Annotated in this window: 63 protein-coding genes (2 of these 63 cut by a window edge); 29 read left to right on the top strand and 34 right to left on the bottom strand. The window is 57.7% G+C overall.

Translation table 11 applies throughout. The annotated features are described in order from the left end of the window. The 8 genes from sdhA to ACR3FC_RS11915 form a co-directional block, all read right to left on the bottom strand. Positions 1 to 947 carry the 5' portion of a succinate dehydrogenase flavoprotein subunit gene (gene sdhA / locus ACR3FC_RS11950; RefSeq protein ID WP_480475102.1) on the bottom strand. It extends 859 nt beyond the left edge of the window, so only the first 947 of its 1,806 coding nucleotides appear in the window; it begins with the start codon at positions 945 to 947; its stop codon lies beyond the left edge, outside the window. A gap of 18 nt (positions 948 to 965) precedes the next feature. Next, entirely contained in the window at positions 966 to 1,337 is a 372-nt protein-coding gene (gene sdhD / locus ACR3FC_RS11945) for a succinate dehydrogenase, hydrophobic membrane anchor protein (protein WP_480475100.1), read from the bottom strand. Between the two features lie 13 nt (positions 1,338 to 1,350). Beyond that, a complete protein-coding gene (gene sdhC, locus ACR3FC_RS11940; protein WP_480475098.1) occupies positions 1,351 to 1,737 on the bottom strand; it encodes a succinate dehydrogenase, cytochrome b556 subunit in 387 nt (128 codons plus the stop codon). Positions 1,738 to 1,952: 215 nt separating this feature from the next. After that, positions 1,953 to 2,615 (bottom strand): DUF1194 domain-containing protein, encoded by a 663-nt coding sequence (locus ACR3FC_RS11935; RefSeq protein ID WP_480475096.1) that lies wholly within the window; start codon positions 2,613 to 2,615, stop codon positions 1,953 to 1,955. A 54-nt stretch (positions 2,616 to 2,669) separates the two neighbouring features. Further along, on the bottom strand, positions 2,670 to 3,698 hold the full coding sequence (locus ACR3FC_RS11930) for a MaoC family dehydratase (RefSeq protein ID WP_480475094.1): 1,029 nt from the start codon (positions 3,696 to 3,698) through the stop codon (positions 2,670 to 2,672). After that, positions 3,698 to 3,904 carry a DUF1737 domain-containing protein gene (locus tag ACR3FC_RS11925; RefSeq protein ID WP_209506521.1) on the bottom strand — a complete coding sequence of 69 codons (207 nt, stop codon included), beginning with the start codon at positions 3,902 to 3,904 and terminating at the stop codon, positions 3,698 to 3,700. The genes ACR3FC_RS11930 and ACR3FC_RS11925 overlap by 1 nt, the downstream gene beginning before the upstream one ends. Before the next feature lie 12 nt (positions 3,905 to 3,916). Continuing rightward, a complete protein-coding gene (locus ACR3FC_RS11920) occupies positions 3,917 to 4,471 on the bottom strand; it encodes an NnrU family protein (RefSeq protein WP_480475092.1) in 555 nt (184 codons plus the stop codon). A gap of 6 nt (positions 4,472 to 4,477) precedes the next feature. Then, positions 4,478 to 5,335, bottom strand: a complete 858-nt coding sequence (locus tag ACR3FC_RS11915; RefSeq protein WP_480475090.1) for an HpcH/HpaI aldolase/citrate lyase family protein — start codon at positions 5,333 to 5,335, stop codon at positions 4,478 to 4,480. A 169-nt stretch (positions 5,336 to 5,504) separates the two neighbouring features. On the opposite strand from ACR3FC_RS11915, the gene ACR3FC_RS11910 reads away from it, so the two are divergent. Then, positions 5,505 to 5,810 (top strand): hypothetical protein, encoded by a 306-nt coding sequence (locus ACR3FC_RS11910; protein ID WP_480475088.1) that lies wholly within the window; start codon positions 5,505 to 5,507, stop codon positions 5,808 to 5,810. Here ACR3FC_RS11910 and ACR3FC_RS11905 read toward each other — a convergent pair whose 3' ends face one another. After that, complete coding sequence (locus tag ACR3FC_RS11905; RefSeq protein ID WP_480475086.1) at positions 5,811 to 6,566, bottom strand: sulfite exporter TauE/SafE family protein; 756 nt, start codon at positions 6,564 to 6,566, stop codon at positions 5,811 to 5,813. Between the two features lie 161 nt (positions 6,567 to 6,727). Here ACR3FC_RS11905 and mdh point away from each other — a divergent pair, with 161 nt between their 5' ends. The 10 genes from mdh (at position 6,728) to lpdA (ending at position 18,456) form a co-directional block, all read left to right on the top strand. Further along, the gene (gene mdh / locus ACR3FC_RS11900) at positions 6,728 to 7,690 is read left to right on the top strand and encodes a malate dehydrogenase (RefSeq protein WP_267363196.1); all 963 of its coding nucleotides are present in this window, start codon (positions 6,728 to 6,730) and stop codon (positions 7,688 to 7,690) included. A gap of 308 nt (positions 7,691 to 7,998) precedes the next feature. Next, positions 7,999 to 9,192, top strand: coding sequence for an ADP-forming succinate--CoA ligase subunit beta (sucC, locus tag ACR3FC_RS11895; protein WP_209506535.1), 1,194 nt, complete (start codon positions 7,999 to 8,001; stop codon positions 9,190 to 9,192). A gap of 97 nt (positions 9,193 to 9,289) precedes the next feature. Then, positions 9,290 to 10,117 carry a glycosyltransferase family 25 protein gene (locus ACR3FC_RS11890; protein ID WP_480475084.1) on the top strand — a complete coding sequence of 276 codons (828 nt, stop codon included), beginning with the start codon at positions 9,290 to 9,292 and terminating at the stop codon, positions 10,115 to 10,117. A 13-nt stretch (positions 10,118 to 10,130) separates the two neighbouring features. Beyond that, complete coding sequence (gene sucD / locus ACR3FC_RS11885) at positions 10,131 to 11,012, top strand: succinate--CoA ligase subunit alpha (RefSeq protein ID WP_209506539.1); 882 nt, start codon at positions 10,131 to 10,133, stop codon at positions 11,010 to 11,012. A 1-nt stretch (position 11,013) separates the two neighbouring features. Continuing rightward, positions 11,014 to 11,709 carry a hypothetical protein gene (locus tag ACR3FC_RS11880; protein WP_480475082.1) on the top strand — a complete coding sequence of 232 codons (696 nt, stop codon included), beginning with the start codon at positions 11,014 to 11,016 and terminating at the stop codon, positions 11,707 to 11,709. A 2-nt stretch (positions 11,710 to 11,711) separates the two neighbouring features. After that, positions 11,712 to 12,254 carry a DUF805 domain-containing protein gene (locus ACR3FC_RS11875; RefSeq protein WP_480475080.1) on the top strand — a complete coding sequence of 181 codons (543 nt, stop codon included), beginning with the start codon at positions 11,712 to 11,714 and terminating at the stop codon, positions 12,252 to 12,254. Continuing rightward, complete coding sequence (locus ACR3FC_RS11870; protein WP_480475078.1) at positions 12,251 to 15,208, top strand: 2-oxoglutarate dehydrogenase E1 component; 2,958 nt, start codon at positions 12,251 to 12,253, stop codon at positions 15,206 to 15,208. The genes ACR3FC_RS11875 and ACR3FC_RS11870 overlap by 4 nt, the downstream gene beginning before the upstream one ends. 3 nt (positions 15,209 to 15,211) lie before the next feature. Continuing rightward, entirely contained in the window at positions 15,212 to 16,723 is a 1,512-nt protein-coding gene (gene odhB / locus ACR3FC_RS11865) for a 2-oxoglutarate dehydrogenase complex dihydrolipoyllysine-residue succinyltransferase (RefSeq protein WP_480475076.1), read from the top strand. A gap of 2 nt (positions 16,724 to 16,725) precedes the next feature. Then, positions 16,726 to 16,995 (top strand): hypothetical protein, encoded by a 270-nt coding sequence (locus tag ACR3FC_RS11860; RefSeq protein WP_480475074.1) that lies wholly within the window; start codon positions 16,726 to 16,728, stop codon positions 16,993 to 16,995. Positions 16,996 to 17,067: 72 nt separating this feature from the next. Further along, a complete protein-coding gene (gene lpdA, locus ACR3FC_RS11855; protein WP_480475072.1) occupies positions 17,068 to 18,456 on the top strand; it encodes a dihydrolipoyl dehydrogenase in 1,389 nt (462 codons plus the stop codon). Between the two features lie 21 nt (positions 18,457 to 18,477). On the opposite strand, the gene ACR3FC_RS11850 is transcribed toward lpdA, so the two are convergent. Then, entirely contained in the window at positions 18,478 to 19,056 is a 579-nt protein-coding gene (locus ACR3FC_RS11850) for a TetR/AcrR family transcriptional regulator (protein ID WP_480475070.1), read from the bottom strand. A 102-nt stretch (positions 19,057 to 19,158) separates the two neighbouring features. Between ACR3FC_RS11850 and ACR3FC_RS11845 the strand changes: the two genes are divergently transcribed. Next, positions 19,159 to 19,752, top strand: a complete 594-nt coding sequence (locus ACR3FC_RS11845; protein WP_480475068.1) for an NAD(P)H-dependent oxidoreductase — start codon at positions 19,159 to 19,161, stop codon at positions 19,750 to 19,752. A gap of 19 nt (positions 19,753 to 19,771) precedes the next feature. Here ACR3FC_RS11845 and ACR3FC_RS11840 read toward each other — a convergent pair whose 3' ends face one another. From ACR3FC_RS11840 to ACR3FC_RS11825, 4 genes are read right to left on the bottom strand one after another with little or no spacing between them, the layout of a single operon-like run. Beyond that, a complete protein-coding gene (locus ACR3FC_RS11840; RefSeq protein WP_480475066.1) occupies positions 19,772 to 20,377 on the bottom strand; it encodes a pyridoxamine 5'-phosphate oxidase family protein in 606 nt (201 codons plus the stop codon). After that, complete coding sequence (locus ACR3FC_RS11835) at positions 20,364 to 21,104, bottom strand: lysophospholipid acyltransferase family protein (RefSeq protein ID WP_480475065.1); 741 nt, start codon at positions 21,102 to 21,104, stop codon at positions 20,364 to 20,366. Before ACR3FC_RS11835 ends, ACR3FC_RS11840 begins: the two co-directional genes overlap by 14 nt. Then, complete coding sequence (locus ACR3FC_RS11830) at positions 21,104 to 22,003, bottom strand: cell division protein FtsX (protein WP_480475063.1); 900 nt, start codon at positions 22,001 to 22,003, stop codon at positions 21,104 to 21,106. The genes ACR3FC_RS11835 and ACR3FC_RS11830 overlap by 1 nt, the downstream gene beginning before the upstream one ends. Next, positions 22,000 to 22,677 (bottom strand): cell division ATP-binding protein FtsE, encoded by a 678-nt coding sequence (locus ACR3FC_RS11825; RefSeq protein WP_480476894.1) that lies wholly within the window; start codon positions 22,675 to 22,677, stop codon positions 22,000 to 22,002. Before ACR3FC_RS11825 ends, ACR3FC_RS11830 begins: the two co-directional genes overlap by 4 nt. A 182-nt stretch (positions 22,678 to 22,859) precedes the next feature. Between ACR3FC_RS11825 and ACR3FC_RS11820 the strand changes: the two genes are divergently transcribed. Next, positions 22,860 to 23,582, top strand: coding sequence for a zinc-ribbon domain-containing protein (locus tag ACR3FC_RS11820; RefSeq protein WP_480475061.1), 723 nt, complete (start codon positions 22,860 to 22,862; stop codon positions 23,580 to 23,582). A gap of 3 nt (positions 23,583 to 23,585) precedes the next feature. Here ACR3FC_RS11820 and ACR3FC_RS11815 read toward each other — a convergent pair whose 3' ends face one another. From ACR3FC_RS11815 to argH, 4 genes are all read right to left on the bottom strand, one after another. Then, positions 23,586 to 26,069: a TIGR02302 family protein gene (locus tag ACR3FC_RS11815; protein WP_480476892.1), complete on the bottom strand. Its 2,484-nt coding sequence runs from the start codon at positions 26,067 to 26,069 to the stop codon at positions 23,586 to 23,588. 96 nt (positions 26,070 to 26,165) lie between these two features. Beyond that, positions 26,166 to 27,431 (bottom strand): diaminopimelate decarboxylase, encoded by a 1,266-nt coding sequence (gene lysA / locus ACR3FC_RS11810; RefSeq protein ID WP_480475059.1) that lies wholly within the window; start codon positions 27,429 to 27,431, stop codon positions 26,166 to 26,168. A 304-nt stretch (positions 27,432 to 27,735) separates the two neighbouring features. Then, positions 27,736 to 27,936: an argininosuccinate lyase gene (locus tag ACR3FC_RS11805; protein ID WP_480475057.1), complete on the bottom strand. Its 201-nt coding sequence runs from the start codon at positions 27,934 to 27,936 to the stop codon at positions 27,736 to 27,738. Further along, positions 27,933 to 29,321, bottom strand: coding sequence for an argininosuccinate lyase (gene argH / locus ACR3FC_RS11800; RefSeq protein WP_480475055.1), 1,389 nt, complete (start codon positions 29,319 to 29,321; stop codon positions 27,933 to 27,935). Before argH ends, ACR3FC_RS11805 begins: the two co-directional genes overlap by 4 nt. A 21-nt stretch (positions 29,322 to 29,342) precedes the next feature. On the opposite strand from argH, the gene ACR3FC_RS11795 reads away from it, so the two are divergent. The 10 genes from ACR3FC_RS11795 (at position 29,343) to yddG (ending at position 37,169) form a co-directional block, all read left to right on the top strand. Further along, positions 29,343 to 29,909 (top strand): TlpA family protein disulfide reductase, encoded by a 567-nt coding sequence (locus ACR3FC_RS11795; RefSeq protein ID WP_480475053.1) that lies wholly within the window; start codon positions 29,343 to 29,345, stop codon positions 29,907 to 29,909. 63 nt (positions 29,910 to 29,972) lie between these two features. Next, positions 29,973 to 30,098, top strand: coding sequence for a hypothetical protein (locus ACR3FC_RS11790; RefSeq protein ID WP_480475051.1), 126 nt, complete (start codon positions 29,973 to 29,975; stop codon positions 30,096 to 30,098). 114 nt (positions 30,099 to 30,212) lie between these two features. After that, on the top strand, positions 30,213 to 30,599 hold the full coding sequence (locus ACR3FC_RS11785) for a hypothetical protein (protein ID WP_480475049.1): 387 nt from the start codon (positions 30,213 to 30,215) through the stop codon (positions 30,597 to 30,599). Continuing rightward, positions 30,596 to 31,567: a sterol desaturase family protein gene (locus ACR3FC_RS11780; RefSeq protein WP_480475047.1), complete on the top strand. Its 972-nt coding sequence runs from the start codon at positions 30,596 to 30,598 to the stop codon at positions 31,565 to 31,567. The genes ACR3FC_RS11785 and ACR3FC_RS11780 overlap by 4 nt, the downstream gene beginning before the upstream one ends. 91 nt (positions 31,568 to 31,658) lie before the next feature. Continuing rightward, complete coding sequence (locus ACR3FC_RS11775; RefSeq protein ID WP_480475045.1) at positions 31,659 to 31,847, top strand: hypothetical protein; 189 nt, start codon at positions 31,659 to 31,661, stop codon at positions 31,845 to 31,847. Between the two features lie 103 nt (positions 31,848 to 31,950). Beyond that, positions 31,951 to 32,784, top strand: coding sequence for an EAL domain-containing protein (locus ACR3FC_RS11770; RefSeq protein ID WP_480475043.1), 834 nt, complete (start codon positions 31,951 to 31,953; stop codon positions 32,782 to 32,784). 190 nt (positions 32,785 to 32,974) lie between these two features. Beyond that, entirely contained in the window at positions 32,975 to 34,150 is a 1,176-nt protein-coding gene (locus ACR3FC_RS11765) for an acetyl-CoA C-acetyltransferase (RefSeq protein WP_480475041.1), read from the top strand. A 187-nt stretch (positions 34,151 to 34,337) separates the two neighbouring features. Next, on the top strand, positions 34,338 to 35,060 hold the full coding sequence (gene phbB, locus ACR3FC_RS11760) for an acetoacetyl-CoA reductase (protein ID WP_209506587.1): 723 nt from the start codon (positions 34,338 to 34,340) through the stop codon (positions 35,058 to 35,060). Positions 35,061 to 35,358: 298 nt separating this feature from the next. Continuing rightward, complete coding sequence (locus tag ACR3FC_RS11755) at positions 35,359 to 36,306, top strand: transcriptional regulator GcvA (protein WP_480475039.1); 948 nt, start codon at positions 35,359 to 35,361, stop codon at positions 36,304 to 36,306. After that, positions 36,303 to 37,169 carry an aromatic amino acid exporter YddG gene (gene yddG, locus ACR3FC_RS11750; protein ID WP_480475037.1) on the top strand — a complete coding sequence of 289 codons (867 nt, stop codon included), beginning with the start codon at positions 36,303 to 36,305 and terminating at the stop codon, positions 37,167 to 37,169. Before ACR3FC_RS11755 ends, yddG begins: the two co-directional genes overlap by 4 nt. On the opposite strand, the gene ACR3FC_RS11745 is transcribed toward yddG, so the two are convergent. The 3 genes from ACR3FC_RS11745 to ACR3FC_RS11735 all read right to left on the bottom strand — a co-directional run bounded on the left by ACR3FC_RS11745 (position 37,166) and on the right by ACR3FC_RS11735 (position 38,438). Further along, entirely contained in the window at positions 37,166 to 37,330 is a 165-nt protein-coding gene (locus tag ACR3FC_RS11745) for a YdcH family protein (RefSeq protein ID WP_083445267.1), read from the bottom strand. The genes yddG and ACR3FC_RS11745 overlap by 4 nt on opposite strands. A 131-nt stretch (positions 37,331 to 37,461) precedes the next feature. Next, complete coding sequence (locus tag ACR3FC_RS11740) at positions 37,462 to 38,226, bottom strand: tRNA1(Val) (adenine(37)-N6)-methyltransferase (RefSeq protein ID WP_480475035.1); 765 nt, start codon at positions 38,224 to 38,226, stop codon at positions 37,462 to 37,464. After that, entirely contained in the window at positions 38,223 to 38,438 is a 216-nt protein-coding gene (locus ACR3FC_RS11735; protein WP_050604033.1) for a putative signal transducing protein, read from the bottom strand. Before ACR3FC_RS11735 ends, ACR3FC_RS11740 begins: the two co-directional genes overlap by 4 nt. 56 nt (positions 38,439 to 38,494) lie before the next feature. Between ACR3FC_RS11735 and ACR3FC_RS11730 the strand changes: the two genes are divergently transcribed. Beyond that, on the top strand, positions 38,495 to 39,493 hold the full coding sequence (locus ACR3FC_RS11730) for a polyprenyl synthetase family protein (RefSeq protein WP_480475033.1): 999 nt from the start codon (positions 38,495 to 38,497) through the stop codon (positions 39,491 to 39,493). Here ACR3FC_RS11730 and ACR3FC_RS11725 read toward each other — a convergent pair. The 4 genes from ACR3FC_RS11725 to soxR form a co-directional block, all read right to left on the bottom strand. Then, the gene (locus tag ACR3FC_RS11725) at positions 39,486 to 40,307 is read right to left on the bottom strand and encodes a 4-(cytidine 5'-diphospho)-2-C-methyl-D-erythritol kinase (protein WP_480475031.1); all 822 of its coding nucleotides are present in this window, start codon (positions 40,305 to 40,307) and stop codon (positions 39,486 to 39,488) included. The genes ACR3FC_RS11730 and ACR3FC_RS11725 overlap by 8 nt on opposite strands. Further along, the gene (locus ACR3FC_RS11720) at positions 40,297 to 42,009 is read right to left on the bottom strand and encodes a tetratricopeptide repeat protein (protein ID WP_480475029.1); all 1,713 of its coding nucleotides are present in this window, start codon (positions 42,007 to 42,009) and stop codon (positions 40,297 to 40,299) included. The genes ACR3FC_RS11725 and ACR3FC_RS11720 overlap by 11 nt, the downstream gene beginning before the upstream one ends. Before the next feature lie 103 nt (positions 42,010 to 42,112). Then, entirely contained in the window at positions 42,113 to 43,759 is a 1,647-nt protein-coding gene (locus ACR3FC_RS11715; protein WP_480475027.1) for an electron transfer flavoprotein-ubiquinone oxidoreductase, read from the bottom strand. A gap of 136 nt (positions 43,760 to 43,895) precedes the next feature. Continuing rightward, entirely contained in the window at positions 43,896 to 44,351 is a 456-nt protein-coding gene (gene soxR, locus ACR3FC_RS11710; RefSeq protein WP_480475025.1) for a redox-sensitive transcriptional activator SoxR, read from the bottom strand. An 80-nt stretch (positions 44,352 to 44,431) separates the two neighbouring features. On the opposite strand from soxR, the gene ACR3FC_RS11705 reads away from it, so the two are divergent. The 3 genes from ACR3FC_RS11705 (at position 44,432) to ACR3FC_RS11695 (ending at position 46,527) form a co-directional block, all read left to right on the top strand. Next, positions 44,432 to 44,812 (top strand): VOC family protein, encoded by a 381-nt coding sequence (locus ACR3FC_RS11705; RefSeq protein ID WP_480475023.1) that lies wholly within the window; start codon positions 44,432 to 44,434, stop codon positions 44,810 to 44,812. A gap of 234 nt (positions 44,813 to 45,046) precedes the next feature. After that, on the top strand, positions 45,047 to 45,517 hold the full coding sequence (gene greA, locus ACR3FC_RS11700) for a transcription elongation factor GreA (RefSeq protein ID WP_209506599.1): 471 nt from the start codon (positions 45,047 to 45,049) through the stop codon (positions 45,515 to 45,517). Between the two features lie 14 nt (positions 45,518 to 45,531). Continuing rightward, on the top strand, positions 45,532 to 46,527 hold the full coding sequence (locus ACR3FC_RS11695; protein WP_480475021.1) for a hypothetical protein: 996 nt from the start codon (positions 45,532 to 45,534) through the stop codon (positions 46,525 to 46,527). Here ACR3FC_RS11695 and ACR3FC_RS11690 read toward each other — a convergent pair. The 5 genes from ACR3FC_RS11690 to ACR3FC_RS11670 all read right to left on the bottom strand — a co-directional run bounded on the left by ACR3FC_RS11690 (position 46,524) and on the right by ACR3FC_RS11670 (position 51,259). Then, the gene (locus ACR3FC_RS11690) at positions 46,524 to 47,033 is read right to left on the bottom strand and encodes a GNAT family N-acetyltransferase (RefSeq protein WP_480475019.1); all 510 of its coding nucleotides are present in this window, start codon (positions 47,031 to 47,033) and stop codon (positions 46,524 to 46,526) included. The genes ACR3FC_RS11695 and ACR3FC_RS11690 overlap by 4 nt on opposite strands. An 80-nt stretch (positions 47,034 to 47,113) precedes the next feature. Beyond that, positions 47,114 to 49,183 carry a molybdenum cofactor synthesis domain-containing protein gene (locus ACR3FC_RS11685; protein ID WP_480475017.1) on the bottom strand — a complete coding sequence of 690 codons (2,070 nt, stop codon included), beginning with the start codon at positions 49,181 to 49,183 and terminating at the stop codon, positions 47,114 to 47,116. After that, entirely contained in the window at positions 49,180 to 49,671 is a 492-nt protein-coding gene (gene mobB, locus ACR3FC_RS11680) for a molybdopterin-guanine dinucleotide biosynthesis protein B (RefSeq protein WP_480475015.1), read from the bottom strand. The genes ACR3FC_RS11685 and mobB overlap by 4 nt, the downstream gene beginning before the upstream one ends. Beyond that, entirely contained in the window at positions 49,668 to 50,324 is a 657-nt protein-coding gene (gene mobA / locus ACR3FC_RS11675; protein ID WP_480475013.1) for a molybdenum cofactor guanylyltransferase MobA, read from the bottom strand. The genes mobB and mobA overlap by 4 nt, the downstream gene beginning before the upstream one ends. Beyond that, entirely contained in the window at positions 50,321 to 51,259 is a 939-nt protein-coding gene (locus ACR3FC_RS11670) for a formate dehydrogenase accessory sulfurtransferase FdhD (RefSeq protein ID WP_480475011.1), read from the bottom strand. Before ACR3FC_RS11670 ends, mobA begins: the two co-directional genes overlap by 4 nt. Between ACR3FC_RS11670 and ACR3FC_RS11665 the strand changes: the two genes are divergently transcribed. After that, positions 51,258 to 51,968: an AzlC family ABC transporter permease gene (locus ACR3FC_RS11665; RefSeq protein WP_480475009.1), complete on the top strand. Its 711-nt coding sequence runs from the start codon at positions 51,258 to 51,260 to the stop codon at positions 51,966 to 51,968. The two genes, ACR3FC_RS11670 and ACR3FC_RS11665, sit on opposite strands and share 2 nt — an antisense overlap. Beyond that, on the top strand, positions 51,965 to 52,297 hold the full coding sequence (locus tag ACR3FC_RS11660) for an AzlD domain-containing protein (protein WP_209506607.1): 333 nt from the start codon (positions 51,965 to 51,967) through the stop codon (positions 52,295 to 52,297). Before ACR3FC_RS11665 ends, ACR3FC_RS11660 begins: the two co-directional genes overlap by 4 nt. Here ACR3FC_RS11660 and ACR3FC_RS11655 read toward each other — a convergent pair. From ACR3FC_RS11655 to ACR3FC_RS11640, 4 genes are all read right to left on the bottom strand, one after another. Further along, a complete protein-coding gene (locus ACR3FC_RS11655) occupies positions 52,286 to 52,918 on the bottom strand; it encodes a hypothetical protein (RefSeq protein WP_480475007.1) in 633 nt (210 codons plus the stop codon). The two genes, ACR3FC_RS11660 and ACR3FC_RS11655, sit on opposite strands and share 12 nt — an antisense overlap. A gap of 17 nt (positions 52,919 to 52,935) precedes the next feature. After that, entirely contained in the window at positions 52,936 to 53,070 is a 135-nt protein-coding gene (locus tag ACR3FC_RS11650) for an aa3-type cytochrome c oxidase subunit IV (protein ID WP_267364539.1), read from the bottom strand. Between the two features lie 89 nt (positions 53,071 to 53,159). Beyond that, on the bottom strand, positions 53,160 to 53,699 hold the full coding sequence (locus tag ACR3FC_RS11645) for a hypothetical protein (protein WP_480475005.1): 540 nt from the start codon (positions 53,697 to 53,699) through the stop codon (positions 53,160 to 53,162). Next, positions 53,686 to 53,843: the end of a glycerophosphodiester phosphodiesterase gene (locus ACR3FC_RS11640; protein WP_480475003.1), read on the bottom strand. The gene runs 1,708 nt beyond the window's last position; the window shows 158 of its 1,866 coding nt (coding positions 1,709-1,866); its start codon lies off the right edge, out of view; it ends in the stop codon at positions 53,686 to 53,688. Before ACR3FC_RS11640 ends, ACR3FC_RS11645 begins: the two co-directional genes overlap by 14 nt.

Raw genomic sequence — 53,843 nt, 5'->3', positions numbered from 1 at the left:
AGGTGAATATGATCCCCTTCCGCACCGACACCACGGCCTTCGCGGATTTCCAAGGTCATCGAACGCGAGACGTAATCGCGCGGTGCGAGGTCCTTGTACTGGGGGGCGTAACGCTCCATGAACCGTTCACCTTCCGAGTTGGTCAGGTAACCGCCCTCGCCACGCGCGCCTTCGGTGATCAGGCAGCCCGATCCGTAGATGCCGGTCGGGTGGAACTGAACGAACTCCATATCCTGCAGCGCCAAGCCCGCGCGGGCCACCATACCGCCACCGTCACCGGTGCAGGTATGGGCCGAGGTCGCGCTGAAATAGGCGCGGCCATACCCGCCGGTCGCCAGCACAACCATCTTGGCATTGAAGACATGCATCGTGCCATCGTCCAGCTTCCAGCAGACAACACCCTGACACTGGCCGTCATCGGACATGATCAGGTCGATGGCGAAGTATTCGATATAAAACTCGGCATTGTTCTTCAGCGACTGGCCATACAGCGTATGAAGGATCGCGTGGCCGGTCCTGTCCGCAGCGGCACAGGTGCGCTGGACTGCCGGGCCTTCGCCGAATTCAGTGGTGTGACCACCAAACGGGCGTTGATAGATCTTACCCTCTTCGGTTCGGCTGAACGGAACGCCATAGTGCTCCAGTTCGTAAACAGCCTTGGGCGCTTCCCGAGCTAGGTATTCCATCGCATCGGTATCGCCCAGCCAATCCGAGCCTTTCACAGTGTCGTACATGTGCCACTGCCAGTGGTCGGGCCCCATGTTTGACAACGACGCGGCGATACCGCCCTGAGCGGCCACAGTATGCGAACGGGTTGGGAAAACCTTGGTTACGCAAGCCGTGCGAAGACCCTGTTCCGCCATACCCAGTGTTGCCCGCAGACCGGCCCCACCGGCACCGACAACGACCACGTCATATTCATGCGTTTCGTATTCGTATGCAGCCATTTCTTTCAGCTCCGGGAATTAAAGGGCAATGCGAGCGACGGCAAAGATGCCAGCCGCAGCCGCGCCATAAGACAAGCAGGTCAACAGAATGATCAGGACCTTTTCAAGCGTGCCGTGAACATAATCTTCAAGCATCACCTGCGCACCGTCCGCGAAGTGTTTGAAGCCAACCGCCAGCGTCAGTGCTGCCACGATGGCAGGGAAAGGTCGCGAGTAGTAGTCGAGAACGACCTCGAATGGCTGGCCCAGGATCGGGCCAAAGGTGAATACAAACAACGGCACAAGGATCAGCAAAGCAACCGAGCTGACTTTCATCGCCCAGAAATGGGCAGTACCGGATTTCGCCGAGCCAAGTCCAGCGGCGCGTTTGCGGTCGGTCAGATAACGCATGTCAGGCCTCCAATCACGCGACGAGGACAAGGGTCAGAAGGGTCAAGACGACCGATCCGATAACAACAGCCCAACCCATTTTGGTCGCTGTCGGAATATCCAGACCAACTGCATTGTCCCAGATCAGATGCCGCACACCGGCCAGCGTGTGATACCAAAGCCCCCAAACGGACAGCGCCATCACAAGGTCTCCAAGCATCGAGGTTATTACCCCATTCGCTACGGCAAAGGCCTCGGGCGAGGTTGCAGCGGCCAGAAACCACCAGACGATCAACAGAGCTGCGAGCAGAAGGGCGTTACCGGTGATGCGCGTCAGGATGGACGTGATCGACGTCAGCTGCGGGCGATAAATCGACAGATGCGGCGAAAGTGGGCGATTGCCCCGATTTACATCGGCCATGGCGGCTCCTTTTCGGTTGGCTACCGAACGTTTTACTGGTTTTTGCGACACTGTCACGTGCTGCGAGTGCAAAAACCATCAAATTGCGCTCAATTATACGGATAATTCAATTATGTGATCACACAAAATAATCTCGTGATCACATATCACATTCCGCACTGTCAATGTTAGCGTTTTCAAGGCCGAAGAGATGTGATCACGAATCTCTCAAGCCGTCATTTCAGGTCTGCCGTTTGCTGCGTCACTTCGCGCAGCAGTTTTCGACGAATTCGTTCCGGGTAATCCGCGAACCCGGTGGCAGAAACGACAAAGGCACCTTCGCCCACGATGACATTCTCAAAGAAATATGCCGTCAGGTCCGGTTCGCTTTCCTCAATAGCCAGCGCGTTGACAACGATTCCCTCGGCGCGCAGGGCCGCATGTACCCGTGTAGGTTCAATCCCTTCATTGGACACACCGTCCCCTGACAGGTCAATCAGATGCCGTCGGCAGTCGGAAACCGAATCAAATGAACTCAGGGTCATTTGAAGCGCCTCGCCGATTGCCGTCGAAAAATTCCGCCAGATGCGCGGATCGGCGGCGACCCGGTCTGCAAACTGATCCAGCGTGGCAAAGCTATCGATACGGGTCCAGGGGATAGTGATCCGCTGGCGCGATGAGCCGGTCCACTGCACCAGCATCAGCCGCGCCTGCCCCCGCACCAGTGCCTCGGACACGATCGGGTCGCGCAAACCTGCGGCCAACCCATCCATCTGGATGCGATATTCGCTGCTATCGACCGAACCAGAAACGTCCACAGCCAAAGCCAAGGCCAGATCGCAGGCCTGAGCCGCAGGTGCCAGAGTGACGCTGGCCAATATCGCGCGTAGCAGGTTCATTGTGCAAACCTATCACGCCTTGCAAGCCGTGGCGTCACATATCCGTCAGATCACCTATTTGGGCATCAATGCCCAATAGTCGAGATCCAGAAGAACATCTGGCAGGTACCGCCCTTCTTCGTTCTTCAGCTTGAACGGATCACCGCCCTTGGTCGCGACCAGACGCAATCGCACAGCGCCTATGCCGGGAACCCCGGTTTCCGCTTTGCCCAGAACTTCGGACCATGCCTTGATCGTATCACCCGCAAAACAAGGGTTAGCATGGGCGCCACCATTCAAGCCGACAATCATCTGCGCATTTGCAAGGCCATTGAAGGACAATGCCCGCGCCATCGAGATTACATGCCCACCGTAAATGAGCCGCCCTTCCGGACGGAACGTCAGGTCGTAATGCACCTTGGCGGTGTTCTGCCACAAACGTGTGGCCAGCATATGCTCGGCCTCTTCCACGGTGACACCGTCCACATGATCGATGGTTTCACCGACCTCATAATCGCCCCAGCGGTGCGGCTCGCCCGCGAGAGCAAAATCGTAGTTTGCAAAATCGAGCCCTTCCGGAACGATCAGGTCCTGCGGATCAAGCACAGCCTTCAAATCGGGAACAACCGTCTCGGGCGCGGGTGCATCCATGTTTGCCTTACGCACCATGACCCAGCGCACATATTCAAGAACCACCTCGTCCAACTGGTTCAACCCGCGGGTACGAACCCAGACAACACCGGTTTTTCCGTTGGAATTCTGCTTCAGGCCGATAACCTCTGATACGGATCGCAGCGTATCGCCGGCAAAAACAGGTTTCAGCCAACGACCTTCGGCATAGCCCAGATTGGCAACCGCGTTCAGAGAAACATCAGGCACGGTCTTGCCGAACACGATGTGGAACGCGGCCAGATCATCTATCGGGCTTTCCGGCAACCCACAGTCCCGGGCAAATTCATCCGAGGAGTAAAGCGCGTGACGTGCGGGATAGAGCGCGTGATACAAGCCGCGCTCTCCCTCGGTCACGGTGCGAGGTACTGCATGCTGCAACACCTGCCCGACAGAATAGTCCTCGAAAAATCGGCCCGGATTTGTTTTTGCCATTACTGCTGTCCCAGTTTCATGTCGGGGGAATAGTCGGCCTCGACCTCTTTGGTCACGGCCTGCGCGCAACGCATTACATTGCCGTTGGCATCAAAGGCGTACGCCGGGTCACCATACAGCTCCCATCCCTTTGAAAGGGCGTCGGACACCTTGTGACAGAAGGCCGAAGTGTCTTCTTCGGTCAGCAAGCGATAAAGCTTCGACATCAAATCAAATCCTTATGAGCCGAACGGAGATGGGCCAACCAGCCCATGGATGTATCCGATAATTCCCATCAGAACGATCGAAGCCACAAAGAACATCGCATCCTTGCCGTAAGTGCCAGGCTCTGCCGGGGTCCACTCGGGTTCAGACTTGTTGATTACAATGACTTCGACCACCGCCCAGGCCAGAAGGCCACCAAACAGGATGATCGAAGCCAAATCGCCGTTCACCAACAGGTGCGCAAAAGCCCACAGTTTGAACCCGCCCAGCATCGGGTGGCGCAGCTTGTACAGCAGCCGGCCTTTTGTGCCCGCAGGGCTCATCAAATAAATCGCGATCAAAACCAACAGATTGTTGACGTGAATCAGAAAGGTCGGCGGCGCCCAAACATGGATGAAGTCGGTCATGCGATACCCGAAGATCATCAGAAGGATCGACGCGACCAAAGCCAGGGCAACAGCGCCTTTACCCGCGTTACCCATTGCGGCGCGGCGTTCAGGTGCCACACGTTTGAACAGATGCGCCCCCCACCACAGCGCCACACCCAAGATCAGAAGAACAAAGCCCATGCTGGCCTACCCCGCTTGCAAAGCTAATATCGCCTCTGCTTTTGCCAGAATTTCGCGGGCAGTTACAACGTGCAGATTTTCGACAATCTTGCCATCGACAACGGCGACCCCTTGGCCTTGGGCTTCGGTCTCTTCAAAGGCCGAGATCTGGCGGCGAGCCAGGTCGATCTCATCATCCGATGGCGCGAAGGCGGTATTTGCCACTTCGACCTGGGCCGGGTGGATCAGCGTTTTGCCATCAAAGCCCATATCGCGGCCTTGCGCACATTCGAACGCCAGACCTTCGACATCCTTGAAGGCGTTGTAAACACCGTCGATGATGATCAGCCCTTCGGCCTTGGCAGCCAACAAGCACAGCCCTAACGAGGTCATCATCGGCAGGCGATCTGGGCGGAAGCGGGTTTGCAGCTCTTTCGCCAGATCATTTGTTCCCATCACGAATCCGGCCATCAGCGGATGCGCGGCGATTTCTGCTGCGTTCAGCATTCCACGCGGGGTTTCCATCATAGCCCAGATCGGCAAATCTCCGGTGATCGCAGCCAGCGCGTCTACGTCAGCCGCCGAATTCACTTTAGGCAACAGGACAACGTCGGCATCCATTTCGCGCACAGCCTCGGCATCCGCACGGCCCCATTCGGTGTCTAACCCGTTGATCCGAACAATCTTGACGCGTGATCCGTACCCTCCGGCAACCAAAGCCGCCTTGAGCGTTTCGCGCGCATTGTCCTTTTCGTCGGCTGCGACCGCATCTTCCAGATCAAATATGATTGCATCTACCGGCAGAGTGCGGGCCTTTTCCAAAGCCCGGTCCCGGGACCCGGGGATATAGAGAACCGAACGATAGGGGCGCTGACGAGGATCCATGGACCACTCCCATTGAAATAAAGTTGCGCGGAATGGGGCATTTTTTACCGGAAAGTTCAAGCCCAAAATTGCCGCACCGCAGCAAACACGACGCAACGTGCTTTGCCTTAACTGAATTTCGGCCCCTGCGCGGCACCCTGACCGGCAGAGGGAACCGAAAGGATTCGGGATGCGAAAGACAATGTTCAAGATGACGATGGGACTTGGGATCATGGTTCTGGCGGCACAACAGTTACAGGCCCAGGGGCAAAACTGCGCACCGCGAGAGGATGTGCTGGAAAGGTTGACCGACACTTATGGCGAAACGCGCAGGGGCTTTGGTCTGGCCCAGCAAGGCGCGGTCATGGAACTTTTCGCCTCAACTCAAAGCGGCAGCTGGACCATCACGGTGACCTTGCCCAACGGGGTCACCTGCCTCGTCGCTTCGGGGCAAGCTTTTGAGGCTGTAGCCGAAGCGCTGCCCCCGAACGCCTGATCAGGTAAGTGCGTCCCAGATCAGCTTACCGCCGGTGAGGGTCAGCAGCACATAGGCAATTCCAAAGAACAGGCGTTCGGACAACATGAAATGTGCACGGACGCCCAGCCAGGCACCAAGAACAGCAAACGGTGTTAACAGCATATCGGCCCATGCCGTCTGCCACGTGAACATGCCAAGATAAGCGTAGGGTACAAACTTCGCGATATTAATCACCCAGAAGACCAATACCGTACTGGCTTGAAACTCGGTCTTGGTCAGCCGTTGGGACAACAGGTAAACGGCAGCCGGAGGGCCTCCGGCATGGCTGACAAAGCTGGTGAATCCCGCGACCAGCCCTGCAAACAGGCCAGCGGAGGGCGGCAACCGTCTGGCAAACCCGCGCACCCAGCCTTTTGACTGTGCGATGTGCCAGATCACGAACCCGACCGAGATGCCGCCTATCAGCAGGCGCAGCAGGTCATCATCCGTTGAACGGTAGAGCCATGCCCCCATTGCCACACCGGGTACAGCACCCAGGATCAGCAGGCGCGCATCCCCCCAGTTCCACCGCTTCCAATAAGGGCCCAAAGTGGCCACATCGATCACCATCAGAATCGGCAGCATCAGGGCCAGGGCCTGCCCAGGTGTTAGGATCAAGGCCAGAATCGATGATGACGCAAAGGCCACGCCCGAGCCGAAACCACCCTTCGAGATACCCGCAAAAATCACCGCCGGGATCGCCACTGCAAAAAACATCAGGTTCAATTCAAACATGCACCGGTCCCGGTTTTGGCTTGTCTCAAAGGCCCTTTAGCGCAACCACATAGGGTCTCGCAAACGGTATGCGGTTGTATGCCACGTCGCAGAACTCTTGCCTAATGCCGTTTTAGCGACTAGCACAGCCGCGATTTCAAAACCGACCGGAGATATTCCAAATGGCCAGACCCAAGATTGCGCTAATCGGCGCGGGGAACATCGGCGGCACGCTTGCGCATCTTGCAGCTGTCAAAGAACTGGGTGACGTTGTCCTGTTTGACATCGCTGACGGGTTGCCACAAGGCAAGGCGCTCGACATCGCCGAATCCGGCCCGTCCGAAGGCTTTGACGCCTCGATGAAAGGCACCAGCGATTATGCCGATATCGCCGGCGCGGATGTCTGCATCGTGACCGCAGGCGTAGCCCGCAAACCGGGCATGAGCCGCGATGACCTGCTGGGCATCAACCTGAAAGTCATGAAGTCGGTCGGCGAAGGTATCGCAGCACATGCGCCCGATGCGTTCGTGATCTGCATCACCAACCCGCTGGACGCCATGGTCTGGGCGCTGCGCGAATTCTCGGGCCTGCCGCATAACAAAGTCTGCGGCATGGCTGGCGTGCTGGATTCGGCACGTTTCGCGCATTTCCTGTCGGAAGAGTTCAACGTCTCGATGCGCGATGTCACCGCGTTCGTATTGGGCGGCCATGGCGACACCATGGTGCCGTCGGTTCGATATTCGACCGTTGCCGGTATCCCGCTGCCTGATCTGGTTGAAATGGGCTGGACCTCGCAAGAAAAGCTGGACGCCATCGTACAGCGCACCCGTGATGGTGGCGCCGAAATCGTAGGCCTGCTGAAAACCGGATCGGCTTATTACGCGCCCGCCACCTCGGCGATCGAAATGGCCGAAGCCTATCTGAAAGACCAAAAGCGTGTTCTGCCTTGTGCGGCGTACTGCAGCGGTGAGTTGGGCGTTAACGGCCTTTATGTCGGGGTGCCGACAGTCATTGGCGCAGGCGGCGTCGAACGCATCGTAAACATCAAGCTGAACGAAGACGAGCAAGCCGGTTTCGACAATTCGGTCAACGCCGTGAAAGGCCTGATCGAGGCGTGCAAAGGCATCGACAGCTCGTTGGCGTAAAACTGCCAGACAATCCGAATTTGAGGCCGGCCCAATTATGGGCCGGTTTTCATTTTCCACCGCGGACCCCGGCCGCATATGTTGGCGCAAACGTCGCAAATCCCTTTTTTTGAATGTGATTTCAAAAAACTGTGCAGGAATATCGAATCAATCGATGGCACTTGAATTTTTGTGATCACACCCTAAAAACCTGTGATCACAAATGTTGAAAATCTTCGACAATTTCCCGTCTCAGGTCAAAAAACCCTTTAAATTTGCCCGCTAGACACGCCTATAACGGTTAAACGCAGTCAGACGGGACAATTTCGATGAACATTCACGAATATCAGGCCAAGGCTCTTCTTCGCAGCTACGGCGCTCCGGTCTCCGATGGTCGCGCCGTGCTGCGCGCCGAGGAAGCCAAAACCGCAGCCGGTGAACTGGATGGGCCGCTTTGGGTCGTCAAGGCGCAGATACACGCGGGCGGCCGCGGCAAAGGATCCTTCAAAGAGGCCGATGCAGGTGAAAAGGGCGGTGTCCGTCTGACGAAGTCGGTCGAAGAAGCGGCCGAAGAAGCCAAGAAGATGCTGGGTCGCACTCTGGTCACCCATCAGACGGGTCCGGCAGGCAAGCAGGTCAATCGCATCTATATCGAAGCCGGTTCCGGCATCGAGCGTGAACTGTACCTGGCCCTGCTGGTAGATCGTCAGACCAGCCGTATCTCGTTTGTCTGCTCGACGGAAGGCGGTATGGACATCGAAGAGGTTGCTGCCGCGACGCCCGAGAAAATCCTGTCCTTCTCGGTTGACCCGGCCACCGGTTACCAACCTTACCACGGCCGCCGCATCGCGTTTTCGCTGGGTTTGGAGGGCGCGCAGGTCAAGCAATGTGTCAGGCTTATGGGCATCCTCTACAAGGCCTTCGTCGAGAAGGATATGGAGATGCTGGAGATTAACCCACTGATCGTATCCGACAGTGGCGACCTGAAAGTGCTGGATGCCAAGGTTGGCTTTGACGGCAACGCGGTCTACCGTCACCCCGATATTTCCGAACTGCGCGACACGACCGAGGAAGATCCCAAGGAACTGGAAGCCAGCAAATACGACCTGAACTACATCGCACTGGATGGTGAGATTGGCTGCATGGTGAACGGTGCCGGTCTGGCGATGGCTACGATGGACATCATCAAACTGTATGGTGCCGAACCTGCCAACTTCCTCGACGTGGGTGGCGGTGCAACCAAAGAGAAGGTGACCGAAGCGTTCAAGATCATCACCTCGGACCCGCAGGTCAAAGGCATTCTGGTCAATATCTTCGGCGGCATCATGCGCTGTGACGTCATCGCCGAGGGCGTGGTGGCTGCGGTGAAAGAGGTCGGTCTGCAGGTTCCGCTTGTCGTGCGACTGGAAGGCACCAATGTCGAGAAAGGCAAAGAAATCATCAACAACTCGGGTCTGGACGTGATCGCGGCGGACAACCTGAAAGACGGTGCCGAGAAGATCGTCAAGGCGGTTAAGGGGTAAGCAAGTTGCTGTGGAGTGGGCTACAGGCCGACCCCACGGCAACTACAATCCAACTTTATCCATTTCACGCGGGAAATCGAAAGAAACAATCGATCTGATGTCCATCCCCATCTTCCTCATAGGTCTTGAACGCGCCACCGGGCGGGCGCGTTTGATGGCGCAGGAGCTGCAAAAGGCAGGCCTGTCGGCGACGCGCGTCAACGCTGTTGATTGCGACGCCGCCACCCGTGAGGATTTTCTGCGTGAATGCCGGTCCGAGGGACCTTGGGGTTATTTCCATACCAAGGACATGGCCTGCACCCTAAGCCATGCCAAAGCGTGGGAGGACGTTGTCGCCTCTGGCGCGGAACAGGCCTTGATACTTGAGGATGATGTTTTCCTGTCGCCAGAACTGGCGGATTGGTTGAACGATGCGTCCTGGTGGCCAGAGGATGCCGATATCGTGCGGTTCGAACGCTGGCGCAGTACAAAGTTTTACCTCGCACTTGGGCGCAAGCGTTTACCCCATCTGGGTCGGGAGCTGTGCCTGATGCGCTCGCGCCACCCTGGCGGTGCCGCATATGCGTTGACCCGAAAAGCAGCAGAACATTTTCTGGCGCAAAAGCCTTATGACATCGCACTGGATGGCCTGTTGTTCAACCCGTCAGCCTCGCCCGCGGCGCGTCGGGTCAATGTCTATCAGGTGATCCCTGCCATGGTCGAGCAAGGCAACGATGCGCCGGGCGAAATCCAGATGGGTGCCCACCGCGCACGCCCTACGGGCTGGCCGCTGGTCCGCCAAAAAATCAGGCGCGGTATCGCCGAAATCAGCAGCGGCCTGCGCACGATGGCCGATCTGGCCCTTGGTCGCGCCACGCTTCAGAAAATCACCTATGCGCCGCAGGTTCTTCCAGCGGCTGAACCCTATCAATCCCACACCGCCTAGAGAAAGGGACAAAATGGCAGTCCTCATCGATGAAAACACCAAAGTGATCTGTCAGGGCTTTACCGGCTCGCAAGGTACATTCCACAGCGAACAGGCTATTGCCTATGGCACCAAGATGGTCGGCGGCGTGACCCCCGGCAAAGGCGGGATGGAGCATCTGGGCCTTCCCGTGTTCAACTCGGTCCACGAGGCCAAGCACGTGACCGAAGCTAACGCATCGGTGATCTACGTACCGCCCCCATTCGCGGCGGATTCGATCCTCGAAGCGATTGATGCCGAGATGGAAGTGATTGTCTGCATCACCGAAGGTATCCCGGTTTTGGACATGATGAAAGTGAAACGCGCGCTGGAAGGCAGCAAGTCGCGCCTGATTGGCCCGAACTGCCCCGGTGTCATCACGCCTGACGCCTGCAAGATCGGAATCATGCCCGGCCATATTCACAAACGCGGGAGCGTGGGTGTCGTTTCCCGCTCGGGTACGCTTACTTATGAAGCCGTGAAACAGACAACGGACGTAGGACTGGGCCAGTCCACCTGTGTGGGCATTGGCGGCGACCCGATCAAAGGGACTGAGCATATCGACGTGCTGGAATGGTTCCTGGCAGATGACGAAACCACTTCGATCATCATGATTGGCGAGATTGGTGGTTCGGCCGAGGAAGAAGCCGCGCAGTTCCTGGCAGATGAGGCCAAGAAAGGCCGCAAGAAGCCAGTTGCAGGCTTCATCGCAGGCCGCACGGCCCCTCCGGGCCGCCGCATGGGCCACGCGGGCGCGATCGTCGCCGGCGGCAAGGGCGGTGCCGAGGACAAGATCGAAGCCATGCGCTCGGCCGGTATCGTCGTGGCTGAAAGCCCGGCGCAGCTGGGAGAGGCTGTGTTGGAAGCGATTGGGTAAGATGCCCGCTCGCAGACTCTATGGTGGATTGGTCGCGGCAGCGCTTTGCTTATCAGCAAACGCGCTGGCTGCCGATGAACTCAATTGGCCCGAGTCTGTTTGCAGTGAGACTGAAATTGACAGCCGGGAAATCGTATCCCGGCTGCGTCAAGAGAGCTGGATCGACGCGGATGACGCAACTCAAAGATCGGCTATGTTATCCGAACAATGGATAGGTATTCTTAACACTTATTTCTGGGAAAATGGCCTAGATTGGGCAGAGAAACGTCTCGAGGTCCTCAACTGGTACACTGGCGATATAAAGGAGCTATATTTTGATGCGTATACGAGCCGCCCGGACATTTTAGTCGACCCAAAAGGTGAGGAGATCATAATCGCAGGCACCACTGCAATCAAAGGCGCAGAAGCCAACCGTTTCTATTTTGATTTGTGCTACCACTTGATGAAAAAAAGCCAGATTACATCAGAGTTTATATCGGCAGCGGTTGCAGAAGAAGCTTATGGAACGAAAGTGACACCCGCTTCTCGAGCATACAATGTCAGTTTCAGAAAAGGTGAGCCAAGACGCACCGACGGGTTACTCTACGTAGAATTATTGCCGGATGCCTTTGAGGTCTTTGGTCCTAACGCGCCCGTCTACTGGACCCAAATCAGGCGAACCTCTCAGCAATTAGTCGCGCCAGAGGTCAACGAGTAAACATGACCTTCTCCGACGCCATACGCACCTGCTTCTCCAAGTTCTTCACCTTTTCGGGCCGTGCTTCGCGGCCCGAATACTGGTTCTTTTTTCTGTTCATCGTGATCTGGAACATCATCGCTGGGATCATCGACTGGCAGTTCTTCACGCAGGTCGCGGTGACGGAAACCGAAACCTCGAAATCCGTGTCGGCCACGTCCTCGCAACCGGTGCAGGGCATCGTCAGCCTGATCGTCTTCTTTCCCCATCTGGCAGTTGCTTTCCGGCGGATGCACGATACCGGGCGCAGCGGGCTGTATGCTCTGCTGCCGATTCTGTTGATCCTTGGCGCCGGAGCTGTGCTCGTTTTCGGTATCGGCTTGGCCTCTCATTTCCAGCATGGTGGCAGGCTGGATATCCTGTTCACCCGCGCCACGTTGCTCATCGTTCTTCCGACACTACTGGTACTGGTCGTGTCGCCCCTCCTGGTTCTATGGTGGCTGACACGCCCCAGCCAGCCAGGCACCAATCAATACGGTCCCAACCCAACAGAGGTAGCCCTATGACCGAACATTCGCCCAATTCCGCCTTTCATGCCTCAAGCTTCATGCAGGGGCATAATGCCGAATATCTGGAGCAGCTTTATGCGCAATACACAAAGAACCCCGGTGCGGTGGACGCCGCATGGGGCGCGTTCTTTGATGCCATGGGCGATGATGCCCCCGATGTTCAACGCGAAGCCGAAGGTCCGTCCTGGGCGCGCACCGACTGGCCGCCGATGCCAGCAGACGACCTGACTGGTGCGCTGACTGGTGAATGGGCCGAGATTGACGCCAAAGCGGCGGGCAAGAAGATCAAGGACAAGGCGGCTGAAAAAGGGGCTGAGGTCAGCGACGACCAGATCAAACGCGCCGTGCTGGACAGTTTGCGAGCACTGATGCTGATCCGGGCCTATCGCATCCGGGGCCATCTGGCCGCGGATCTGGACCCGCTGGGCATGCGCGCTGCCAGCACGCATCCTGAGCTGGACCCGAAGACTTACGGTTTCACCGATGCCGACATGGATCGCCCGATCTTTATCGACAACGTGCTGGGATTGCAGGTCGCTTCGATGCGGCAGATCGTTGAGATCGTGAAACGCACATATTGCGGCACCTTTGCGCTGCAATACATGCATATCTCGAACCCGGAAGAGGCCGCGTGGCTGAAGGAGCGGATCGAGGGCTATGGCAAGGAAATCGCGTTCACCAAGGAAGGCCGCAAGGCGATCCTGAACAAGATGGTCGAGGCCGAGGGCTTTGAGAAGTTCCTGCACGTCAAGTACATGGGCACCAAGCGGTTCGGTCTGGACGGTGGCGAGGCGCTAATCCCGGCGATGGAACAGATCATCAAGCGCGGTGGCGCGCTTGGCCTCAGTGACATCGTCATCGGGATGCCGCACCGGGGTCGCCTGAACATTCTGGCCAACGTGATGGGCAAGCCTTATCGCGCGATTTTCAACGAATTCCAGGGCGGTAGCTTTAAGCCAGAGGACGTGGACGGCTCTGGCGATGTGAAATATCACCTCGGCGCCTCCAGCGATCGCGAATTCGATGGCAACAGTGTGCACCTGTCATTGACCGCCAACCCCTCTCACCTTGAGGCGGTAAACCCGGTAGTTCTGGGTAAGGTTCGCGCCAAGCAAGACCAACTGGGCGACACGGACCGTACCAGGGTCATGGCGATATTGCTGCACGGTGACGCGGCCTTTGCCGGTCAGGGTGTTGTGGCCGAGGGCTTTGGCCTGTCCGGCCTGAAAGGGCACAGAACCGGCGGCACCATGCACATCGTGGTCAACAACCAGATCGGGTTCACTACCGCGCCGCATTTCAGCCGCTCGAGCCCCTATCCCACCGATATCGCGCTGATGGTCGAGGCCCCGATCTTCCATGTGAACGGCGACGACCCCGAGGCGGTAGTTCACGCCGCGAAGGTGGCGACCGAGTTCCGCCAGAAGTTCCATAAAGACGTGGTTCTGGACATCTTCTGCTATCGCCGGTTTGGCCATAACGAGGGCGATGAGCCCATGTTCACCAACCCGATCATGTACAAGAAGATCAAAACCCATAAGACAACGCTTTCCTTGTATACCGAGCGGCTGGTCAAGGACGGGCTGATCCCCGAGGGTGAGATCGAAGATATGAAGGCCGCCTTTCAGGCCCATCTGAACGACGAATTCGAGGCCGGGAAGGACTATAAACCCAACAAGGCCGACTGGCTGGATGGGCGCTGGTCGCATCTGGACAGGAACAAGGATGATTATGTCCGGGGTGAAACAGCGATCTCGGCAGAGACACTGGCGGAAATCGGAGCCGCGCTGACCAAGGCTCCTGACGATTTCGCAATGCACAAAACCGTTGAGCGGTTGCTGGAACATAAGAAACAGATGTTCGAGACCGGTGCAGGCTTCGACTGGGCCACGGGCGAGGCTCTGGCGTTTGGCTCGTTACTGACCGAAGGATATCCCGTGCGTCTGGCCGGACAGGATGCAACACGGGGCACGTTCAGCCAGCGTCACTCTGGGTTTGTTCATCAGGAAACCGAAGAACGGTATTACCCGCTCAACAACATCCGTGCCGGGCAATCCCAATACGATGTCATTGATTCGATGCTGTCGGAATACGCGGTGCTGGGTTTCGAATACGGCTATTCGCTTGCAGAACCGAACGCTCTGGTTCTGTGGGAGGCGCAGTTCGGCGACTTTGCCAACGGTGCGCAGATCATGTTCGATCAGTTCATCAGCTCGGGTGAAAGCAAGTGGCTGCGGATGTCCGGTCTGGTCACACTGCTGCCGCATGGCTTTGAAGGGCAAGGCCCAGAACACTCGTCAGCGCGTTTGGAACGGTTCCTGCAAATGTGCGGTCAGGACAACTGGATCGTGGCGAATTGTACGACACCCGCGAACTATTTCCACATCCTGCGCCGTCAGTTGCACCGGACCTTCCGGAAACCACTGATCCTAGTGACGCCGAAGTCGCTGTTGCGTCACAAGCTGGCCGTCAGCACGGCGGATGACTTCACCACAGGCTCCAGCTTCCACCGGGTGCTGTGGGATGACGCGCAAAAAGGCAACTCTGACACCAAGCTGGTGGCCGATGACAAGATCAAGCGCGTCGTCATGTGTTCCGGCAAGGTCTATTTCGACCTGTTGGAGGAACGCGATGCGCGTGGTATCGACGACATCTACCTGATGCGGATCGAACAATTCTATCCGTTCCCGGCACATTCACTGATCAACGAACTCGAACGGTTCAAGAATGCCGAGATGGTCTGGTGTCAGGAAGAGCCCAAGAACCAGGGTGCGTGGACCTTTATTGAACCCAACATTGAATGGGTCCTGTCCCGTATCGATGCAAAACACACGCGCCCGACCTATGCCGGTCGCGCCACATCGGCCTCGCCCGCAACGGGGCTGGCCAGCCAACACAAAGCCCAACAAGAAGCGCTGGTAAACGAAGCGCTGAGCATTGAAGGAAAGTAAGCGATGACGATTGAAGTTCGTGTTCCCACGCTTGGCGAATCGGTCACCGAAGCCACAGTTGCAACCTGGTTCAAAAAGCCCGGTGATGCGGTCGCCATGGATGAGATGCTGTGTGAGCTGGAGACAGACAAGGTCACCGTTGAGGTTCCTTCACCCGCAGCGGGTGTAATGGGTGAAATCGTGGCAGCCGAAGGCGAAACCGTCGGTGTTGACGCCTTGCTGGCAACGATTGCGGCTGGCGAAGGCGCAGCCCCTGCCCCGGCGGCATCCGCAGCACCGGCAGCTGCACCCGCCGCATCGGTTGGGTCGGTTGACGTGATGGTGCCGACACTTGGTGAGTCTGTGGCGGAAGCAACCGTTTCGACCTGGTTCAAAAAGGTTGGCGACAACGTCGCGCAGGACGAGATGCTGTGCGAATTGGAAACCGATAAAGTCTCGGTTGAAGTTCCCGCACCGACTTCGGGTGTTCTTGCAGAAATCGTTGCTCCAGAAGGTTCGACCGTGGATGCGGCTGCCAAGCTGGCTGTCATCTCCGGAGCAGCCGTTGGTGCAGCAGCCGCGCCGGCCCAGGCAGCGGCGGCTGCGCCCGCAGCAACCAGCACAGGAAAAGACATCGCAAACGCGCCGTCAGCCCAGAAGGCAATGGCCGAAGCCGGACTGTCAGCTGATCAGGTCACCGGAACAGGCCGCGACGGTCGCATCATGAAGGAGGACGTGGCCAAAGCCGTTGCAGCAGTTTCGGCCCCGGCACCTGTGGCGGCTGCCCCCACCCCTGTGGCCCAAGCCCCGCGCGCCCCTGTGGCTGCCGAGGACGAGGCACGCGAAGAACGCGTGCGGATGACCCGCCTGCGTCAGACAATCGCCAAGCGTCTGAAAGATGCACAGAACACAGCCGCGATCCTGACCACCTACAACGAGGTGGACATGACCGAGGTCATGGCCCTGCGCAATCAGTACAAGGACCAGTTCGAGAAGAAGCACGGCGTAAGGCTGGGCTTTATGTCCTTCTTCACCAAGGCCTGCTGCCATGCCCTGAAAGAAGTGCCCGAGGTCAATGCCGAGATTGACGGAACCGACATCGTCTACAAGAACTTCGTGCATATGGGTGTCGCCGCCGGGACGCCGCAGGGTCTGGTCGTGCCAGTCATCCGTGATGCGGACAGCATGTCCTTTGCCGCGATCGAAAAAGCGATCGCCGAAAAGGGCAAGCGCGCCCGTGACGGCAAGCTGAGCATGGCTGAGATGCAAGGTGGCACCTTCACCATCTCGAATGGTGGTGTCTATGGCTCGCTGATGTCCTCGCCGATCCTGAACCCCCCGCAGTCGGGTATTCTGGGCATGCACAAGATCCAGGACCGTCCGATGGTCATCAATGGTGAGATCAAGATCCGCCCGATGATGTATCTGGCCCTGTCCTATGACCACCGGATCGTCGATGGCAAAGGTGCCGTGACCTTCCTCGTCCGTGTGAAAGAGGCGCTGGAAGACCCGCGCCGCCTGCTGATGGACCTGTAAGCATGGCAACGCATGTCCTCTGGCAGGCCGATGTGGCCGATTTCAATGCTTGGCTGAAAGTGTTCCGCGAGGACAAACCGATGCGCAAGGCCGCGGGTATCCGCGACCTGCACGTCTGGCGCGACCCCGACCAAAAGGACCACGCTATCGCGATGTTCGAGGTTACAAACCTGGACAAGGCCAAAGCCTTCTTTGGTTCCGAAGAATTGGCAATGCATCACGAGCGGGGCGGAATTGCCCAAATCTCGATCAAGCTGCTGGAACCTGTTTGACAAAGACTATTTCCGACCCGCCAAATCGGGTCGGGGAAGCGCCGGATCGTCCGGTCGATTTAGGAGAATGTAATGGCAAATTATGACGTCATCGTAATCGGCGCCGGACCCGGTGGCTATGTCTGCGCGATCCGCTGCGCTCAACTGGGTTTGAAAACCGCCGTGGTCGAAGGGCGCGAAACACTGGGTGGTACTTGCCTGAACGTGGGCTGCATTCCCTCTAAGGCGCTGCTACATGCCAGCCACCAACTGCACGAGGCCGAGCATAACTTTGCCAAGATGGGCCTGAAGGGCAAAGCGCCTTCGGTCGATTGGAAGCAGATGCAGGCCTACAAGGACGAGGTCATCGACGGCAACACCAAGGGCATCGAATTCCTGTTCAAAAAGAACAAGATCGACTGGCTGAAAGGTTGGGGATCAATCCCTGCCGCAGGTCAGGTAAAAGTGGGTGATGAAGTCCACGTGACCAAGAACATTATCATCGCATCCGGGTCGGAACCATCTTCCCTGCCCGGTGTTGAAGTTGATGAGAAAGTTGTCGTGACCTCGACCGGTGCTTTGTCACTGAACAAGATCCCGAAGAAAATGGTTGTGATCGGCGCGGGTGTGATCGGTCTGGAGCTGGGATCGGTTTACAGCCGCCTGGGCGCTGAAGTTACCGTGATCGAGTTCCTCAAGGAGATCACGCCGGGCATGGACCCAGAGGTGCAAAAAACCTTCCAGCGCATTCTCAAGAAACAGGGCCTGACATTTGTCATGGGCGCGGCGGTGCAGAAAACCGAAGCGACCAAGACCAAGGCCAAAGTTACTTACAAGCTGCTCAAAGACGACAGTGAACATGTGATCGACGCCGACACTGTGCTGGTTGCCACCGGCCGCAAACCCTATTCCGATGGTCTGGGACTGGACGCTCTGGGCGTCGAGATGACCCCGCGCGGCCAGATCAAGGTGGGCAAGGACTGGCAGACCAACGTACCGGGTATCTATGCCATCGGCGACGTCACCGAAGGCCCGATGCTGGCGCATAAGGCGGAAGATGAGGGTATGGCCGCTGCCGAACAGGTCGCGGGCAAACATGGGCACGTGAACTATGGCGTCATTCCGGGCGTGATCTACACATGGCCCGAAGTTGCCAATGTGGGCGAGACCGAAGCGACGCTCAAGGAACAGGGCCGCGCCTATAAGGTTGGCAAATTCATGTTTATGGGCAATGGGCGCGCCAAGGCGAATTTTGCGGCAGACGGGTTCGTCAAGATTCTGGCCGACAAGGAAACCGATCGCATCCTGGGTGCCCATATCATCGGCCCCGGCGCGGGTGATCTGATCCACGAGGTCTGTGTGGCGATGGAATTCGGTGCTTCTGCCGAGGATCTGGCCCTCACCTGCCACGCGCATCCGACGTATTCCGAAGCGGTGCGCGAGGCCGCCCTGGCCTGCGGAGACGGCCCGATCCACAGCTAACACCCCTGACCCCGGCGGCGATCAGCTTGCCGGGGTCAGCCATGCATCCAGATATGTTTCCAGTCTGTCTGTGAACGTTGTCGCTGAATGCAGCGCGCAATATTGTAAGGACATGGCCTGAATGGCAAAGGCCTGCACGCCTTCTGCCAACAACTCAGATGGTACATCCTTGCGCACCTCTGCGGTTTCAAGCCACATCATCACGACCCGAAAATATCGTTCAAAACAATAGGCAATCGGCCCAATATCTGCGATAGCCGTTGCCCCCGAGTATCTGATCAACAGATCGAACACGTACCGTTCGGACGTCATGAATTCGTGGACCGGTTCCAGCGAAGCGATGATCTCTGGTACCGTTTTGGGTGGAGTTCCGGATTGGGCCAGATCCAGACACGCATTCAGCTTGTCCGCGATCAGGATTTCCATCAGCGCGTCCTTGTCGCGGAAATGCGCAAAGAAGGTCCCCTTGGCAACACCCGCGGCCTTTACAACTTCATCCACCCGCAAGGCTTCATATCCGCCATGTCGGATAACCTCTTCCGCAGCTGAGAGAAGCTTGGCGCGGGTCTTGATCGTACGTTTCTGGATCGTTTTTTGCATACCGCTCAATCGCACAGTTTTTGACCGTGGTCAAATTTTATATTGACCGTGGTCATTTTTTGATTCTATAAACTGACCGTGGTCATTTTTAGGAGAACTACAATGCACCCCAAGAAAATCCTCATCCTCGATGGACACCCGGCAGAGAGCAGCTTGTCACGCACATTCGCAGAAACCTATGGCGAGGCAGCCCGCAAAAACGGACATGATGTCCGAATGGTCCATCTGAGCGACCTGCAGTTCGATTTTGACTTCGGTCAGGGCAACTATCACGACTTCAAGCCGCTTGAACCGGTTCTGGAACACGTGTTGCAGGACTTCGAATGGAGCGACCATCTGGTCCTGACCACACCTATGTGGTGGGGCGGGCTGCCTGCAAAACTCAAAGGATTGATTGATCGGATGTTCATACCTGGACGGACATTCGACACCCGCAACACGACGATGGCCGGCCTTCCAGCCCCGATGCTGACCGGACGCACCGCGCGCGTTATCCTGACCTCTGACACGCCCGGCTGGTTCATGCGTCTGATGTACAGGCAAGCGCTTATTCGGCAGGTTCGCGGCCAGATCCTCGGGTTTGTTGGCTTCAAACCAACGCGGTTTACGTACTTTTCAGGCGCAAGCTATCCCAAACCGGGCAGCGTTGATCGCTGGATCAAAAAGGTGTCCAGAATCGGAGCCGCCGCAGCTTGACTGAACAGCCGTCCGTTACCTACCACATTGTTTTGGCGGCGCGTGCAGCCCAGTCTTTGTCATATTGCGCGCCGCCCTCTTCACCTTCTGACGCCTCGGACAGAAGCTGCCCAATCGTCGGAAGGTCCTTGCTTTCGTCGCCACAAGTCCAAGTTCGGGCGCGTATCAGTGCACGCGCGCACTGGCTGTAAATTTCATCAATCTGCACAACGATAACCGTCGCCGGAACCTTGCCAGCCTTTTCGAACTGGTTGCGCAATGCCGCGTCTGCGGTCAATCGGGCCGTTCCGTTCACCCGAACGACATTGTCAGAGCCCGGCACAAAGAACATCAGCGAAACGCGCGGGTCCCGAACGATGTTACGCAAGCTGTCCAGGCGGTTGTTTCCCCGCCAGTCAGGCAGCGCCAGTGTTTTTTGGTTCAATTCGCGCACAACAGCACCATCGTCCCCGCGTGGGCTTCCGTCCACCCCCTCGGGACCAACTGTACTGAGAATGCAAAGACGCGAGGCTTCAATCCACTTGCGATAGAGCGGAGTTAAGTGTCGAACGACCTTTCGTAACGAAGCAGCACCTGGCGTTCCGTACAACGCCTCGAGAGCTTCTACTTTTTCAATGAATTCCATCAGGATCAAACCCCACTTCGCGCATCAACTCGTTCGAGCGTGTTTCAATCACTTTCTCCAACCGCGCGAGGAACTCATCGCGGGCAACACCCGGTTTGATCGGCTCCAGAAAGTCTACAATGGCAAGGCCGGGTTTACGCAAAACGCCTGTGCGGGGCCAGAACACGCCAGCATTCGTCGCAACCGGAACGCACGGAAAACCAAGGCCTTCATACAGAATCGCCGTACCAACCTTGTAGGGTTTCTTTGCGCCCGGCGCCACACGCGTGCCCTGCGGATAGATTACCAGCTGTCCAGGTTCAGAAAACTCTTTTGAGACGTCCTTGACCATTTTTGCCACAGCCGCACCGCGCTTGCCTCGATTGACCGGGATACAGCCAAGGCGTCGCGCATACATGCCAATAACGGGTGTGAACAACAGCTCGCGCTTCATGATAAACTTGCCGTGCGGAATGGCGTCGAAAATCATGATGATATCAAGAAACGACTGATGTTTGGCCCCGATGACCACTTCATTCGTCGGGGCATTGCCCCGCACCTCGCAGCGAATACCAACCATCCACCGGGCCAGCCACATGGTGCTTTTGGCGTAGGTTTTACACGCTTTCAGCGCACCGTTTTTAGAAAACAGAGCATAAGGCAGAAACGCGATGCCAAGGATCAGCATCCAGGCATAGATTACAATCATGAAGATGAGGGAACGAACCCACTGAATTGCCATCAACATCAGGAAAGCTCCTTCAACTTGCGTCGGGCTGCGGCCCATGTGGCAACAAAGGCAACGGCTGCCCCAAGGACGGGGATAAGAACCGGCAACACCCAGTCTTTACCCTGAAATCCAACTCCGGTCAGAAATCCACCCGCATCCGAAGCTTCGGGCAAAAGCAAGACACCTGTCATTCCCAGAAGGGTCCCAACCGAGGCGCCGAAAAACGCGCGATAGGTAAACCGCCGTACAAAAGCACCTGCGATGAAACCATCCTGCGCGCCAACCAATCGCAGAACTTCGATAATCTGCGCATTGGCCGCAAGTGAGGCGTTGGCTGCAAGAGTGATCATCGCAGCGGTCGCGCCACCGATCAGCAGGATTGATATCCACCCCAGACGACGCAGGGACATCGCAGCATCGACCAGCGGTTCGCGCCATCGCGTGTGATCATCAAGAACCGCGCCGGGCACCTCGGCCCCCAATCGCAATCGCAGTCCGATTGCATCCAGCCCCGGTTCACCCTCGATGATCTCTATCAGCTGCGGGATTGGCAAAGTATCCAACGGCAGGTCCGGCCCGAACCAAGGTGACAGCAACGCGGCTTGTTCATCTGCGCTAAGCGCACGGGCAGACGCGACACCGGGTGTCTGGCTGAGGACGGTCAATGCCGCTTCTGTTTGGGCAGCAAGCTGCTCGGCCGGTGCATTGATGCGTAAGGTTACGGCGCCCGCCAGTTCCGAAGCCCACCGATCCGCGATGCGGCCAGAGGCGAGGGACAAAGCCAAAGCGAAAACAGCAAGAAATGCCATGGCACCAGCGACAAACAGGGTCAGGTGGGCGGTGTAGCCGGTTGGCGGAACAACGCGGTCAGCACGGGTATCGCCGCGCAGCAGGTTTCGGATATCAGCCCCAGTCACAGGTCTGCCCCCGCCAGATGCAGCTTTCGCTGCGAAATCCGCAAAACACGCGCCTGAACATGGCTTTTTGCAGCTCGGATCAGGCTCAGGTCATGGGTGGCAATCAGAACGGTCTTTCCCATGCGGTTCAGCTCAACCAGCAGGTGCAGCAAACGTTGCGACATCTCCCAATCGATATTGCCCGTGGGTTCATCCGCCAATATGACATCGGGCGACAGGATGACGGCACGCGCCAGAGCTGCTCGTTGACGTTCACCGCCGGATAATTCCGGTGGCCGTGCTTCGAGACGTGCACCAAGCCCCACCCAGCTAAGCAGTTCGGTCAGATTGTCTTGCCCGGACGATTCCCCGCGCCCGGACACCATCAGTGGCAAGGCGACATTTTCAGCAAGCGTCATATGGTCAAGAAACTGGCAATCCTGATGCACAACGCCGACACGGCGGCGCAGCACGGCCAGCTGATCCCGATCAAGGGTCGAGACGTCCTGATCAAACACGCTAAGACGCCCTGAGGTCGGCAACAGCGCCCCGTAACACAACTTGAGCAATGTCGTCTTGCCCGCCCCCGACGGCCCGGTCAGAAAATGGAACGACCCTGGCTGTAATTGAACCGAGACATCGCTCAGCAACTCGCCGCCACCGTAGGTATAGCTGACATTTTCCAGCTCGATCACACGTGCCCCCAATATTTTGCCGCTCTTCTTGCCCGAGCAGGGCGACGGTTTCAATGGCTCTACCGAGTCCAATTGGTGACACTTGACCTATGAAACCGAAAACGCCCTTTGCTGTTGGGTCTTAACGGAATATCATCCCTGAAAAAACTATTATCGGCCCTTCACCCGGTCGAGGAGGCAGTATGCGTCTTACATGTCCGAATTGCACTGCGCAGTACGAAGTTCCTGACGAGGTCATCCCCGAGGAAGGCCGCGACGTGCAGTGTTCGAACTGCGATCAAACCTGGTTTCAGGCCAAGCATCCATCCGAGCCGACGGTTGAACCGAACGCGCCCGAGGACAAGCCTGTTGTGGCAGATACACCTGACACCGAGGTCGAGGCCCAGAAGGACGCCGAGCCCGCAGAAAAAACAGCGCCAGAGGTTGAAAAACCTGCTGCATCCACAGGAAATGTTGCCCCATCAGTCGCCAGTATCCTGAAAGAAGAAGCCGCACGAGAAGCAGAGTTGCGCGCGCAGGAAGGCGGCGGCCTGGAAAGCCAGCCCGATCTGGGCCTAGAAGCCCCACCAGAGCCAAAGGTCAGGCCCAAACGCCCTGCAACTTCGGAAACCGCCGTTGATGCCGGGCAAAAGGATGCACTGCCGGATGTCGATGCCATCAACTCGAGCATGCGGTCCGACCCCGCAGAAGATGTGGCGCAGGCGCCCCGCAAGTCCGGCGGGTTCTTGCGCGGTTTTGCGCTGATGCTGATCATCGGCGTGGTTCTGTACCTGATCTACGGGAATGCCCGCCAAATCAGCGAGGCCGTACCGCAGGCCGATCCGCTGCTCAGCTCATATGTGTCGCTGGTGGATCAGGCGCGAATCTGGCTCGAAACTCAGGCAGGATCTGGAGCGCAGAACTGAGAGCTAGAACCGCTCCAGCAACCGCTTGAGGTATTCCAACTCGATCTGGGGACGGTCTGTTTCACCGGTCCGGCGACGGATTTCATCCAGCAACTCGCGGGCCCGGCGATAGACATCTTCGCCTTGCAACAGGTTCTCGTCGGTTGAAATCGAACCCGCAGCACCCGGGTTTCGGCCCAGCGGATCGCGGTTGTTGGCCTGCATGTCGCCGTCTTGTGTTCCCTGCCCCGGTTGGTTCTGCTGTTCCTGCGCCATAGCTTCACCCAGCGACCGCATCCCTTCGCGCAACGCTTCCATCGCTTCGGACTGACGGTCGATAGCTTCGGCGAGATCATCGCCACGCAGGGCCTGCTCGGCCTCGTCCATGGCACGCCCGGCCCGATCCAGCGCTTCGCGGGCGGCGTCACCTTCGGGTGTGCCGACACCGGGCAGTCCTTGTTGCTGGCGACCCAGCTCGTCTCTCAACGCTTGCTGTCGGTCGGCGAGCGAACCTTGCCCCTGCTCACCGTCTCCGGCCTGATCCGAACCTTCACCCTGTCCGCCCTGCCCTTCGTGGCTTTGCCCCCGACCTTGACCACCGTTGCGACCTTCGTTCCCTTGGCTTTCACCTGATTGCGCGCCGGGGTTGAACTGTTCCTGCAAATCACGAAAGGCCTGATCGCTAAGACCCTGCTGTTCGCGCAGGGTTTCGGCGAGACCTTCCATGGCCTGCTGGCCTTCAGATTGCTGCCCTTGGCCCTGACCCTGAGTTACACGCATGTTCTCCATCATCTGCTGGAATTCTTCCAGCGCCTGCTGAGCTTCGGCCATGCGACCTTGTTCCATCAGTTCCTGAATACGGTCCATCATGCGTTGCAGGTCATCCTGCGTCATTTGCAAAGATTCACCATTCTGGCCGGGCTGACGCTCGCCGTCTTCACCATTTTGCTGTGCCAGCCGTTGTAATTGCTGCAGGTAATCCTGCGTCGCCTCGCGCAATTCCTGCATCAACTCCGCTATTTCTTCATCGCTGGCCCCGTTCTTCATCGCTTCGGTCAGACGTTCCTGCGCGCGGCGCATTCGTTCCAATGCATCCGCCAGCGTCCCGTCCTCGATCAGTACGGCAAGGTCCCATAGGGCCTGTGCAATCTCCTCTTGTTGTTTGGGTTTCAACCCGTATCGATGAAAAGTTTCCAATCGCCGCAGAACAACCCGCAGACGCAGATAGGCTGTGTCAGAACGAAACAGTTCCTCAGGGCGGTGCGACACAGCCCTCAGGACTTGCGAGACACGAGGCGCATTGGAACGCGACCAAAGCAAGTCGCGCCTTTGCTCAATCACGGCTGCCGCCAGCGGATCAAAGAAGCGCCGTGCTGGCAATGCCGTCGCATAGGGATCCGAAGACGTTTGCTGATCCGCTGCATCTGTTGCCCTCAAGGTAATCCTGACCGGCAGATGCGCCCACGGATGTTGCGAGAAATCCTCGATCAGGTCTTCGGTGAAATCTGCGCGGTCACCGGTGATCGGCATGGGTAATTCGATTTCGATCACCTCGCGCGGCTCTGGCTCGACCGCCAGTCCGTACCGACGGTCAATCGCCGCCTGATCCAACTCGATCCGGGCCAAGCCCGAAACCACGCCGTAATCATCGCTGGCGGAAAATGGCAGCTTCATCTGCCCGCCCGCTTCAGACTCGGCGGTTCCGGAAACCGCGATCTTCGGAGCCGCGTCATCAATGACCAGCACCGACCAGTCCTGCCCCGCCGGTCCATCTATGCGCAACTGACCCGAGCGTTCGGCGACAAACTCCAGTTCCGGGTCTGTTGCCGCCTCGGTTCCGCTGGCAGAACTGCTCTCGGTCAGACTATGTGCGCCGACCTCACCGTACAGTCTCAAGGTGATGCGACTGCCCTTGGGAACAGAAAGCGCCGCCCCCGTTTGGTCGGCAAGATATAAGGTCGGCAAACCTGTGTATCTGGGGGGTTCCACCCATCCTTCCCAAGTTGGACCCTGTCCAGCCACGGCCGTGCCCGGGGTCATGTCCGCCACTGAACCCACACGCCACAACGATCCAAAGATCAGCGCCACAACAAATGCCAGCAGAGCGGCATAGCGCAACGCATACGGGTCGTGCGACGCAAGCCGAAGATCTGGTTTCACAGCCTCAGCAGTGGCCGCACGCTGTGCCATGCGGGCTTTGTGCGCCTGCCACAAGGCAACCGAGTCCCCATCGTTGGCACCGATTGCCTGATCATCGAGCAAAGCCTGAATCGGTCGACCGGGCAGAGCCTCATCCAGCCGCGCCAGCGCATCAGCGCGGGACGGCAGTTTGAATTTCGTGACACCCCGGACAGATGCTGCACCAAAAGATATCAACGACAGCGCACCAGCACCCCAGACAATTTCAACGGGCAGATGATCCTGCAACCCCAGCATCAGAGCGGCGAGCAAAGCCAGAACAATCGAGAACGCAGGCCAGAACGCGCGCAGCACCTGTTCAGCCACCATACCGAGATGGGTTAGCCACAGGGACAGGCGCGGAATTGGCAGTTTCGTTCTGTTGGTCAAGACGGGCCTCCGGGACGGGCCCGCGCGGTTATCGCGTCAAAGCCACGATGGTATGGTATCGCGGTTTATGATTTCGTCAAAGCTTGGCCGTTCACGAATGACTGCAAATTGATCGCCATTCACCAGAACTTCGGGGATCAACGGGCGGGTGTTGTATTCGCTGGACATCACCGCACCGTATGCACCCGCGCTGCGAAATGCGACCAGATCACCCGATTTCAGCGGCGGCATATTGCGCTGCTTGGCAAAGGTATCCCCGGATTCGCAGACCGGACCGACAATGTCGTAAGGGCGCTGTTCCACACCGGCGACAGGTTCCTGCACCGAAACGATATCGTGGTAAGCTTCGTACATTGCGGGGCGGATTAGGTCGTTCATCGCCCCATCAAGGATCAAAAAGTCGCGACCTTCGCCTGATTTCACATAGATCACCTTGCTGACCATGATCCCGGCGTTGCCCGCGATCAGGCGTCCGGGCTCAATCTCGATCTCACAGCCCAGATGGCTCAGTGTTTTCTTGACCAGCGCACCATATTCAATCGGCAATGGGGGTGCGTTGTTCGACCGGGTGTAAGGAATGCCCAGACCGCCACCCAGATCAAGACGCCGAATGTTGTGACCTTCAGAGCGGAGGCGTTCGGTTAGCTCGGCCACCTTTGTGTAGGCCAGCTCATACGGTTCAAGTTCGGTCAGTTGCGAGCCAATATGAACGTCGATGCCGATCACCTCCAGCCCCGGCAGGCTGGCGGCGTGGGCGTAAACTTCCGAGGCGCGGGCAATCGGAATGCCAAACTTGTTCTCAGACTTGCCGGTGGCAATCTTAGCGTGCGTCCTGGCATCGACATCCGGGTTCACCCTGACGGTGATCGGCGCTATTACGCCAAGATCAAGCGCAATGGCGTTGATCACTTCCATCTCGGGCTCGGACTCGACGTTGAACTGGCGAATGCCGCCGCTCAGCGCTATGCGTATCTCGTCCGCTGTTTTCCCTACACCCGAGAACACGATTTTGTCACCGGGAACACCAGCCGCCTTCGCCCGCAGATATTCTCCGCCCGAGACCACGTCCATCCCAGCGCCTGCTTGGGCCAATGTCTTAAGGATCGCCTGATTGCTGGCCGCTTTCATCGCGTAGCAGATCAGATGATCGGTGCAGTCCAACGCGTCATCGAACAGTTTGAAATGCCGCAACAATGTAGCCGTGGAATAGACGTAGAACGGTGTTCCAACCGCGGCTGCGATTTCAGAGACGGGGACATCCTCGGCGTAAAGCGCGCCGTCGCGGTACAAAAAGTGATCCATGCTTGCGCGCTTAGACCATAAAAGGACTTCGGATCAATGGATTCCGTATCCCTGGTCCCGGTTTAGTTTTGAGTTGAAACACCAACTCGGCCATAGCCCGAGATAGAAATGCCGGTGCCCGATTGTTTTGGTTCGGCCGCAGGTTCCGGGCGTTGCGCTGACGAAGGCTCACAGGCCGCCAAAACCGCAAGTGCACAAACCAGTCCCAGAATTCTCATCTCAATACCATTCCTTTGTGTGACAGGTGATCGATACGCGCGCGCAACATGAGGTGTCAGGACCGGAGGCGCAACACGCAAAGCGGTCAGAATCCAAGATAAATGCCCAGCGGCCCGCGACTTAGGCCGACACCTCCGCCGACATACGCACCGCTTGATCCAACCCCGATTGTGGCACTGACCGTGGGCTGAGGGGCAGTTGGTTGGTCAGGCTCACCATCAGCCCCGCACCCGGCCAGTACCAGGCCGGAAACCGTAATCAGGATCGCACGTAGCGCGGTCGTCATACCATTGCCTTCCATCGTTCGATCTGGACCCGCACCTGATCGGGGGCGGTACCGCCGTAGGACTGGCGCGAGTTTACCGAATTGTCGACGCCAAGGACAGAGTAGACGTCATCCGAAATTTCACCATGGACCGATTGCATATCGTCCAGTGTCAGGTCGGGCAGGTCACAACCCTTACCCTCGGCCATGGCCACCAGTGATCCGGTGACGTGATGCGCATCCCGGAACGGCAGGCCCAGCACGCGTACCAGCCAGTCGGCCAGATCCGTCGCGGTCGAGAAACCCGAGCCGGCGGCGGCGGCAAGGCTGTCGCGGTTGGCGGTCATGTCCTTGACCATCCCTTCCATCGCCGCCAGCGCCAGCATCCAGTTGTCGGCGGCGTCAAAGACCTGTTCCTTATCTTCCTGCATGTCCTTTGAATAGGCCAACGGCAGGCCCTTCATCACCATCATCAGCGCGGTGTTGGCCCCATAGATGCGCCCAACCTTGGCGCGGATCAGTTCAGCTGCATCCGGGTTCTTTTTCTGCGGCATGATCGACGAGCCGGTCGAAAACCGGTCGGACAGGGACACGAAACGGAACTGGGCCGAAGACCAGATCACCAATTCCTCGGCAAAACGCGACAGGTGCAAGGCGCAGATCGAGGCGGTCGACAGGAATTCCAATGCAAAATCGCGGTCGCTGACGGCATCCAGCGAATTGGCGGCGGGACGATCAAAGCCCAACGCCTGCGCCGTCATATGACGGTCAATGGGGAAAGATGTGCCCGCCAGCGCGGCAGCCCCCAACGGGGATTCGTTCATTCGGGCACGGGCGTCGCGGACTCGGCTCAGGTCGCGGCCAAACATCTCGACATAGGCCATCATGTGATGCCCCCAAGTTACGGGTTGCGCAGTTTGCAGATGGGTAAAGCCCGGCATGACCCAATCGGCGCCTGCTTCGGCCTGCGCCAAAAGCGCGCGAATCAGGGCCAGAATACCGGACTCCGCCGCATCAAACTGATCCCGGACCCACAGTTTGAAATCCGTCGCCACCTGATCGTTGCGCGAACGCCCTGTGTGCAAACGGCCAGCCGGCTCGCCAATGATCTCTTTCAGCCGCGCCTCGACATTCATGTGGATGTCTTCCAGCGCTGTTGAGAACTGAAACGTGCCGCTCTGGATTTCTGACAATACGGTGAGCAGCCCTTCCCGAATGGCCTGCGCATCACTATCACTTATGACGCCTGTGGCAGCCAACATGGCCGCATGGGCGCGCGAGCCTGCGATGTCCTGGGCTGCCATCCGCTGATCGAACCCGATCGAGGCATTGATCGCCTCCATGATCGCGTCTGGACCGGCGGCAAAGCGGCCGCCCCACATCTGGTTCGAGGATTGATCGGTCATGTAAGAAAACCCGGAGTTGATATGCGCTTATTTCGTTTGATCCCCCTTTATATGGCCCTTGCGCTGGGTGCAAACGCCGCTTTTGCGACCGATGCAGAAACGCTGGCTCCTCTGCGTGAAGACAGCCTGAAACGTTTGATCCTGCACAAGGAGCCCAAACCGGCAAAAGTGATCGAGTTTCAGCTGGAAGATGACGGGGGTGTCGGCACGCTGGCCGATTATGAGGGTAAGTATGTTCTGCTGAACTTCTGGGCCACCTGGTGTGCCCCCTGTCGCAAAGAAATGCCGCAGATCGCCGAATTGCAGGACGAGTTTGGGGGTGACAAGTTTCAGGTCCTGACCCTTGCCACAGGCCGCAACTCGCCAGCAGGGATCAAGAAGTTCTTTGAAGAGAATGGCATCTCCAACCTGCCGCGTCATCAGGACCTCAGCTCGGCTGCCGCGCGCGAGTTTGGCATCATCGCGTTGCCAATCACGGTCATTCTGAATCCCGAAGGTCAGGAAATCGCGCGTTTGATCGGTGATGCTGAATGGAACTCGGATAGCGCGAAGGCGATTATCTCGACGCTTGTTGGCGCAGAAAACTGAGGAAATAGCCTTAATAGCAGCAAATCATGATTTCCTCCGGGCATTCAACTCGGAGGATTTTTGATGAATTCTATTGCAGGAGTTGCCGCGATGGCGGGTGTTTTTTGGATGGCCACCGATGCTGCTACCACCAATGATGTACGCAAGAAGGGCAAGGGAGATCCGGTAACCTACATGATCTCCGACTAGTATTCCTGCTTGTCGGATGGCCGCGATCAAAGCCTTGGTTTTGGAACACAGCTGACGCGACGCCACCTTTGACAGTGTTTCGACTCCTTTGCACTCTGCGCTCAGGAGGATGGAATGCCGCTGGAAATTCTATTGGTGCTGGTCGTTGGGGGCATAGCCGGGATTACGCTGTTGCTGCATCTGACGGGAAAGTCGCAGTTGCATGTGCTGACGCCGGACACGGCGCCACGCCAGTGGCTCCGGCATTTTCCCGATGACACGGTGATCGACGTGACAATCGCCCATGACGGTCACGCGGCGCTGGTGTGGACACAGAATGGGGCCGGGTTGATCTGGTCCTTCGGGGCCGACACCGTCGCGCGGCATCTCCATGATTTCGACTGGCTTGAGACCGCCAATGGCATCGAAGTTCGGTTTCACGACTTCAGCACCCCGCGCGCGACCCTTCACCTTGACCAGACCGAACGCCAGCACTGGCAACACTTGATGAGGCCCGTATGACAGACCAGGTAAGCTTCCCCGATGCGGTGCAATGGGCCGTCCCGTTTTTCATCGCTGCTATTCTGGCAGAATTCCTGTGGATCGCAGTCAAAGGCAAAGGCGGTCGGTATGAAACGCGCGATGCGGTGACCTCGCTGATCATGGGGGCCGGGAACATCGCGTCGGGCTTTTTGCTGGGCTTTATCGCCTATGCGTTTTTCATGTGGCTTTGGCAGATCACTCCTCTGGATCTTGGCACGTCAATTCCCGTTATCATTCTGTGCTTTGTTCTGGATGATCTTCGCTATTACTGGGTACATCGTTTTGGGCATCGCATTCGCTGGGTCTGGGCTAGCCATGTCAACCACCACAGCTCGCAGCACTACAATCTGACCACAGCTCTGCGGCAGACTTGGACCTATACCTTTACGTTCATGATGGTCGTTCGCGCGCCGCTGATCCTGCTGGGTTTCCATCCGGCCATGGTTCTGTTCGTTGGCGGATTGAACCTGATCTATCAGTTTTGGATTCACACCGAGGCCATCGTCAAGATGCCCCGATGGTTCGAAGTGATCATGAATACCCCCAGCCATCATCGCGCGCATCACGGCAGGAACGCACGGTATCTGGATTGCAATTACGCCGGAGTTTTCATCATCTGGGACAAGATGTTCGGGACATTTGTGCCTGAACAGGAAAACGACCGGGTCGATTACGGGCTGGTTCACAATATCGGCACCTTCAACCCTTTGCGCGTTGCGTTTCACGAATGGGTCGGCATCTGGCACGACGCCACGCAGCCCGGCCTGACACTGCGGCAACGTCTGGCCTATTGTTTCGCACCGCCGGGTTACAGCCACGACGGCAGCCGCGACAACTCGGAACAGATAAAAGCCAAGCACCTGGCTCGCCACCCCGAGGACCGGGGAACGCCCGGATTTGAGCAGGTCGACAAGATCCTGCCGAAAGGACAGGCGGAACAGGCCTGACACAGCTGTCAGGCCCCACTACGACTTGAACTCCGGCCTTTGCACGCCATATCGGTCATTGAATGTGGCGCATAATTGAGCGAGGGGCGGCATGAAACGTTTGGCAACCATTTCGACCTTCGTCGGGTTATTTGGCCTGTTGCTGGCCATGCTTGCCGCGCTCGGCAGCTTTGTTGGCACGTTGATCGCACTGGGTTTTGTCCTGATGATTCTGGGTGCGACAGGAGCCCTACTTGGAGCCGCGGTATCACTGGCCCGTGCCGGGCATTCCGCGCGCTGAAACCGCATTAAGCAACTTCTTCTGACGCTTTAACCGCAGATTCATCTGTTTGCCCCGAAACTGTGTCAAAACACCTGTTTTGGACACACGAGAATCTGCGCCTATGGGAAACAAAAAGCTCGCCAATCTTCCCGAAGGGTTGGACACCCCTTTGAATGCAGCAGTGTCAACACGGGATCGTTCGGTGGTTCAGATGGCAACCGATGCTGTGAAGCACAAGCAATGTCGGTTGGCCTTTCAGCCAGTTGTTCAGGCGCACCCGCCGCATGGCATCGCGTTTTACGAAGGGTTCATTCGCGTGCTGGATGAAACAGGGCGTGTTATACCCGCCCGCGAATTCATGCCGCAGGTTGAAATTTCCCCGATCGGACGTGATCTCGACTGCGTCGCGTTGGAACTTGGTCTGCGCACGTTGGTGAAGAACCCCCAGATCCGCCTGTCGATCAACATGTCCGCCCGCTCGATCGGTTATTCCAACTGGTCCGGTATACTGGACCGGTTTCTGAAACGGGACCCGCAGTTGGGCGAACGGCTGATCCTAGAAATCTCCGAAAGCTCTGCCATGCAGGTGCCTGAATTGGTGGTCGACTTCATGGACCGCCTTCAGGATCGCGGCATCGCCTTTGCGCTGGACGACTTTGGTGCCAGCAACTTCAGTTTCCGCCACTTTCGCGAATTTCTCTTCGACGCCGCAAAGATCGATGGTCAGTTTATCAGGGGTATCAGCGACAGCCCCGACAACCAGGCTTTGGTGCGGGCCTTGATTGCCGTGGCGCGTGAGTTTGAAATTCTGGTCACTGCCGAATCGGTCGAAACACAGAAGGATGCGGCATTTTTGCTTGCAAGTGGCGTGGATTGCATGCAGGGCTTTTTGTTCGGTGCGCCCAGTGTTTCACCCCCGTGGAAGCAGGAAAGAAGTTCAAAAACAGCAAGTTGATCCGTGGGTGATCGACATTTTTCCGCCATTTCCCAAGCTGAGACAAGCTGCCCGTTGCTGCAAGTGCAGCATTACGCTATTGCAGAAGTACTTGAGCGGGGGATAACGGGGCGCTCTTGTTTCGAGAGGGAAACTCTCGGCCTGCGCCGTCAGACATTCCGCCAGATAATGACGGTAAAGGACTGATCATATGACCAACGTAGTAATCGCATCCGCCGCACGAACAGGTGTTGGCAGCTTTAGTGGTTCGTTTGCGAACACCCCCGCACATGATCTGGGCGCGGCCGTCCTGGAAGCAGTTGTCGAGCGCGCCGGGATTGAAAAAGGCGAAGTCAGTGAAACCATCATGGGTCAGGTTCTGACTGCGGCTCAGGGCCAGAACCCGGCTCGGCAGGCGCATATCAACGCCGGTTTGCCGCAGGAAAGCGCCGCCTGGGGAATCAACCAGGTTTGCGGCTCGGGCCTGCGTGCCGTCGCATTGGGCGCTCAGCACATCCAGCTGGGCGATGCCGATATCGTCGCCGCTGGTGGCCAAGAGAACATGACCCTGTCACCCCACGCCGCCGCCCTGCGCGCGGGTCACAAGATGGGCGATATGAAGTATATCGACACCATGATCCGCGATGGTCTGTGGGATGCCTTCAACGGCTATCACATGGGTCAGACGGCGGAAAATGTTGCCGAGAAATGGCAGATCAGCCGCGACATGCAGGATGAATTCGCTGTCGCTTCGCAGAACAAGGCCGAGGCGGCGCAAAAAGCTGGCAAGTTTGTCGACGAAATCGTGCCCTTCACCATCAAGACCCGCAAGGGCGACATCGTGATGGACAAGGACGAATACATCCGCCACGGCGCTACAATGGAAGCCATGGCAAAGCTGCGCCCCGCCTTTACCAAGGACGGATCGGTCACAGCTGCAAACGCTTCGGGCCTGAACGACGGCGCCGCCGCGACCCTGTTGATGTCGGCTCAAAACGCAGAAAAGCGCGGAATCGAACCTTTGGCTCGCATCGCGTCCTACGCAACTGCCGGGCTGGACCCGTCGATCATGGGCGTTGGCCCGATCTACGCTTCGCGCAAGGCATTGGAAAAAGCAGGTTGGTCCGTCGACGATCTGGACCTGGTTGAAGCCAACGAAGCCTTTGCCGCGCAAGCCTGCGCAGTGAACAAAGACATGGGCTGGGACCCGTCGATTGTGAACGTGAACGGCGGCGCAATTGCCATCGGCCACCCGATCGGTGCATCAGGTTGCCGCGTTCTAAACACGCTGCTGTTCGAAATGAAGCGCCGCGACGCAAAGAAAGGTCTGGCCACTCTGTGCATCGGCGGCGGCATGGGTGTCGCCCTGTGTGTGGAGCGCGACTAAGTGCGCCAATAACCAAATAGAAAAGGGCGTCCATGGGACGCCCTTTTTTGTTAAACTGGGGTCGTACCCCTTAGATGCGACGATATTGCCATCCGAAATAAACACCTTAACGACGAAACAATATTGCGCACAAGCATCTCTCAAAGTAACAGCATTACCAAGGCGACTAAAATTGGAGGAGTCCTAAATGGCACGTACAGCACTCGTTACCGGCGGTTCCCGCGGCATTGGCGCAGCAATTTCCAAGGCGCTCAAAGCCGAAGGATACAACGTTGCGGCCACCTATGCAGGGAATGACGAAGCCGCCGCGAAATTCACCGAAGAAACCGGCATCAAGACCTACAAGTGGAACGTCGCCGATTATGACGAATCCAAAGCAGGTATCGAAAAGGTTGAGGCCGAGGTTGGCCCCATCGATATCGTTGTCGCCAATGCTGGCATCACCCGTGATGCACCTTTCCACAAAATGACACCCGATCAGTGGAAAGACGTGATCGACACCAACCTGACTGGCGTGTTCAACACTGTGCACCCTGTCTGGCCTGGCATGCGCGAGCGCAAGTTTGGCCGTGTCATCGTCATCAGCTCCATCAACGGTCAGAAGGGCCAGTTCGCTCAGGTGAACTATGCTGCGACCAAAGCTGGCGATCTGGGCATCGTGAAATCTCTGGCGCAGGAAGGCGCGCGGGCGGGCATCACGGCCAACGCAATCTGCCCCGGTTATATCGCAACCGAGATGGTGATGGCGGTGCCTGAAAAGGTACGCGAATCGATTATTGGCCAGATCCCTGCCGGTCGTCTGGGCGAGCCTGAAGAGATTGCACGCTGTGTGACCTTCTTGGCCTCGGACGAATCTCAATTCATCAACGGCTCGACCATCTCGGCCAACGGTGCTCAGTTCTTCGTCTGATCCAGGCTTGTGAACAAAAAAACGGGCCGGCCCCTTTGGACCGGCCCTTTCTGATCCCGTAAGAACGCGCGCGCTGCGATCAGCGGGAACCCAATACCCAATTCCACATCTGCCGGACCACCTTGCCACGCTCTTCATGAGCGCGCAGGATCGCCACTTGGGCGGCGGGATTTGTTGTCATCTCGATCATGGCAGCCGCCTTTCAATTCAGTTTTGCTTGACCTGATGTGAATATGAAGGTCACTTAAAGCCGTGACAAACGAAGTTTCCTGAACCTTCAGTTAAGAATTTCTTGGCTATGAGTGATTATCTGCCCCCACTTACCGCGCTTCGGGCTTTTGATGCCGCGGCCCGGCACATGTCCTTCGCGAAAGCGGCGGAAGAGCTGCACGTGACGCCAGCGGCCCTGTCCTTTCAGATCAAATCGCTTGAGGAGCATCTGGGCCGCCCTCTGTTCCGCCGTCTGAACCGCGCTGTGGAACTGACCGATGCGGGCCGCGCCCTGGCCCCCGGCGCGGCAGAAGGCTTTGCCACCTTGCAAGCCGCGTGGCGTGCCGTACGCAGGCAGGAGGATGGCACCGGACTGACCGTCACCGCAGGTCCGGCGCTGACCGCAAAGTGGCTGGCGCCTCGCCTTTACGAGTTTGCCCGTGCGCATCCGGAAATCGATCTGAAATTCTCGGCCACGTTGCGCAATATGGATCTGGAGCGGGATGATGTGGATGTTGCCATCCGGTTTGGCAATTCCGCCGATGAGGGGCTGTATTCCGTACCTGTAAGAAAGGAGTGGCTGACTCCGGTCATGACCCCGGAGCTGGCGGAACAATTCACCACGCCAGACAGCCTGCGCGACGCACCGTTGATCCACGACGATTCGATCAACTTTCTGACCCCACCCTGCGACTGGCCTGCCTGGTTCCGCGCTGTGGGTATCGATTTCACACCCACTCATGGGGCGCATTTTTCCAACGCAGATCACGCGATTGACGCCGCTGTCGCTGGTGTTGGTGTCGCCCTTGGACGGCGTGCCATGATCCTCAAGGACTTGACCGAAGGTCGGCTGGTTGCCCCCTTCAAGGTCGCGCTGGAAACGCAGGGCCGGTTCCGATTCCTGTGCCTTCCGGGGGCCGAGAAACGTCCTCAGATCGCAGCATTTCGGGATTGGTTCCTGACCGAGATTGAAAAGACCGCGCATATTTCGGATGAGTTCGACATTGTTCCGATCGAAGAGGTTTCCGGATCATGACCAAAACGCGCGCAACAGCCATCGGTTTTGGGGCCGTACTATTATGGGCTTTGCTGGCGCTTTTGACCGTCGGCTCTGCACCTACACCGCCTTTGCTGCTGAACACGATCTGCTTTTCGATTGGTGGTACACTTGGGTTGATCTGGACAGCCGCAACCGGTGGGTTCAGCGGGTTGAAACAGATCCCCTGGACGACCTACCTGTTCGGTTCATTGGGCCTGTTCGGGTACCACGCATTGTATTTTTCAGCCCTACGCATGGCCCCCGCGGCCGAGGCCGGACTGATTGCCTATCTCTGGCCCCTTCTTATCGTTCTGTTTTCCGGCCTGCTACCGGGCGAGCAGCTTCGCGCTGGTCACTTGATTGGGGCGTGCCTTGGCTTTGCTGGGGCTGCTTTGATCATCACCGGAGGCGGGAGCGCAGGTTTTCAGGCGCAACATCTGCCAGGATACACATTGGCCCTGCTTTGCGCGATGACATGGTCAGGCTATTCAGTTCTGTCACGCAGATTGGGCGATACACCGACCAGTTCGGTTGCGGTCTTTTGTCTGATGGCTGCGTTGGCTTCGGGTCTGCTGCATCTGGCCATGGAAGACACCGTGCTGCCCGACTCGACACTAGGGTGGGTTTCTGTACTGGCACTTGGCCTTGGGCCCGTTGGGCTGGCCTTTTACGTCTGGGATATCGGGGTGAAGCAGGGTGATATTCAAATGCTCGGGACCTCATCTTACGCGGCCCCGCTATTGTCGACACTTGCTTTGGTGATGGCCGGGATCGCTGCCCCATCCTGGGGGCTGGCGATCGCGGCTTCTCTGATTACCGGCGGGGCCTTGATCGCGGCCCGTTCCAGTTTGAAATCTTAAGCAGACAGTCGCTCGATCTCTTCCTTCAGCTTGAGCTTCTGTTTCTTCAGCTGGGCTATGTGGAGATCATCGATGCCTGGCGAGCGTTGGGCTTGTTCTACTTCTAGACCGAGAGATTCGTGCTTCTTCTTCAGTTCTGTCAGATGTGCGCTCACGCTCATTGCGATCCTCCTTTTATACGTGTCTGTATGTCACGTAAGAAGTTGATCACATCGTTTCCACCCTGTCACGCTGCAGACGCACAGAATCTGAAACAAATCCGACAAAATCGGCTGGACATTGCCGGTCGTCGTCAGAACCCGGGCAGGGCAGCGGCCTTCCGAAGCGCAGCCGATACCGCATCCGTATAGCTTTCGCCGTCTTTTTCGTGACGTTCACCCGCGTGCAGAATCAAAGGTGGGTGGAGGCGAAATGCCGCACGCCCTCCTTTGCGGGCACGCAGAATGATCAGCTCAGCCTCTCGCCCTGTCCGTGGGCTTAGCGGCAACAACTCTACCGATCCCAATTTCCCTTGGCACGCTGCCAGCATGTCGGGCAGTCGATCGGCTTTCTGGATCATGTGCAGGTACCCTTTTTGCGCAAGGCGTCTGGCAGCCACTGCAATCCAGTCGGCCAACTGGGTGTCTTCGCTCAGGGCCACACTTCTTCCAGCATCCTTTGCAGGGCTATGCGCCCCCGCCCGATAATAGGGCGGATTCGCAATGACGTGATCGAACTGGCGCTGCCGAAGCGCCTCGGGCAAAGCGGTCAGGTCGGCTTCGACAACTTCCAGCTCTATCCCGTTGATTTCCGCGTTTCTGCGAGCCAATTCCGCATAGGCAGGCTGTAGCTCGATACCTGTCAGGTGCAAGCCGGGCACTCGTGAGGACAAGCAAAGAATGGCGGCCCCGGCACCGCACCCCAGCTCCAACACAGACTGACCTGCCCTGGCCGGAACGGATGCGGCAAGCAATACCGGGTCTACCCCTGCACGATAACCCGACTGAGGTTGCAGCAACCGGATCCTGCCCCCCAGGAAATCATTGCAGCTGAGTTCACTATCGGAAAACCGGTTCATCGGCCCAGCGGAATTTCATTGTCGCGCATCACACGTTCGGCACGGGTCAAGTCTTCGGCGCGAACCATCAGTCGGCGGGGAAAGATCCCGATCCCACCTTCGAGGATGCTCATATTTACGTCCATCTGAAAGCAGTCTATATCCTCGCCTTCAAGGAGAGCCGATGCAAAGGCCAGGATCGTCGGATCGGTACTGCGCAATAGTTCTTTCATGGGGATGGATGTAAGGGCAAGGCTGGGCGAAAGTCGAGCCTTGTATCAGGAGTGTGATGACCGTCGGCATGATCTCAAAACCGCATGAGCGCCTCGCTGAAATTCTGGCGGGTGAAATGGAGGCTGTGAACACGTTGATCCGCGCCCGGATGGCGTCGGACCATGCCCCACGTATCCCCGAAGTGACCCAGCATCTGGTCGAGGCGGGCGGAAAGCGCCTGCGCCCAATGCTGACATTGGCAGCGGCGCGGCTGTTTCGCTATTCAGGTGAGCACCACGTGCGCCTTGCTGCCACGGTCGAGTTCATCCACACCGCCACCCTTCTGCACGACGACGTTGTGGATGAGAGCGCCCAACGGCGCGGACGCCCGACCGCAAATCTACTTTGGGACAATAAATCCAGCGTGCTGGTCGGTGATTACCTGTTTTCCCGCAGCTTCCAATTGATGGTCGAAACGGGTTCGCTGCGGGTTCTGGATATCTTGGCCAATGCCTCAGCAACCATCGCCGAAGGTGAAGTGCTGCAAATGACCGCTGCAACCGACCTGCGGACAGATGAAAGCGTTTACCTACAGGTTGTGCGCGGCAAGACAGCAGCTTTGTTTTCAGCTGCGACCGAGGTGGGCGGCGTGATCGCCGGTGCATCGGAAGAACAGATCAAAGCTCTGTTCGATTATGGTGACGCATTGGGGATCGCATTCCAGATTGCGGACGACCTGCTGGATTATCAGGGTGACAGCAAGACAACCGGCAAAAATGTGGGCGATGATTTCCGCGAACGAAAGCTGACCCTGCCTGTCATCAAGGTTGTTGCACAGGCCACGCCCGAAGAGCGCGCTTTCTGGGAGCGCACGATCGAAAAGGGCCGCCAACAGGATGGCGATCTGGATCATGCGCTGGGCCTGATGGACAAATACGCAACGCTGGAAGAAACTCGGCAGGACGCATTGGGCTGGGCGAACAAGGCAAAGGCATCTTTGGATGTTCTACCTGATCATGAAATTCGCAGCCTGCTGCGCGAACTGGCCGATTACGTAGTCTCGCGCCTTAGTTAAGCTGCGTCGCGCGGCACCACCATTCAGGATGCGCCGCACCGATCTCATAGGCCGCGAAATGCGCGTCTTTCATTGTGGGGTACAGAGCATAACAGGTCGAGCCGGAGCCCGACATACGCGTTACAAGGGCACGATTGGTCATGTTCAACTCGTCCAGAACCTGCTCGATCTCACGTGCAACGCCCATGGCAGGTACCTGCAGGTCATTGCGTTGATCACGCAACCACAGGGCACAGACTTCAGCGTCTACAAAATCTGGGACTAACTCAGGCATCGGCGGATTGTCTCTGGACGACAATGCGTTGAAAACGGCATTTGTCGGCACCGGCACATTCGGGTTGACCAAAAGGGCGGGTAAGTGCGGAAGGTTCACCGCCGCCAAACGATCGCCAATGCCTTGCATTCTGATCGCCCGGCTTTCCAGGCAAACGGGCACATCTGCCCCCAGTGACAACGGCAAGTCAGGCGGGACGTCACATCCCTGCCCTGCCAATGTCCAAAGCGTGGCGGCCGCATCCGATGACCCACCCCCTATACCTGCCCCGTGGGGCAACGACTTGATCAGGTCTACATGCCCGGTCCAGCCGACGCCTTCGGCCGCTTTCCAGACCAGATTACGGTTGTCCGTGGGCACGCCTTCAGCAAACTCCCCAATCACGTCCATAGACAGCTCGGGGCCGGGTGTGAATGTCAACTGATCGCCCAGATCAGCAAAAACCACTAACGAATCCAACAGGTGATAACCGTCCTTACGACGTCCGGTCACATGGAGGGTCAGGTTGATCTTGGCGGGCGCAAACGCCTTAATTTCCATTTGCGACTTTCAAAGGTTCCGCACCTTCTTCGGCCAGAACGGCGCTTAGTCCGACTTCGATCTTGCGTCGAATGCGATCCGGGTCAGCCTCGCCATCCGTGTCTTCGGGGTCAACGAAGGACAGAGCCCGTTTCCACTGGAACTCGGCCTCACGCGCTCGTCCAACAGCCCAATAGACGTCCCCCAGATGATCATTGACGACCGGATCAACGGGCATCAGCTCGACCGCGCGCTCCATATGCTCGACCGCTTCTTCGTAACGACCCAGACGGAACAAAACCCAACCCAGACTATCCACGATGTAGCCACTATCCGGGCGGGCCTCGACCGCGCGCTGGATCATGTCCAGCGCTTCATCCAGCTTTTCTTTCCGTTCTACCAAAGAATAGCCCAGATAGTTCAGCACCTGCGGCTGATCCGGATTCAACTCCAGCGCCCGGCGGAAATCGGTTTCAGCCTGATCCCACTGCTTCAGCCGCTCGTGGCTTATGCCGCGCGCGTAGTGCAGGAACCAATTCCCGCCTGCCTGACTGTCCGTCAAACCAATCGCAGTGTCATAAGAGGCAACCGCAGCCGCATAGTTTTCCTGACGACGTTGAAGATCTGCCAGAGAAACATGGACGCTGGGCAAATCAGGATTTTGCAGCGCCAGGTTTTGCAGAACTTCAATGGCCGCATCGGTTTTTCCGGACTTGTCCAGGATTTCGGCCCGCCCAAGTTCTGCGGCATGGTGGTCATTGCTGCCGGCCGGAACCATGCGATAGGCGGCAACAGCCAGATCATACTGTTGCAGTTTGTCCAGCAATTCCGCGCTCAGCAGAATGGCGTCCACGTGGTCAGGGCGCAGAAAACTCGCCAGTCGTGCGTAAAGCAGGACGTAGTCAGCCGAAGCCTCGCTGTTCAATGCGGCACCAACGGTAAAGAATATTTCCGCCATTCCATCCAGCGCAGAGCCCGCGTGAGTGAACGGAAGCGTCTCGCCCGCGGTCAATTGGCCGGTATAGGCTTCAATGGTCGGATCGCTACCGGAAACAAACACATCGTCCAGAAACTGTATGGCGTCTTCGTTGCGATCCAGCTGCGACAGCACCTCTGTACGGGCCAGCGCGGCCCGACGCGAGAACCGCGCAACCGCGCCGTTGTTATCCGCAAAAATCACCTCGGCACCTTCGAAATCGCCGATAGAGGCCAGTGCCATGGCTTTGTGATACAGCGCAAATTCCCTGAGGCCTTCCTGCGTTGCCACGGCATCGAACTGATCCATGGCCTTTGTCATTTCACCTTGCCCCAGATGGGCCCATGCGATCATCAGCCCATCAACCAAAGGACCGATCCCCTGCGTTTCAGGGTCACGCGCCAGAAGTTCGTCAAACTTGCCGTCTGCGATCAAATTGGCCGAAATCGCCATGCGCGCGGCCTGGCTTGGAATGTTGGCTTCCTCGATCTGCTTTGCAACAGGCAAAGCACGGGCAATTTCCCCCAGCGCAAGGCGGGCGACAACAACGCTTTCCAAGAGCAGCGCGTTTTCCGGATCAAACCTGAGAGCCTGGGCGTAGTATCTTTCCGCCGCAGAATAGTCGCTTTCGTAAATCGCCTGACGCCCGGCCAGATAAGAACCGGCACCCGATTCTGAAAAGGCCGGAACTGCGACCGACGACATGAGCAGCACGGACAATGCCGCGCGACGAACCAGGGAAACCACCGAAATCCTGCCTTGCTATCGTTGACTGACGGTTAAGCTAGGGCTTCGGTCGGCAAGAGGCAATGGCAGAGCCTTCACGACCCTGCCATTACCGGTTTTTTGCTTACATGTTCGGATAGTTTGGTCCGTCGCCACCCTGCGGCGTGGTCCAGGTGATATTCTGGCTTGGATCCTTGATGTCGCAGGTTTTGCAGTGAACGCAGTTCTGGAAGTTGATGACGAATCGCGGACCGTTGTCATCCTCGACCATTTCGTACACGCCTGCCGGGCAATAGCGCTGCGCCGGTTCGTCGAACTTGGGCAGGTTGACCTTGACCGGGATATCCGGGTCCGTCAGGCGCAGGTGGCAGGGCTGGCTTTCCTCGTGATTGGTTGCCGCAAAGGACACGTTGGTCAGACGGTCAAAGGACAGCGTCCCATCGGGCTTGGGATAATCGATCGGCTTGTGCTTGCTGGCTTCCTCAGTCGACTGGGCATCGTTCTTGCCGTGTCCCAGCGTACCAAAGAACGAAAAGCCCAATGTGTTGGTCCACATGTCCAGGCCACCCAGCACCAGCGAGGGGATCATGCCCCACTTGGACCACATCGGCTTGACGTTGCGCACCTTCTTCAGGTCCTTGCCAATCGCGCCATTGCGAACATCGGCCTCGTAAGCGGTCAGCTCATCGCCCGAACGGTCAGCCTTGATCGCGTCATAGGCGGCCTCGGCGGCAGCCTTGCCCGATAGCATCGCATTGTGGTTGCCCTTGATGCGCGGCACGTTGACCATGCCCGCGGAACAGCCCAGCAGCGCCACGCCCGGCGCCACCAGCTTGGGCATCGACTGAAGGCCGCCTTCGGTGATCGCACGGGCACCGTAAGCCACGCGCTTGCCGCCTTTCAGCAGCTCGGCCACCATCGGGTGATGCTTGAAGCGCTGGAAATCCATGTAGGGGTACAGGTGCGGGTTCTTGTAGTTCAGGTGAACCACAAAGCCGACATAGACCTGATTGTTTTCAAGATGATAGATGAACGACCCGCCGCCTGCGTTGCCGCCCAGAGGCCAGCCCATTGTGTGCGTGACCGTACCTTCCTTGTGCTTTGCCGGATCGATCTCCCAGATCTCTTTCATGCCGACGCCGTATTTCTGCGGCTCTTTGCCGGCAGACAGGTCATACTTGGCGATGACTTCCTTGGACAGTGAGCCGCGCACACCTTCCGACAGGAAGACGTATTTGCCGTGCAGTTCCATACCCGGCTCGGTATTGGGGCCATAAGAGCCGTCCGCTTCCAGACCAAAGACACCGGCCACCACGCCTTTGACTTCACCGTTATCGCCGTAAACCAGTTCGGAACATGCCATGCCGGGGAAGATTTCTACGCCCAGCTCCTCGGCCTGCTCGGCCATCCAGCGGCAGACATTGCCCATCGACACGATATAGTTGCCATGGTTGTTCATCAGCGGCGGCATCGGGAAGTTGGGGATTCGGATTTTGCCTGCCTCACCCAACATGTAGAAATTGTCTTCATGCACCGGCACGTTCAGCGGAGCACCTTTTGCCTTCCAATCCGGGATCAAAGCGTCCAGCCCGCAGGGATCGAGAACTGCGCCAGACAGGATATGAGCGCCCACTTCTGAGCCTTTTTCCAACACGACAACATTCAGATCCGCGTCCAACTGTTTCAGTCGAATGGCCGCCGACAGGCCCGCAGGACCTGCGCCTACGATCACCACGTCATATTCCATTGCTTCGCGTTCAATCTCGGCCATCGCGGGCTCCCTAGCTTACTTTCCGAATTGGCGCTGTCACTGTAGGATCTGCGCAATTTTGTTTCACGGCTGATTACATGGTCAGAAAGACTTTGGTCAATCGAAACACGGCGTAACAAGGGCGCTATTCGACACATCAGTCCTCTGGTGCATCACCCATCAGGTATCTGGGGCCGCTACCATGGGATTTTGCCCTGTCATCGGGGTTATAAAGCTTGCATTTCGGCAAGCTGAGGCATCCGCATCCGATGCAGCCGTCCAGATTGTCGCGCAATCGCATCAGGGTATCGATTCGCTGGTCCAGATGAGTGCGCAACCGCACGCTTATGGCTTTCCAATCCTGCGGTGTCGGTGTTCGCTTTCCCGGCAAGCCCGACAAGACCTCGCGGATTTCAGGTAAAGTCAGGCCGAACTGCTGCGCGATCATGACAAAGCTCAGCCGCCGGATATCTGCCCGCTGGTAACGTCGCTGCCCACCCGCATTGCGCCAGGGCGCAATCAAACCCTGTGCTTCGTAATACCGTATCGCTGAAACGGCCAACCCCGTACGTCGGGCCAATACCCCGATTGCCAACCCTTCTGAAACAGCCATGTCACCCTCGAAGAAATACCTTGACCTAAAGTTAGGTTTAGAAATTACGGTGAGTCGAAACAAGCCAAAAAGGAGATCCCATGATGGCAACGCTTGAGCATACCAATTTCACTGTCAGCGACCCACAGGCCTCAGCCGCCTGGATGCAGCAGGTCTTTGGCTGGAAAACACGGTGGGAAGGGCCCGCAAACTCAGGCGGATATACAGTGCATGTCGGATCGGCCCACACCTATCTTGCGCTTTACAAACCCGATGCGCCGAAACCATTGGTCGAAAGCAGCTACGATGTTGTCGGCGGGCTGAACCATGTTGGTGTTCTGGTCGAAGATATCGACGCAACCGAGGCCAAGGTGCGCAAGGCCGGGTTCGAACCCCATAATCATGCCGATTACGAACCGGGGCGTCGGTTCTATTTCAGGGATGACAACGGCATCGAGTTTGAAGTGGTTCAATATGATTGAGATGCTGTGGCTCTGCACGCCTTCGAGGCGATGGTGCAAGGGCGGGCAACCGGACCATCGCCACAGGCCACACCCGAAACAATCCAGACGGCACGATGTTGCGAATTGATCGCTGCACCTGCTGACACCTCTTGCAATTCACGTGGTATTTGGGTCAGGTAATCGTCAACCTAGGACTCGCCCCGACGCTTCTGTGCGGCGGGGCGAGTCAGTTTATGCGTGGACGTAGAGAGTATGGAAAAGATCCCTATGACGCCTGCGGGCAATGCCGCACTCGCAGCTGAGCTGAAGAACCTCAAATCCGTCGAACGCCCTGCGATCATCGAAGCCATCGCATCGGCGCGAGAACTTGGCGACCTGAAAGAAAACGCCGAATATCATTCAGCCCGCGAAAAGCAGGGGTTTATCGAAGGTCGCATCAAGGAACTGGAAGGTATCCTGTCGCTGGCGGATGTAATTGACCCTGCAAAACTGTCCGGCGCGATCAAGTTTGGCGCAAAGGTTACATTGGTTGACGAGGATACCGACGAAGAAAAGACGTGGCAGATCGTCGGTGAATATGAAGCCAATATCGAAGCTGGCCTTTTGAATATCAAATCCCCCATCGCCCGCGCCCTGATCGGCAAGGACGAAGGTGACAGTGTCGAGGTGCGCACCCCTGGCGGCGTGCGCTCTTATGAAATTCTGAGTATCAAGTACGCCTGACCGGAGCGCATGTAATGTCGGGGCCCAAACCTGACCCGGAAACTGAAAGACCGACTTCGCTGGGCATCTATGACCGCCCAAAGGCGCCGTCTGTCACCGAGATTGAGATTGCCGCACTGGTGCTCAGCCTGATTTGGCTGGTGGTGTCGGTTGTTTTTCTGGTGTTGCCAGATAAGGCGCAGAGCGGTGGTTTTGTTGTCACCTTTCTGGCCGTTTTCATGCCTGTGGCGATGATCTGGGTCGCGGCCACTGCCATGCGTGCCAGCCGCGTGATGCGCGAGGAAAGCGCGCGGCTGCAAACTGCGATTGATGCGATCCGCCAGGCTTATGTGGCGCAGCAGCAGCGCGCATCCAGCACCTACGAACCTACGGTAGCAAAGAAACTGGATGAGATCGCAGCCGCGACGCGAAAAACCGAAAGCACGCTGGCAACATTTTCGACCAAGCGCACAACGCCCCCTTACGCCCCTGCAAAACCACTCGTTGCGGGTGCTCAAACCTCGCTTGAACTGGGCACATCTGCGGAAGAAATTGCGCCACCGCTGAGCACCGATATCTTTATCCGCGCCTTGAACTTCCCGGAAACTCAGAATGACACCGAAGGGTTCAACGCCCTGCGCGTGGCGCTGAAAGACCGCAAGACGGCGCAGATCGTGCAAGCCTCGCAGGATGTTCTTACACTGCTCAGCCAGGAAGGCATCTACATGGACGACCTGCGTCCTGACATGGCCCGGCCCGAAATCTGGCGTCAGTTCGCGCAGGGCGCGCGGGGTCGCGCTGTCGCCTCGCTGGGGGGTGTACGCGACCGGTCCTCGCTGGCGCTGACAGCTGCGCGGATGAAACAGGATCCCATTTTTCGCGACGCCGCCCACCATTTTCTTCGCCGCTTCGACAAGATGATGGCCGAGTTCGAGCCCACCGCAAGCGATGCAGAACTGAGCGCGTTGGGTGAGACCCGCACCGCGCGGGCGTTCATGTTGCTGGGGCGCGTAGCCGGGACGTTTGATTAATCAGGCAAAACGATCCAAGACATCTTGGTCGCGCTGCTGAAACCAAACACATAACTTAAAGGCCCAGTTTTTTCTTCACCCACAGCCCGAAATCCTTCGCGCTCATATAAAGCGCGGGCGCGGGGGTTTGTGTCGATAACGTCAAGCTGAACCACTGACATGTTTTGTTTCCGCGCTTCACACTTAACGGCACCCAGCAAGGCAGTACCAACCCCTTTGCCACGCGAGCCCGCGGCCACAAATATGCCATCCATCTGAAACACGCCTGGTTTCAGTTCGCGCTCCAAAATGCTGAGGATGAGGGCGCGCCAAATGGCCCCAAGCCAGCCATAGACCTTTGCTAGGTCTGACATTCCGCCTCCGGCCAATGCACCATCGCGTGTCTTGAAACCTGCAAGCCCCAAAATCCGGTCTTCCTTGTCCCGTGCAACAAGCGCGAAATCCGGGTTCAACGAAGTTTCGAAAAAAGCCAGCCCCTTTTCATCCGGACCCATGACTTTGTTCATTTTCGCCGAAAATGCCTGCCAGAACAGGGTCGCCACCAGTGGGCGTTCCGCATCAGAAAAACCGCGTGAGACCGTTATTTTCACAACCCAAAACTGCCATACGGGATAAACCGAACCATATCACCGGGTTGGATATGCCGGGCACCATCTTCTATTTCGACCAGCCCTTCGGCCCAGCTGAGCCCGCTGATCCGGCCCGACCCTTCTGACTTGAAGACTTCAACCCGGCCTTCCCGTATGCGCGCGCGCAGGTATTCGCGGCGGCCCGGTTTCTTGCGTTTTTCAAAGGCAGCGGGCACTTCGAACCCTTGCGGCTCGATCCAGCCTTCGCCAGACATCAGGCCCAGCGCCGGTCGCGCAAAGATCAAGGTGCAGACCAAGGCGGCAACGGGATTGCCGGGCAGTCCAAAGACTGGGGTTCCGGACCACAACCCCAAAGCCAGAGGGCGACCGGGTTTCAAGGCGATCCGCCAGTGTTGCATCGCCCCCGCCTGGCGCAGCAAGGCAGATACGTGGTCTTCGTCACCAGCAGATGCGCCACCACTCGTCAGTATCACATCTGCCTGTTCCGCAGCCTGATCCAGCCGTTCCCGCAGGGCGTCCCGATCATCTGAAACACGCCCCATATCCACAGGTACAAACCCCAGCCTTTCGACCAGAGACAACAGCATCGGGCGGTTGGCGTCGAATATCTGACCCGGTCCGGCGCGTTCTCCGGCGTCGACCAGTTCATCACCGGTCGATACCACGGCGACACGCAGCGGCTTGCGCACATTCACCTCGGCAATGCCCAAAGCGGTGAGCAGCGCAAGATCAGCCGGTGTCAATCGGCGTCCTTTAGGCAGGGCCAGATCGCCTGCGGCCACATCCTCGCCCGCTTGCCTGGTATTTGCCCCCTTTTTCAGCGGACCATGGAACGCGATATGCCCGTCTTTAACTGTGACATCTTCTTCCAGAATAACCGTATCCACCCCGTCAGGCAGCGCCGCACCCGTCAGAACGCGCAATGCCTGGCCCACGGGAACGTCACCTTCAAACGGGATACCGGCTGCTGCGCGCCCATCGACCAGCGGCAGGATCTGTGGCCCATCTGAAACCGGACCAGCGAACCCGAACCCATCCACGGCTGTATTCGGTTGCGGCGGGTTGGAACGTTGGGCTGTAACATCTTCTGCCAGAATGCGCCCACTCGCCTTATTCAGCGCGACCGTGTCAACCGAGGTAATCGGATGCAACCTGTCGCGCAAATAGGCCAAGGCGTCATCAACCGGCGTCCACTCCACACCCGCTGGCAGCGCAAAACAATCGTTGCGCAACGGTGGCGGGGCTATGTTCGGCTTGTTCTGTGTAACACCCAATATCCAGCCTTCCTCTGCCGCAGAAACATCTAATTGCGCATTCAACTCCTGCTCTGTCAAACGCGACAGAGTCAAGGCAACCTGTTCGACTTGCCAAGCATCCTTGATCCGCCCATCTGGTTGCGCTCCCAAGGTGAGCGACGGCCAGATCTCCACAAAGGCGACGGGTTTATCCAACGGCTCGAACGGCCAGACCGCGACTTGTCCGGCAAAGCGATGGCGGAGCCTGCTTAGGACTGGAAGCCCCATCATCACCTGCCCACCGACCGCGCCTGCACCCGCCATCTGCCAGCAGGTGAAACTGCCTTTTGCCGAGGCTTCAACCGCACGACGGTCGGAAAACGGATTGGAATAGCCCGTCTTGGTTCGCGGCAAACCATCAATTTCGCGCCCAAGGCCATTCATCCAAAATGGGCCTCTTCCTCCGAATTGTCGATTGATCCGGCCTGCCAAGTCGAAACGATTGTTCGTTTTCGGACCGTCCTCGACATGCTGTTCGAACCAATTCCACAAGACCAAGGGGTCATCCGTTCCGGTCATCGCGCGGGCAAAACCCTTCGGGTATCCAAAAGGGAAGTCAAACCCCAGAAATAGGCGTCGGCCTGCTTTCAGTTCGGTGTGGATCAGGGCATCCAGCCACGCCTCGGCAAGCGCCCGGTTGCGTAGGTATTCAGGTCCCTGTGCCCGCCCTTCACACGCAATACAGACCCAGATCGCGTCTTTGCGCGGTGTTGGTCCGGTGTCATTTCCACCAGACCAGTCCACCATGGCAAAGGTCTGGAACAGGGTCACAAACCGACCTCATCCAATATGAAGTCCGCGATCCTGACAGTATCTTTCAAGTCGAAAACCGGGCAATCCAGTTCCAGCGCCGTGTCGCTGGCAACGGCTCGAACGGTATCGTTTTCAATCGCGATCAAAGGGTTTCCCGCCTCGGCGCGAAACGCTTCGATCTTTGGGTGGCCTTCCCGCTTGAAGCCTTCGACCAGCACCAGATCAACCGGGGAAAGCCGCGCCAGCAATTCGGCCAAAGTTGGCTCGGGCGCACCGCGCAGCTCTTGCATCAAGGCGACGCGCTGCCCCGACGCAAGCAACACCTCGCTGGCACCAGCAACGCGGTGGCGATGACTGTCCGTGCCCGGCTGGTCCACATCGACGCCGTGATGCGCATGTTTGACAGTTGAGACGGTAAAACCCCGCCCCGTGATCTCGGTCACCAGCCGTTCCATCAGCCCGGTTTTGCCTGCGTTTTTCCAGCCAGTGACACCGTAGACTCTCATACCTGCTCCAACAGTGTCCGGGCGCGGTCCAAATCGTCAGGTGTATTGACGTTGAAGAACGGATCAAACGGGTCAGCCTGGAACATAGCCTCGCGTCCGTCATGTTTATCAGTCCACAGCACGACCTTGCGCAACCCGTCCGTCAGAGCCGCCCGCAGATCATCGCGTAGAGCCACAGGCCAGAGCCCAAATGTCGGGTGCCGGTTAACCCGCCTGCCCCCTCCGGATTTCAGCGCTTCGTCGCCCGTTCGCGGAGTAGTGGCCAAGACCAGAGGATGCACCTGCCCCTCTGCCGCCTCTTGCAGGCGCGCCACCAAATCACGCGGGAAGAACGGTGTATCTGCGGCAGCCGTTACGATACTGTCGGCCCCCTGATCTGCCGCCCAGTCGAGCCCCGCCAGAACACCGGCCAAAGGGCCAGCGAAGCCTTCAATCGTGTCAGGCAGAACGGGTAGCGTCAAATCGCTGAAACGCTTGGGGTCACCATTTGCGTTCAGGGCCAAACCATCGACTTGAGGAGACAGCCGATCAACCACATGGGACAGCAGGCTCCGCCCGCCAATCTGCAATAAACCTTTGTCACCACCACCCATCCGGGTGGCCTGCCCGCCTGCGAGGATGACGCCGAGAGGTTTTCTGTTTTCATCACTCATTGGCTACTCTTCCGCCGGTGTTTCCTGTCTTCGGCCACAACCGCCGACGGGTCCACATCGCGAACCAACCGTTCCTCACCGGAAAGACAAACAAAGCGCTGTCCGCGCATCCGGCCGATCAGCGTAAGGCCGACCTCACGCGCGATCTCGACACCCCAGGCGGTAAAGCCGGAACGGGACGCCAACACAGGAATACCCATCATCGCCGTTTTGATCACCATCTCGGATGTCAGGCGACCGGTGGTATAGAGGATCTTGTCCTCCGCCGTCGCCCCCTCGGAAAGCATCCAGCCTGCGATCTTGTCGACGGCATTATGGCGACCCACGTCTTCCATATAAACCAGCGGACGGTTTTCGCGGCACAATACAGTCCCATGAATTGCCCCGGCCTCAAGATAAAGCGACGGGGTGCGATTGATCTTGGCCGCCAGTTCGTAAAGCCACGAGGTACGCACCTGCACTTGCGGCAGCTGAACGCCCTCAAGACCCTCCATCATGTCCCCGAACACCGTTCCCACAGCGCAGCCACTGGTGCGCGTCTTTTTCTTCAGCTTGTCCTCGTACGAAGTCGCGCGTGCGGTGCGGACAACAACGGTTTCAAGATCATCATCGTAATCGACACGGGTAATCTCATCATCGGCCAGCAACATGCCCTGATTTCGCAGGAAACCCAGCGCCAGATATTCGGGATAGTCGCCAATCGTCATCGCCGTCACAATTTCCTGCGCGTTGAGGAAGATCGTCAGTGGGCGCTCTTCAACCACTGAAATCTGACTGACCTCGCCATTCTGGTCCACCCCCTCGACGGCACGGGTCAAGCGGGCCGCGCCCGGATCAGGAGCGATTACATAGTCTGACACGTCGGTTTCGGTGACCAATTGCAACCCCTCCACAAGACCGATACTGCTGCTGGCGTCACCATAGGATTTAGCCATGGCCTCTGCCACATCCAAGTCTTACTTCTGGAAAGGTTTTCGCGAAGGCACGCCGTTTGTCTTCGTGGCTGTGCCTTTTGGCCTGTTGTTTGGTGTCTTCGCGACAGAAGCCGGGCTGAATATCGTGCAGACCATTGCCTTCTCCGTCACCGTTTTTGCAGGCGCGGCGCAGTTCACAGCTCTGCAACTTCTGCAGGATGAAACGCCTACAATCATCGTTTTGATTTCGGCGCTGGCAGTGAACCTGCGGGTTGCGATGTATTCCGCATCGCTGACGCCGTTCTTGGGTGCCGCCCCCTTGTGGCAAAGAGCATGTGCGGCTTACCTGATCGTGGATCAGTCTTACGCCTGTTCAATCGTGCAGTTCGAAAAAGAGCCTGATCTAACGATCCCCCAGCGAATGGCCTATTTCCTGGGTTCGGTCACTCCGATCACACCGCTGTGGGTTCTGGGAACCTGTCTGGGTGCCGTGCTGGGCGCTCAGATCCCAGAGAGTTGGGCGCTGGACTTTGCCCTGCCGATCACCTTTCTGGCGATGATCGGACCAATGATGCGTACGCTGGCCCATGTCATCGCCGCCCTGGTCGCCATTGTCGTTGCCCTGCTGACCGTGAGTGTGCCGTTCAATCTGGGCCTGCTGATCGCAGGCGCGGCAGGGATGATGGCCGGCGCGCAGGCGGAATTGATGCTAAAGCGGAACACGCCATGAACCAGATCGATCAGACAACAATATGGATCATCATCGTGGGTCTTGCGGTGGGCAGCTATGCTTTGCGCTTTACCTTCATCGGTCTCGTCGGTGATCGCCCAATGCCGCCCTGGTTGTTACGTCACCTTCGATATACAGCCGTGGCCATCCTGCCCGCACTGATCGCGCCGCTGGTGGTTTGGCCTGCGGCCACCGAAGGACAACCGGATATACCCCGTATGTCGGCCGCAGCGGTTGCATTGTCTGTGGGCATTCTAACCAAGAACGTGCTGGCGGCCATTTTTACCGGGGCGGCAACACTTTACACATTGCTGTATCTAGTTGGATGAAGCCGCGTCCAGCTGGTTCAGGCGCGCATTGTTGAACGCCAGTCCCTTTTGCAGGTCCGCGTCGTCGTTTTCACGGTATTCCGCCGTTTGAACACCTTGCAACGCTCCAAACTGATCCGACAGTTTGACCGGATAGAATGTAGTCGTGATCTGTTCGAACCCCGGAACCTGCTGCAACAGTTGCGAAGTAGAGTTCGCACAGAAAGCACCAGCCACCGGGCCCATCTGCTTGGCCAGTTGCAATGCAATTTCGGCCTGTTGCGGGGTGACCTCGATCGTCTGGATGCGCGCATAATGTGTTTCGCGGGCGTGGCTGCTGCGATACGCACGTTCGACATTCGGAGTGATTCCGTACAGCACGTCGTTCCTGATCGGTACAACATCCGCCCGGAACGATCCTGCCGGGTCGAAAATAACCCGCTCACTGCCACTGATCATCAGCGACGTATGCGCACCCGAACCAGTCCGGGTGCTGATCATCGTGTACAAGGTCAGGGTCGATGGCCCCGGATCGCGATAGGAGCGGGACGTAATTTCAGTCTGATCCGCTTGCGGGCGCTGTGATGCAGCGCAACCAGCCAACGTTGCGGCCACAAGGCACGCAGTCAATATCCTGAGCAAAGCCGCCCCCGAGTTGCTTACGAGGCGAAAACTGCCAGGAACAGGCACAACAAGGCGATTGCAACCACACACCAGGTGGTGGCTTTGATGAAACCGTTGAAAGTTTTGGTTTGAACATCGATGTTCATTTCGCCGTGCTTGTATTCAGCCATGAGTCTCAGAATCCCAATTCGCGTGTTTGACTTGTTGGATAATGGAAAACAAAACGCCTGTCACCACGTCATTCGCGCGCAGGGCGCGCTTACTTGAGGACCGAGCATCCGGGATAACCGAACCCCCATCGCCAGGGCAGGCCGCTGCACGGCCCGCCACCGAAACGAACCGCCCCATACATGGCATCCGCGGTGATCGCGTGAATGGTGCGGATCTGGTCAGGTTCCATATCATAGCGATCCGCGTATTCGTCGGCATACAGATCTCCATGCGCCGCAACACAGGCATGCAGGGCATCATCCGCCGCCAAACGCGCGTCATAGCTTTCCTCGGCCGAATCCGCGCCGTCGGCATTGTGATATGCCCGGTCGTGGATCACACAACAGTTTTCCCAAGGCGGATGTTCTTCAAAAAGCTCGCCAACCTGCGGGAACTGCTTTGCCACCCAGCGCCAGCTTGCAGACAATCCACCCGAACACCCGTCTGTTTCGAATGGTTGCAGCTCGGCGCTTTCGCTCTGGTCCATCAAGGCGCGATGGGCAGGCATTTCGAACCGGCGCATCAAGTCCTGTGCCAAGGCGGCGTGCGGAATAACGAGCAACAGCAGCGAAAGATTAAGGGCTTTCATCGCGCATCGCCTTGGTGTCGACCTGCAATCCGAAAGTCGTGGCCAACCACAACATCAGCCGCTCTGCTGGTCCCATTTCGGCACGCACGCGCAGAACCTCATTGGCCATGGCCGGGCGGTCGGTGATCAGACCATCAACACCCA

The organism is Ruegeria sp. AF3 (assembly GCF_056536285.1).
Note: the sequence above shows the minus strand (reverse complement) of the source record. Positions and strands in the feature narration are given on the sequence as shown.

What these genes read in the sequence shown, in the direction of transcription:
- sdhD (WP_480475100.1), bottom strand. Translation starts at nt 1,337, where the DNA reads ATGCGTTATCTGACCGACCGCAAACGCGCCGCTGGACTTGGCTCGGCG.
- sdhC (WP_480475098.1), bottom strand. Translation starts at nt 1,737, where the DNA reads ATGGCCGATGTAAATCGGGGCAATCGCCCACTTTCGCCGCATCTGTCG.
- ACR3FC_RS11935 (WP_480475096.1), bottom strand. Translation starts at nt 2,615, where the DNA reads ATGAACCTGCTACGCGCGATATTGGCCAGCGTCACTCTGGCACCTGCG.
- ACR3FC_RS11930 (WP_480475094.1), bottom strand. Translation starts at nt 3,698, where the DNA reads ATGGCAAAAACAAATCCGGGCCGATTTTTCGAGGACTATTCTGTCGGG.
- ACR3FC_RS11925 (WP_209506521.1), bottom strand. Translation starts at nt 3,904, where the DNA reads ATGTCGAAGCTTTATCGCTTGCTGACCGAAGAAGACACTTCGGCCTTC.
- ACR3FC_RS11920 (WP_480475092.1), bottom strand. Translation starts at nt 4,471, where the DNA reads ATGGGCTTTGTTCTTCTGATCTTGGGTGTGGCGCTGTGGTGGGGGGCG.
- ACR3FC_RS11915 (WP_480475090.1), bottom strand. Translation starts at nt 5,335, where the DNA reads ATGGATCCTCGTCAGCGCCCCTATCGTTCGGTTCTCTATATCCCCGGG.
- ACR3FC_RS11910 (WP_480475088.1), top strand. Translation starts at nt 5,505, where the DNA reads ATGCGAAAGACAATGTTCAAGATGACGATGGGACTTGGGATCATGGTT.
- ACR3FC_RS11905 (WP_480475086.1), bottom strand. Translation starts at nt 6,566, where the DNA reads ATGTTTGAATTGAACCTGATGTTTTTTGCAGTGGCGATCCCGGCGGTG.
- mdh (WP_267363196.1), top strand. Translation starts at nt 6,728, where the DNA reads ATGGCCAGACCCAAGATTGCGCTAATCGGCGCGGGGAACATCGGCGGC.
- sucC (WP_209506535.1), top strand. Translation starts at nt 7,999, where the DNA reads ATGAACATTCACGAATATCAGGCCAAGGCTCTTCTTCGCAGCTACGGC.
- ACR3FC_RS11890 (WP_480475084.1), top strand. Translation starts at nt 9,290, where the DNA reads ATGTCCATCCCCATCTTCCTCATAGGTCTTGAACGCGCCACCGGGCGG.
- sucD (WP_209506539.1), top strand. Translation starts at nt 10,131, where the DNA reads ATGGCAGTCCTCATCGATGAAAACACCAAAGTGATCTGTCAGGGCTTT.
- ACR3FC_RS11880 (WP_480475082.1), top strand. Translation starts at nt 11,014, where the DNA reads ATGCCCGCTCGCAGACTCTATGGTGGATTGGTCGCGGCAGCGCTTTGC.
- ACR3FC_RS11875 (WP_480475080.1), top strand. Translation starts at nt 11,712, where the DNA reads ATGACCTTCTCCGACGCCATACGCACCTGCTTCTCCAAGTTCTTCACC.
- ACR3FC_RS11870 (WP_480475078.1), top strand. Translation starts at nt 12,251, where the DNA reads ATGACCGAACATTCGCCCAATTCCGCCTTTCATGCCTCAAGCTTCATG.
- odhB (WP_480475076.1), top strand. Translation starts at nt 15,212, where the DNA reads ATGACGATTGAAGTTCGTGTTCCCACGCTTGGCGAATCGGTCACCGAA.
- ACR3FC_RS11860 (WP_480475074.1), top strand. Translation starts at nt 16,726, where the DNA reads ATGGCAACGCATGTCCTCTGGCAGGCCGATGTGGCCGATTTCAATGCT.
- lpdA (WP_480475072.1), top strand. Translation starts at nt 17,068, where the DNA reads ATGGCAAATTATGACGTCATCGTAATCGGCGCCGGACCCGGTGGCTAT.
- ACR3FC_RS11850 (WP_480475070.1), bottom strand. Translation starts at nt 19,056, where the DNA reads ATGCAAAAAACGATCCAGAAACGTACGATCAAGACCCGCGCCAAGCTT.
- ACR3FC_RS11845 (WP_480475068.1), top strand. Translation starts at nt 19,159, where the DNA reads ATGCACCCCAAGAAAATCCTCATCCTCGATGGACACCCGGCAGAGAGC.
- ACR3FC_RS11840 (WP_480475066.1), bottom strand. Translation starts at nt 20,377, where the DNA reads ATGGAATTCATTGAAAAAGTAGAAGCTCTCGAGGCGTTGTACGGAACG.
- ACR3FC_RS11835 (WP_480475065.1), bottom strand. Translation starts at nt 21,104, where the DNA reads ATGTTGATGGCAATTCAGTGGGTTCGTTCCCTCATCTTCATGATTGTA.
- ACR3FC_RS11820 (WP_480475061.1), top strand. Translation starts at nt 22,860, where the DNA reads ATGCGTCTTACATGTCCGAATTGCACTGCGCAGTACGAAGTTCCTGAC.
- ACR3FC_RS11815 (WP_480476892.1), bottom strand. Translation starts at nt 26,069, where the DNA reads ATGGTGGCTGAACAGGTGCTGCGCGCGTTCTGGCCTGCGTTCTCGATT.
- lysA (WP_480475059.1), bottom strand. Translation starts at nt 27,431, where the DNA reads ATGGATCACTTTTTGTACCGCGACGGCGCGCTTTACGCCGAGGATGTC.
- ACR3FC_RS11805 (WP_480475057.1), bottom strand. Translation starts at nt 27,936, where the DNA reads ATGACGACCGCGCTACGTGCGATCCTGATTACGGTTTCCGGCCTGGTA.
- argH (WP_480475055.1), bottom strand. Translation starts at nt 29,321, where the DNA reads ATGACCGATCAATCCTCGAACCAGATGTGGGGCGGCCGCTTTGCCGCC.
- ACR3FC_RS11795 (WP_480475053.1), top strand. Translation starts at nt 29,343, where the DNA reads ATGCGCTTATTTCGTTTGATCCCCCTTTATATGGCCCTTGCGCTGGGT.
- ACR3FC_RS11790 (WP_480475051.1), top strand. Translation starts at nt 29,973, where the DNA reads ATGAATTCTATTGCAGGAGTTGCCGCGATGGCGGGTGTTTTTTGGATG.
- ACR3FC_RS11785 (WP_480475049.1), top strand. Translation starts at nt 30,213, where the DNA reads ATGCCGCTGGAAATTCTATTGGTGCTGGTCGTTGGGGGCATAGCCGGG.
- ACR3FC_RS11780 (WP_480475047.1), top strand. Translation starts at nt 30,596, where the DNA reads ATGACAGACCAGGTAAGCTTCCCCGATGCGGTGCAATGGGCCGTCCCG.
- ACR3FC_RS11775 (WP_480475045.1), top strand. Translation starts at nt 31,659, where the DNA reads ATGAAACGTTTGGCAACCATTTCGACCTTCGTCGGGTTATTTGGCCTG.
- ACR3FC_RS11770 (WP_480475043.1), top strand. Translation starts at nt 31,951, where the DNA reads ATGGGAAACAAAAAGCTCGCCAATCTTCCCGAAGGGTTGGACACCCCT.
- ACR3FC_RS11765 (WP_480475041.1), top strand. Translation starts at nt 32,975, where the DNA reads ATGACCAACGTAGTAATCGCATCCGCCGCACGAACAGGTGTTGGCAGC.
- phbB (WP_209506587.1), top strand. Translation starts at nt 34,338, where the DNA reads ATGGCACGTACAGCACTCGTTACCGGCGGTTCCCGCGGCATTGGCGCA.
- ACR3FC_RS11755 (WP_480475039.1), top strand. Translation starts at nt 35,359, where the DNA reads ATGAGTGATTATCTGCCCCCACTTACCGCGCTTCGGGCTTTTGATGCC.
- yddG (WP_480475037.1), top strand. Translation starts at nt 36,303, where the DNA reads ATGACCAAAACGCGCGCAACAGCCATCGGTTTTGGGGCCGTACTATTA.
- ACR3FC_RS11745 (WP_083445267.1), bottom strand. Translation starts at nt 37,330, where the DNA reads ATGAGCGTGAGCGCACATCTGACAGAACTGAAGAAGAAGCACGAATCT.
- ACR3FC_RS11740 (WP_480475035.1), bottom strand. Translation starts at nt 38,226, where the DNA reads ATGAACCGGTTTTCCGATAGTGAACTCAGCTGCAATGATTTCCTGGGG.
- ACR3FC_RS11735 (WP_050604033.1), bottom strand. Translation starts at nt 38,438, where the DNA reads ATGAAAGAACTATTGCGCAGTACCGATCCGACGATCCTGGCCTTTGCA.
- ACR3FC_RS11730 (WP_480475033.1), top strand. Translation starts at nt 38,495, where the DNA reads ATGACCGTCGGCATGATCTCAAAACCGCATGAGCGCCTCGCTGAAATT.
- ACR3FC_RS11725 (WP_480475031.1), bottom strand. Translation starts at nt 40,307, where the DNA reads ATGGAAATTAAGGCGTTTGCGCCCGCCAAGATCAACCTGACCCTCCAT.
- ACR3FC_RS11715 (WP_480475027.1), bottom strand. Translation starts at nt 43,759, where the DNA reads ATGGCCGAGATTGAACGCGAAGCAATGGAATATGACGTGGTGATCGTA.
- soxR (WP_480475025.1), bottom strand. Translation starts at nt 44,351, where the DNA reads ATGGCTGTTTCAGAAGGGTTGGCAATCGGGGTATTGGCCCGACGTACG.
- ACR3FC_RS11705 (WP_480475023.1), top strand. Translation starts at nt 44,432, where the DNA reads ATGATGGCAACGCTTGAGCATACCAATTTCACTGTCAGCGACCCACAG.
- greA (WP_209506599.1), top strand. Translation starts at nt 45,047, where the DNA reads ATGGAAAAGATCCCTATGACGCCTGCGGGCAATGCCGCACTCGCAGCT.
- ACR3FC_RS11695 (WP_480475021.1), top strand. Translation starts at nt 45,532, where the DNA reads ATGTCGGGGCCCAAACCTGACCCGGAAACTGAAAGACCGACTTCGCTG.
- ACR3FC_RS11690 (WP_480475019.1), bottom strand. Translation starts at nt 47,033, where the DNA reads ATGAACAAAGTCATGGGTCCGGATGAAAAGGGGCTGGCTTTTTTCGAA.
- mobB (WP_480475015.1), bottom strand. Translation starts at nt 49,671, where the DNA reads ATGAGAGTCTACGGTGTCACTGGCTGGAAAAACGCAGGCAAAACCGGG.
- mobA (WP_480475013.1), bottom strand. Translation starts at nt 50,324, where the DNA reads ATGAGTGATGAAAACAGAAAACCTCTCGGCGTCATCCTCGCAGGCGGG.
- ACR3FC_RS11665 (WP_480475009.1), top strand. Translation starts at nt 51,258, where the DNA reads ATGGCCTCTGCCACATCCAAGTCTTACTTCTGGAAAGGTTTTCGCGAA.
- ACR3FC_RS11670 (WP_480475011.1), bottom strand. Translation starts at nt 51,259, where the DNA reads ATGGCTAAATCCTATGGTGACGCCAGCAGCAGTATCGGTCTTGTGGAG.
- ACR3FC_RS11660 (WP_209506607.1), top strand. Translation starts at nt 51,965, where the DNA reads ATGAACCAGATCGATCAGACAACAATATGGATCATCATCGTGGGTCTT.
- ACR3FC_RS11650 (WP_267364539.1), bottom strand. Translation starts at nt 53,070, where the DNA reads ATGGCTGAATACAAGCACGGCGAAATGAACATCGATGTTCAAACCAAA.
- ACR3FC_RS11645 (WP_480475005.1), bottom strand. Translation starts at nt 53,699, where the DNA reads ATGAAAGCCCTTAATCTTTCGCTGCTGTTGCTCGTTATTCCGCACGCC.